The 54354-nt window shown below is 67.7% G+C and carries 60 protein-coding genes (2 of these 60 cut by a window edge); 37 read left to right on the forward strand and 23 right to left on the reverse strand.

The window, feature by feature from the left end; all coding sequences use genetic code 11:
- Positions 1-96 carry the final stretch of a hypothetical protein gene (locus BM282_RS11250; protein WP_245758348.1) on the forward strand. It extends 141 nt beyond the left edge of the window, so only the last 96 of its 237 coding nucleotides appear in the window; its start codon lies beyond the left edge, outside the window; it ends in the stop codon at positions 94-96.
- Between the two features lie 37 nt (positions 97-133).
- On the opposite strand, the gene BM282_RS11255 is transcribed toward BM282_RS11250, so the two are convergent.
- On the reverse strand, positions 134-664 hold the full coding sequence (locus BM282_RS11255; protein ID WP_089880792.1) for a DUF5817 domain-containing protein: 531 nt from the start codon (positions 662-664) through the stop codon (positions 134-136).
- 72 nt (positions 665-736) lie between these two features.
- On the opposite strand from BM282_RS11255, the gene BM282_RS11260 reads away from it, so the two are divergent.
- Positions 737-1087, forward strand: coding sequence for a cupin domain-containing protein (locus BM282_RS11260; RefSeq protein WP_089880795.1), 351 nt, complete (start codon positions 737-739; stop codon positions 1085-1087).
- Positions 1088-1195: 108 nt separating this feature from the next.
- On the opposite strand, the gene icd is transcribed toward BM282_RS11260, so the two are convergent.
- The gene (gene icd / locus BM282_RS11265; RefSeq protein ID WP_089880798.1) at positions 1196-2458 is read right to left on the reverse strand and encodes an isocitrate dehydrogenase (NADP(+)); all 1263 of its coding nucleotides are present in this window, start codon (positions 2456-2458) and stop codon (positions 1196-1198) included.
- 181 nt (positions 2459-2639) lie between these two features.
- On the opposite strand from icd, the gene BM282_RS11270 reads away from it, so the two are divergent.
- The 4 genes from BM282_RS11270 (at position 2640) to BM282_RS11285 (ending at position 7174) form a co-directional block, all read left to right on the forward strand.
- Positions 2640-3527, forward strand: a complete 888-nt coding sequence (locus BM282_RS11270; RefSeq protein ID WP_089880799.1) for an isoaspartyl peptidase/L-asparaginase — start codon at positions 2640-2642, stop codon at positions 3525-3527.
- Between the two features lie 102 nt (positions 3528-3629).
- Entirely contained in the window at positions 3630-4565 is a 936-nt protein-coding gene (locus BM282_RS11275) for an oxidoreductase (RefSeq protein WP_089880802.1), read from the forward strand.
- 97 nt (positions 4566-4662) lie between these two features.
- A complete protein-coding gene (locus BM282_RS11280) occupies positions 4663-5298 on the forward strand; it encodes a DsbA family oxidoreductase (protein ID WP_089880804.1) in 636 nt (211 codons plus the stop codon).
- A gap of 64 nt (positions 5299-5362) precedes the next feature.
- Positions 5363-7174 (forward strand): ABC1 kinase family protein, encoded by a 1812-nt coding sequence (locus tag BM282_RS11285; protein ID WP_089880806.1) that lies wholly within the window; start codon positions 5363-5365, stop codon positions 7172-7174.
- Between the two features lie 6 nt (positions 7175-7180).
- Here the strand turns inward: BM282_RS11285 and BM282_RS11290 are convergent, their stop codons facing one another.
- Complete coding sequence (locus BM282_RS11290; RefSeq protein ID WP_089880809.1) at positions 7181-7582, reverse strand: winged helix-turn-helix transcriptional regulator; 402 nt, start codon at positions 7580-7582, stop codon at positions 7181-7183.
- A gap of 104 nt (positions 7583-7686) precedes the next feature.
- Here BM282_RS11290 and BM282_RS11295 point away from each other — a divergent pair, with 104 nt between their 5' ends.
- On the forward strand, positions 7687-8628 hold the full coding sequence (locus BM282_RS11295) for a ring-cleaving dioxygenase (protein WP_089880811.1): 942 nt from the start codon (positions 7687-7689) through the stop codon (positions 8626-8628).
- Positions 8628-9272 carry an alpha/beta hydrolase gene (locus tag BM282_RS11300; protein WP_089880813.1) on the forward strand — a complete coding sequence of 215 codons (645 nt, stop codon included), beginning with the start codon at positions 8628-8630 and terminating at the stop codon, positions 9270-9272. Before BM282_RS11295 ends, BM282_RS11300 begins: the two co-directional genes overlap by 1 nt.
- Before the next feature lie 36 nt (positions 9273-9308).
- Here BM282_RS11300 and BM282_RS11305 read toward each other — a convergent pair whose 3' ends face one another.
- Genes BM282_RS11305 through BM282_RS11315 form a run of 3 tightly spaced genes read right to left on the reverse strand, consistent with a single transcriptional unit; the run spans position 9309 to position 12831 of the window.
- Positions 9309-9791 (reverse strand): hypothetical protein, encoded by a 483-nt coding sequence (locus BM282_RS11305; protein ID WP_089880815.1) that lies wholly within the window; start codon positions 9789-9791, stop codon positions 9309-9311.
- Between the two features lie 36 nt (positions 9792-9827).
- Positions 9828-12089: a polyphosphate kinase 1 gene (ppk1, locus tag BM282_RS11310; RefSeq protein WP_089880817.1), complete on the reverse strand. Its 2262-nt coding sequence runs from the start codon at positions 12087-12089 to the stop codon at positions 9828-9830.
- 49 nt (positions 12090-12138) lie between these two features.
- Complete coding sequence (locus tag BM282_RS11315) at positions 12139-12831, reverse strand: metallophosphoesterase family protein (RefSeq protein ID WP_089880818.1); 693 nt, start codon at positions 12829-12831, stop codon at positions 12139-12141.
- 200 nt (positions 12832-13031) lie between these two features.
- On the opposite strand from BM282_RS11315, the gene map reads away from it, so the two are divergent.
- The gene (map, locus tag BM282_RS11320; RefSeq protein ID WP_089880820.1) at positions 13032-13922 is read left to right on the forward strand and encodes a type II methionyl aminopeptidase; all 891 of its coding nucleotides are present in this window, start codon (positions 13032-13034) and stop codon (positions 13920-13922) included.
- A 12-nt stretch (positions 13923-13934) separates the two neighbouring features.
- Here map and BM282_RS11325 read toward each other — a convergent pair whose 3' ends face one another.
- Entirely contained in the window at positions 13935-14132 is a 198-nt protein-coding gene (locus tag BM282_RS11325; RefSeq protein WP_089880822.1) for a DUF7835 family putative zinc beta-ribbon protein, read from the reverse strand.
- Between the two features lie 82 nt (positions 14133-14214).
- Positions 14215-14412 (reverse strand): DUF7835 family putative zinc beta-ribbon protein, encoded by a 198-nt coding sequence (locus BM282_RS11330; RefSeq protein ID WP_089880824.1) that lies wholly within the window; start codon positions 14410-14412, stop codon positions 14215-14217.
- A 108-nt stretch (positions 14413-14520) separates the two neighbouring features.
- Between BM282_RS11330 and BM282_RS11335 the strand changes: the two genes are divergently transcribed.
- Both BM282_RS11335 and BM282_RS11340 read left to right on the forward strand, forming a co-directional pair.
- Entirely contained in the window at positions 14521-15105 is a 585-nt protein-coding gene (locus tag BM282_RS11335) for an HIT family protein (protein ID WP_089880826.1), read from the forward strand.
- 177 nt (positions 15106-15282) lie between these two features.
- Positions 15283-16212 (forward strand): cation diffusion facilitator family transporter, encoded by a 930-nt coding sequence (locus BM282_RS11340; RefSeq protein WP_245758349.1) that lies wholly within the window; start codon positions 15283-15285, stop codon positions 16210-16212.
- A 12-nt stretch (positions 16213-16224) separates the two neighbouring features.
- On the opposite strand, the gene BM282_RS11345 is transcribed toward BM282_RS11340, so the two are convergent.
- On the reverse strand, positions 16225-16818 hold the full coding sequence (locus BM282_RS11345; RefSeq protein WP_089880831.1) for a S26 family signal peptidase: 594 nt from the start codon (positions 16816-16818) through the stop codon (positions 16225-16227).
- Between the two features lie 87 nt (positions 16819-16905).
- Between BM282_RS11345 and BM282_RS11350 the strand changes: the two genes are divergently transcribed.
- Together BM282_RS11350 and BM282_RS18550 are read left to right on the forward strand one after the other, a co-directional pair.
- Complete coding sequence (locus BM282_RS11350) at positions 16906-17325, forward strand: GNAT family N-acetyltransferase (protein ID WP_089880833.1); 420 nt, start codon at positions 16906-16908, stop codon at positions 17323-17325.
- Positions 17322-17459, forward strand: coding sequence for a hypothetical protein (locus tag BM282_RS18550; protein ID WP_175501493.1), 138 nt, complete (start codon positions 17322-17324; stop codon positions 17457-17459). The genes BM282_RS11350 and BM282_RS18550 overlap by 4 nt, the downstream gene beginning before the upstream one ends.
- Positions 17460-17481: 22 nt before the next feature.
- Here the strand turns inward: BM282_RS18550 and BM282_RS11355 are convergent, their stop codons facing one another.
- Complete coding sequence (locus BM282_RS11355) at positions 17482-18735, reverse strand: tRNA (N(6)-L-threonylcarbamoyladenosine(37)-C(2))-methylthiotransferase (protein WP_089880835.1); 1254 nt, start codon at positions 18733-18735, stop codon at positions 17482-17484.
- A 117-nt stretch (positions 18736-18852) separates the two neighbouring features.
- Between BM282_RS11355 and BM282_RS11360 the strand changes: the two genes are divergently transcribed.
- A complete protein-coding gene (locus BM282_RS11360; protein WP_089880838.1) occupies positions 18853-20082 on the forward strand; it encodes an outer membrane protein assembly factor BamB family protein in 1230 nt (409 codons plus the stop codon).
- 65 nt (positions 20083-20147) lie between these two features.
- Positions 20148-21344 carry an outer membrane protein assembly factor BamB family protein gene (locus BM282_RS11365; protein ID WP_175501495.1) on the forward strand — a complete coding sequence of 399 codons (1197 nt, stop codon included), beginning with the start codon at positions 20148-20150 and terminating at the stop codon, positions 21342-21344.
- A 9-nt stretch (positions 21345-21353) separates the two neighbouring features.
- On the opposite strand, the gene deoC is transcribed toward BM282_RS11365, so the two are convergent.
- The gene (gene deoC, locus BM282_RS11370; protein ID WP_089880841.1) at positions 21354-21992 is read right to left on the reverse strand and encodes a deoxyribose-phosphate aldolase; all 639 of its coding nucleotides are present in this window, start codon (positions 21990-21992) and stop codon (positions 21354-21356) included.
- Between the two features lie 157 nt (positions 21993-22149).
- Here deoC and BM282_RS11375 point away from each other — a divergent pair, with 157 nt between their 5' ends.
- Genes BM282_RS11375 through BM282_RS11385 form a run of 3 tightly spaced genes read left to right on the forward strand, consistent with a single transcriptional unit; the run spans position 22150 to position 24449 of the window.
- Positions 22150-22968, forward strand: coding sequence for a DUF63 family protein (locus tag BM282_RS11375; RefSeq protein ID WP_089880842.1), 819 nt, complete (start codon positions 22150-22152; stop codon positions 22966-22968).
- Positions 22969-23022: 54 nt separating this feature from the next.
- Positions 23023-23886 carry a carbohydrate kinase family protein gene (locus tag BM282_RS11380; protein WP_089880845.1) on the forward strand — a complete coding sequence of 288 codons (864 nt, stop codon included), beginning with the start codon at positions 23023-23025 and terminating at the stop codon, positions 23884-23886.
- Positions 23887-23942: 56 nt separating this feature from the next.
- On the forward strand, positions 23943-24449 hold the full coding sequence (locus BM282_RS11385; RefSeq protein ID WP_089880848.1) for a hypothetical protein: 507 nt from the start codon (positions 23943-23945) through the stop codon (positions 24447-24449).
- A gap of 19 nt (positions 24450-24468) precedes the next feature.
- Here BM282_RS11385 and BM282_RS11390 read toward each other — a convergent pair whose 3' ends face one another.
- The gene (locus BM282_RS11390; RefSeq protein ID WP_089880850.1) at positions 24469-25017 is read right to left on the reverse strand and encodes a hypothetical protein; all 549 of its coding nucleotides are present in this window, start codon (positions 25015-25017) and stop codon (positions 24469-24471) included.
- Positions 25018-25477: 460 nt separating this feature from the next.
- On the opposite strand from BM282_RS11390, the gene BM282_RS11395 reads away from it, so the two are divergent.
- The gene (locus BM282_RS11395; RefSeq protein ID WP_089880852.1) at positions 25478-26206 is read left to right on the forward strand and encodes a nucleoside phosphorylase; all 729 of its coding nucleotides are present in this window, start codon (positions 25478-25480) and stop codon (positions 26204-26206) included.
- Positions 26207-26209: 3 nt separating this feature from the next.
- The gene (locus tag BM282_RS11400) at positions 26210-27682 is read left to right on the forward strand and encodes a universal stress protein (protein WP_089880855.1); all 1473 of its coding nucleotides are present in this window, start codon (positions 26210-26212) and stop codon (positions 27680-27682) included.
- A 9-nt stretch (positions 27683-27691) separates the two neighbouring features.
- Here BM282_RS11400 and BM282_RS11405 read toward each other — a convergent pair whose 3' ends face one another.
- Both BM282_RS11405 and BM282_RS11410 read right to left on the reverse strand, forming a co-directional pair.
- Positions 27692-28903 (reverse strand): NAD-binding protein, encoded by a 1212-nt coding sequence (locus BM282_RS11405; protein ID WP_089880857.1) that lies wholly within the window; start codon positions 28901-28903, stop codon positions 27692-27694.
- Positions 28904-29038: 135 nt separating this feature from the next.
- Positions 29039-29419 carry a cupin domain-containing protein gene (locus BM282_RS11410; RefSeq protein WP_089880860.1) on the reverse strand — a complete coding sequence of 127 codons (381 nt, stop codon included), beginning with the start codon at positions 29417-29419 and terminating at the stop codon, positions 29039-29041.
- Positions 29420-29508: 89 nt separating this feature from the next.
- On the opposite strand from BM282_RS11410, the gene BM282_RS11415 reads away from it, so the two are divergent.
- The 3 genes from BM282_RS11415 (at position 29509) to BM282_RS11425 (ending at position 32321) form a co-directional block, all read left to right on the forward strand.
- On the forward strand, positions 29509-30744 hold the full coding sequence (locus BM282_RS11415) for a potassium channel family protein (protein WP_089880862.1): 1236 nt from the start codon (positions 29509-29511) through the stop codon (positions 30742-30744).
- On the forward strand, positions 30741-31946 hold the full coding sequence (locus BM282_RS11420) for a TrkA C-terminal domain-containing protein (RefSeq protein ID WP_089880864.1): 1206 nt from the start codon (positions 30741-30743) through the stop codon (positions 31944-31946). Before BM282_RS11415 ends, BM282_RS11420 begins: the two co-directional genes overlap by 4 nt.
- An 84-nt stretch (positions 31947-32030) precedes the next feature.
- On the forward strand, positions 32031-32321 hold the full coding sequence (locus tag BM282_RS11425; RefSeq protein ID WP_089880867.1) for a ubiquitin-like small modifier protein 1: 291 nt from the start codon (positions 32031-32033) through the stop codon (positions 32319-32321).
- Here BM282_RS11425 and BM282_RS11430 read toward each other — a convergent pair.
- The 4 genes from BM282_RS11430 to BM282_RS11445 all read right to left on the reverse strand — a co-directional run bounded on the left by BM282_RS11430 (position 32304) and on the right by BM282_RS11445 (position 36174).
- On the reverse strand, positions 32304-33395 hold the full coding sequence (locus tag BM282_RS11430; protein ID WP_175501497.1) for an SDR family oxidoreductase: 1092 nt from the start codon (positions 33393-33395) through the stop codon (positions 32304-32306). The two genes, BM282_RS11425 and BM282_RS11430, sit on opposite strands and share 18 nt — an antisense overlap.
- Positions 33371-34951 carry a succinic semialdehyde dehydrogenase gene (locus tag BM282_RS11435; protein ID WP_089880870.1) on the reverse strand — a complete coding sequence of 527 codons (1581 nt, stop codon included), beginning with the start codon at positions 34949-34951 and terminating at the stop codon, positions 33371-33373. The genes BM282_RS11430 and BM282_RS11435 overlap by 25 nt, the downstream gene beginning before the upstream one ends.
- A gap of 88 nt (positions 34952-35039) precedes the next feature.
- On the reverse strand, positions 35040-35876 hold the full coding sequence (locus tag BM282_RS11440) for a Rieske 2Fe-2S domain-containing protein (protein WP_089880872.1): 837 nt from the start codon (positions 35874-35876) through the stop codon (positions 35040-35042).
- A 103-nt stretch (positions 35877-35979) separates the two neighbouring features.
- Complete coding sequence (locus BM282_RS11445) at positions 35980-36174, reverse strand: hypothetical protein (RefSeq protein ID WP_089880875.1); 195 nt, start codon at positions 36172-36174, stop codon at positions 35980-35982.
- Between the two features lie 101 nt (positions 36175-36275).
- Between BM282_RS11445 and ppc the strand changes: the two genes are divergently transcribed.
- A complete protein-coding gene (gene ppc, locus BM282_RS11450; protein ID WP_089880878.1) occupies positions 36276-38969 on the forward strand; it encodes a phosphoenolpyruvate carboxylase in 2694 nt (897 codons plus the stop codon).
- Positions 38970-39341: 372 nt separating this feature from the next.
- Here the strand turns inward: ppc and BM282_RS11455 are convergent, their stop codons facing one another.
- Positions 39342-40136 (reverse strand): aldo/keto reductase, encoded by a 795-nt coding sequence (locus tag BM282_RS11455; RefSeq protein ID WP_089880880.1) that lies wholly within the window; start codon positions 40134-40136, stop codon positions 39342-39344.
- Positions 40137-40268: 132 nt separating this feature from the next.
- Between BM282_RS11455 and BM282_RS11460 the strand changes: the two genes are divergently transcribed.
- Positions 40269-41537 carry a saccharopine dehydrogenase family protein gene (locus tag BM282_RS11460; protein ID WP_089880883.1) on the forward strand — a complete coding sequence of 423 codons (1269 nt, stop codon included), beginning with the start codon at positions 40269-40271 and terminating at the stop codon, positions 41535-41537.
- A 6-nt stretch (positions 41538-41543) separates the two neighbouring features.
- Here the strand turns inward: BM282_RS11460 and BM282_RS11465 are convergent, their stop codons facing one another.
- Positions 41544-42311, reverse strand: coding sequence for a PHP domain-containing protein (locus BM282_RS11465; RefSeq protein WP_089880886.1), 768 nt, complete (start codon positions 42309-42311; stop codon positions 41544-41546).
- A gap of 147 nt (positions 42312-42458) precedes the next feature.
- Here BM282_RS11465 and pyrG point away from each other — a divergent pair, with 147 nt between their 5' ends.
- The 3 genes from pyrG to BM282_RS11480 are packed head-to-tail and all read left to right on the forward strand — an operon-like array spanning position 42459 to position 45357.
- A complete protein-coding gene (gene pyrG / locus BM282_RS11470; protein ID WP_089880889.1) occupies positions 42459-44120 on the forward strand; it encodes a glutamine hydrolyzing CTP synthase in 1662 nt (553 codons plus the stop codon).
- Entirely contained in the window at positions 44120-45037 is a 918-nt protein-coding gene (gene guaA, locus BM282_RS11475) for a glutamine-hydrolyzing GMP synthase (RefSeq protein ID WP_089880892.1), read from the forward strand. Before pyrG ends, guaA begins: the two co-directional genes overlap by 1 nt.
- A complete protein-coding gene (locus BM282_RS11480) occupies positions 45034-45357 on the forward strand; it encodes a DUF7126 family protein (RefSeq protein ID WP_089880893.1) in 324 nt (107 codons plus the stop codon). Before guaA ends, BM282_RS11480 begins: the two co-directional genes overlap by 4 nt.
- Positions 45358-45370: 13 nt before the next feature.
- Here the strand turns inward: BM282_RS11480 and BM282_RS11485 are convergent, their stop codons facing one another.
- Positions 45371-45754, reverse strand: coding sequence for a hypothetical protein (locus BM282_RS11485; RefSeq protein ID WP_089880896.1), 384 nt, complete (start codon positions 45752-45754; stop codon positions 45371-45373).
- Between the two features lie 652 nt (positions 45755-46406).
- On the opposite strand from BM282_RS11485, the gene BM282_RS11490 reads away from it, so the two are divergent.
- The 7 genes from BM282_RS11490 to BM282_RS11520 all read left to right on the forward strand — a co-directional run bounded on the left by BM282_RS11490 (position 46407) and on the right by BM282_RS11520 (position 50977).
- Complete coding sequence (locus BM282_RS11490; RefSeq protein WP_089880898.1) at positions 46407-46724, forward strand: RPA12/RPB9/RPC11 RNA polymerase family protein; 318 nt, start codon at positions 46407-46409, stop codon at positions 46722-46724.
- A 99-nt stretch (positions 46725-46823) separates the two neighbouring features.
- The gene (locus BM282_RS11495) at positions 46824-47873 is read left to right on the forward strand and encodes a beta-ribofuranosylaminobenzene 5'-phosphate synthase family protein (protein WP_089880900.1); all 1050 of its coding nucleotides are present in this window, start codon (positions 46824-46826) and stop codon (positions 47871-47873) included.
- Positions 47874-47897: 24 nt separating this feature from the next.
- Positions 47898-48734 carry an RAD55 family ATPase gene (locus BM282_RS11500; RefSeq protein ID WP_089880902.1) on the forward strand — a complete coding sequence of 279 codons (837 nt, stop codon included), beginning with the start codon at positions 47898-47900 and terminating at the stop codon, positions 48732-48734.
- 72 nt (positions 48735-48806) lie between these two features.
- Entirely contained in the window at positions 48807-49619 is an 813-nt protein-coding gene (locus tag BM282_RS11505; protein ID WP_089880904.1) for a hypothetical protein, read from the forward strand.
- Between the two features lie 3 nt (positions 49620-49622).
- On the forward strand, positions 49623-50162 hold the full coding sequence (locus BM282_RS11510) for a hypothetical protein (RefSeq protein WP_089880906.1): 540 nt from the start codon (positions 49623-49625) through the stop codon (positions 50160-50162).
- Positions 50163-50206: 44 nt separating this feature from the next.
- The gene (locus tag BM282_RS11515) at positions 50207-50530 is read left to right on the forward strand and encodes a transcription factor S (protein WP_089880909.1); all 324 of its coding nucleotides are present in this window, start codon (positions 50207-50209) and stop codon (positions 50528-50530) included.
- A gap of 42 nt (positions 50531-50572) precedes the next feature.
- Positions 50573-50977, forward strand: a complete 405-nt coding sequence (locus tag BM282_RS11520) for a hypothetical protein (RefSeq protein ID WP_175501499.1) — start codon at positions 50573-50575, stop codon at positions 50975-50977.
- Here the strand turns inward: BM282_RS11520 and BM282_RS11525 are convergent.
- Positions 50956-51585: a dienelactone hydrolase family protein gene (locus BM282_RS11525; RefSeq protein ID WP_089880912.1), complete on the reverse strand. Its 630-nt coding sequence runs from the start codon at positions 51583-51585 to the stop codon at positions 50956-50958. The two genes, BM282_RS11520 and BM282_RS11525, sit on opposite strands and share 22 nt — an antisense overlap.
- A gap of 52 nt (positions 51586-51637) precedes the next feature.
- On the opposite strand from BM282_RS11525, the gene BM282_RS11530 reads away from it, so the two are divergent.
- Positions 51638-52468 (forward strand): PspA/IM30 family protein, encoded by an 831-nt coding sequence (locus BM282_RS11530; protein ID WP_089880914.1) that lies wholly within the window; start codon positions 51638-51640, stop codon positions 52466-52468.
- 378 nt (positions 52469-52846) lie between these two features.
- Entirely contained in the window at positions 52847-53848 is a 1002-nt protein-coding gene (locus BM282_RS11535; protein WP_089881178.1) for a hypothetical protein, read from the forward strand.
- Between the two features lie 5 nt (positions 53849-53853).
- Here the strand turns inward: BM282_RS11535 and BM282_RS11540 are convergent, their stop codons facing one another.
- Positions 53854-54354, reverse strand: partial view of a dipeptide epimerase gene (locus BM282_RS11540; protein ID WP_089880916.1) — the 3' portion only. Its footprint extends 540 nt past the window's final position; the window shows 501 of its 1041 coding nt (coding positions 541-1041); its start codon lies beyond the right edge, outside the window; it ends in the stop codon at positions 53854-53856.

Here is a 54354-nt window from a genome sequence, read left to right on the forward strand (position 1 = left end):
CTCCGGACGGCGACGCGTCTGCTCCGCCTCGCGAAACTCGCACTCGGCGTCCTCACCTCCCTGTTGACGGTGCTGAAACTGCTCGGCCTCCTGTGAGGCCGCGCGGTGGCGCGGACGCTCCTCGCTCTTCCGGTCAGAGCAACCGATATCGTCCGCGTGACTCCGACACCTCGCCGCGCCGCGCCAACTTCTCCAGTAAGTCGGTCGCCTTCTCGCCGTCGACGCCGCGTTCGGCCGCGTAGGCGGCGACTTCGTCCTCTGTCGGTCTGTCGCCCTCGCGGAGGGCGTCTTTCACCACGTCCAGTCGGTTCGACGACGAGGACCGACCCTGCGTGACGCGTTCGCCCGCCGCTTCCACCTCGCTCGCGTCCAGTCCGGAGCCTTCGAGATACTCTGCGTCGTCGATACCCGACTCCTCGACCAACTGCTCCATCTCGGTGATGTGCGCCGTCTCGGCGAACGCCTCGCTGTCGCCGTGCTGTTTGGCGAGGAGGGCCGCCCGCGCCTGTCTGGCCGCCTCTCTGTCCTCGGTTTCGATGAATCGCCGGAGCTTCTTCGTCTGGTGCGTCCGCTGACACCGCGGACACGTCGCCGTCTTCGACCGCCGCGCGTCAGAGAGCAACCACATGCTACCGCACTCGGTACAGCCGACCACCGCGTACATACGACCGCTTCCGCGTCGTCGGATTTGAACCTTCGCACCCAGGTTTATGTGCCGTCGAGGTGGCAGTTCCCCATGGAACGCGTACCCACGGAGTCGGTGGAGGCGGTCGAAGCGGTGCCGGACGTCCACCTGTCGGTCCTCGCGGGGGCCGAGCGAATGAACGTCCAGCACTTCCGCATCGAACCCGGCGCGACGGTGCCCGCGCACAGCCACGAACAGGAACAGGTCGGCTACATCACGCGGGGCGAACTCGTGTTCGTCGTCGGCGACGAGGAGGAGGAAGTCGTCGTCCGCGAGGGCGACTCGTACGCGCTGGCCGCCGACGAGGTTCACGGCGCGGAGAACCGCGGCGAGGAGACGGTCGAGGGCGTCGACATCTTCAGTCCGCCGCGGACGATGGCCGACTGGGCGGGCGGGGAGTAGCGGCGTCGCCGTCGCTCGGCGGTCGAAAAGAGTGAGAAGGTGGTGCGTCGCGGACGCCGATTCGCGGCTGTTCGCGCGGTGTGACCGCGCGAGCGCACGAAACGGTCTCTACGAGAGCGCTTCGATGTTCTCGACGATCTTGTCGGCGAACTCGCTCGTCGCGAGTTTGTTGCCGCCTTCGATCTGCCGTTCGAGGTCGTAGGTCACGTCGCCGTCGGAGATGGTCTTCTCGACCGCGTCGCGGATGAGTTTGCCGGCGTCCTTCCAGCCCATGTACTCGAACATGAGGCGACCGGAGAGGATCATCGCCGTCGGGTTGACCTTGTCCTCGCCCGCGTACTTTGGCGCGGAACCGTGGACGGGTTCGGCGAGACAGAGGCCGTCACCGAAGTTCGCACCGGGGGCGATGCCGAGGCCACCGATCTGTGCGCCGGCGGCGTCGGACATGTAGTCGCCGTTCAGGTTCATCGTCGCGATGACGCTGTAGTCCGCGGTTCGCGTCAGGAGCTGCTGGAGCATGTTGTCCGCGATGCGGTCCTTGACGACGATCTTGTCCTCGGGTTGCTCGCCGTCGTACTCCTCCCAGAGTTCGTCCTCGGTGATGGTCTCCTCGGCGAACTCCTCTTCGGCGAGTTCGTAGCCCCAGTCACGGAACGCGCCCTCGGTGAACTTCATGATGTTCCCCTTGTGGACGAGCGTGACGGAGTCGCGGTCGTTCTCGATGGCGTATTCGATGGCCTCGCGGACGAGACGCTTCGTTCCGAACTCGGTGATGGGCTTGATGCCGATGCCGATGGGGCCGTCGTGCATCGTCTCGTCGTAGCCCATCTCCTCTTCGACGAACTCCTTGACCTGTTGGACCTCGTCGGTACCGGCTTCCCACTCGATGCCGGCGTAGACGTCCTCGGTGTTCTCGCGGAACGTGACCATGTCCATCGCCGAGGGGTTCTTCACGGGCGACGGGACGCCGTCGAGGTGGTACGTCGGGCGGACGTTCGCGTACAGGTCGAGCTTCTTGCGAAGCGCGACGTTGAGCGAACGGAACCCGGCGCCGACGGGCGTCGTGAGCGGACCTTTGATGGCGACGCGGTGGTCCTTGATGGCCTGTACCGTGTCCTCCGGCAGGTTCTCGTCGTACTTGTCGCGGGCGGACTGGCCGGCGTAGACGCGGAGCCACTCCACGGAGCGACCGGTCGCTTCGGCGGCAGCCTCTAACACCTTCTGTGCGGCAGGACCGACGTCCTGTCCGATGCCGTCGCCGTGGATGATGGGGATGATCGGGTTGTCGGGAACCGACAGCTCACCGCTCTCGTCGTCGGCGAGCGTGATCTTCTCCCCGTTTTCGGGAACTTCGATCTGGTCGTAGCTCATGAACGTTCGCTCCTTTTCTCACCGTCGGTAAAGTATTGCCGTTATCGACCGAGACGGCAATTTTTCGAACATCCGGCGAAGGTAGCCGGTTCGTCTCCCGACACTCGGAGGAGGGACGCGCGCGCCGCGCGAGAACGGCGAAGTCGTTGGTGTTTTCTCACCGCCTCTCGTCGGCGGTTCCATGCGACTCATCGTCCACGGCGGTGCCGGCGGCGTCCCCGACGACCCAGAACCGCGACAACAGACCCTCGACGAAGCGGCCGCGACCGGGGCCTCACAGGGAACACCCGTCGACGCCGTCGAAGCGGCGCTCCGGGTCTTAGAGACCGACCCCGCGTTCAACGCCGGCGTCGGCGGTGCCGTCCAGTCCGACGGACGGGTCCGAACCGACGCGGGCGTGATGACGAGCGACCGCGAGACGGGCGCGGTGGCCGGGATGGACGGCGTCGAACACGCCGTCTCCGTCGCCCGCGTCGTGATGGAGGAGACGCCGCACGTCTTCGTCGCCGGACGGCCGGCCGTCGACGTGGCCGACGCGTTCGGCGTCGAGACGGGCGTCGACCTGTTCACGACCGAGACGCGCGAACGCTGGGCGGACGCGAACCCGCCCGAGGGGTCGCCGAGAGACCACCTCGCGTGGCTCGAAGACCGGTTCGGCGGGACGAGTGCCACGGCGTCGAACGACGCGGACCTCTCGGACCACGACACCGTCGGGGCCGTCGCCTACGACGGCGACCGGTTCGCCGCCGCCACCTCCACGGGCGGGCGATGGTTCGCCCTCGCCGGACGCGTCGGCGACGTGCCGCAGGTCGGGTCGGGGTTCTACGCGGCCCCCGCCGGAGCGGCCTCCGCGACGGGCGCGGGCGAAGACATCGCGAAGGCGACGCTCACCCGCCGCGCCGTCGGGCACGTCGAGCGAGGACTGAACGCGCAGTCGGCCGCCGAGTTGGCCATCGAGGAGTTCGCCGAACTCACCGGTTCCGGCGCGGGCGTCATCGTCGCCGACGACGAGGGCGTCGGCAGCGCGTTCAACACCGACGGGATGCAGACCGGCGTCGCCGAGCGGTAGGCATCGAGCGATAGCCACGCCGACGACGAGGCGTCGCCGAACCGCCAGACGAGACTGCCGAGAGCCGCGACTTTTACCGTCGTCGTCCCCTACGAACGCCTCATGACGAACGACTGGACTGCCGAGAGCGTTCCCGACTGTACGGGTAAGACGGTGGTCGTGACCGGCGCGAACAGCGGACTCGGCTACGAGGCGACGAAAGCGCTCGCGGCGAACGGCGCGCACATCGTGATGGCCGTCCGAAGCCCCGACAGAGGCCGTGACGCCGCGAGAGACGTGCTCGGCGAGGTTCCCGACGCCGACCTCACGCTCGCGAAACTCGACCTCTCGGACCTCGACTCTGTCGAGCGATTCGCCGACTGGTTCGAGGCCGCGCACGACGAACTCCACGTCCTCGTGAACAACGCGGGACTGATGGCGCTCCCCCGGCGGGAGACCGAACAGGGCTTCGAGATGCAGTTCGGCGTCAACCACCTCGGTCACTTCGCGCTCACGGGCCACCTCCTCTCCGCTCTCCGCGAGACGGACGGACAGACGCGCGTCGTCACCCAATCGAGCGGCCTCCACGAGAACGGCGAGATGGACTTCTCGGACCCGATGGGCGAGGCGTCGTACGACAAGTGGGAGGCCTACGCGCAGAGCAAACTGGCGAACCTCCTGTTCGCCTACGAACTCCAGCGACGCCTCGAACTCGCCGGCGAGGAGGACGTGCTCAGCGTCGGCTGTCACCCCGGCTACGCCGCGACGAACCTCCAACGCCGCGGCCCGGAGATGGAGGGGTCGCTCCTCCGGCGAGTCGGCATGAGCCTCGCGAACCGCGCGTTCGCCCAGAGCGCCGAGATGGGCGCGTTGCCGACGCTGTACGCCGCGACGGCCGCCGACGTCGAGGGCGGTTCGTACTACGGTCCGACCGGATTCCAGCACATGCGGGGGTACCCCGGCGAGAACGAGTCCAGCGAGGCGTCGCACGACGAGGCCGACGCGCACCGCCTGTGGGAACTCTCCGAACACCTGACGGGCGTGACGTACGGTATCTGAGCGAGGTTGCTCGGCGGGCGAGACGACCGGCGGTCGTGTACCGGCGAATCACACCCCGGCCACCTTCTTTTACTCCGAACCCCTCCAAGGCGACACCATGAGCGATACCCAATCGGCCGGACGCATCACCGTCTTCTCCGACTACGTCTGCCCGTTCTGTTATCTCGGCCGCGAGTCCCTCCGACGGTTCCAGGACTCCCGCGACGAGTTGTTGGAGATAGACTGGCATCCGTTCGACCTGCGGAGTCAGAAGCGCAACCCCGACGGCACCATCGACCACTCGGTGGACGACGGGAAGGACGACGACTACTACGAACAGGCGCGAGAGAACGTCCGCCGCCTGCAGGAGCAGTACGACGTGGAGATGGACCTCGAAATCGCCACCGACGTGGACTCGCTCCCGGCGCAGATAGCCTCCTACTACGTCAAAGAGCACCACGACTACGAGGCGTGGCTGGCGTTCGACGTGTCTATCTTCGAGGCGCTCTGGCAGGACGGCGAGGACATCGGCGACGAGGACCTCCTCGTCGAACTCGCCGAAGACGCCGGTATCGACGGCGACGAGATTCGCTCGGCGCTCTCCGACGAGAACCTCCGCGAGGAGGTCCGCGCGAAGTTCACCGAGGCGCAACAGCAGGGCGTGACGGGCGTGCCGACGTTCGCCTACGAGGGCTACGCCGCCCGCGGTGCCGTGCCCCCGGAACACCTCGAACGACTCGTCGACGGCGCCTGAGTCGGCCCTCTCCGATTCGGTCGAACCCTCTTTGTGCTCGCGCCACCGAGTGAGTAGCAACCGAATGTCGGCCACCACCGCCACCGACGGAAGCGACGCGCCGCCGAGTGACGACGCTCGCGGCCCCACTCCCGAACCGGACACCGACCGGCCCTCGGGCCTCGGCGTCCGTCTCCGGTCGCTCCGCCGTCTCGTCGTCGTCCTCCGCGTCTTCCTCCCCCTGTTCGTCGGCATCGCCCGCGACAGGCGACGATTTCTGCTGTTCGGGGGGTCTCGGAGAACCAGCGCCGAGACGCGGCGACGACGCGCGACGTACCTCCGCGACGAACTCGTCTCGCTGGGGCCGACGTTCATCAAACTCGGCCAGATTCTCTCGACCAGACCCGACGCCCTCCCGAGCGAGTACGTGGAGGTGCTCTCCTCCCTTCAGGACGAGGTACCGCCGGACGACTGGGAGACCGTCCGTCCGCGAATCGAGGCGGAGTTGGGGCCGGTCGACGAGGTGTTCGACCGCTTCGACCGCGACCCCATCAGCGGGGCGAGTCTCGGGCAGGTGTACACCGCCGTCGCCGACGGCGAGGAGGTGGCCGTCAAAGTCCTTCGCCCGGACATCCGCCGCGTCGTCGAGGCCGACTTGCGCGTCGTGGAGACGTTGATGCCGGTTCTCCTGCGCTTTGCACACCCCGGCCAGCGGTTCACGTTCGAGAACCTCGCAGACGAGTTCGCAGACACCGTCCACGAGGAGATGGACTACGCGCACGAGGCGACGATGCTCCGCGAGATTCGCGCGAACTTCGCCGACGACCCGAAGATTCGCGTTCCCGTCCCGCGCGAGGCGTACTCAACGCAGAACGTCCTCACGATGGAGTACGTGGAAGGCGTGAAGATAGACCGAGTGCGCGAGATAGAGCGACTGGGAGTCGACCGCGAGGAACTCGCGCGACGTCTCGAACGCACCTACATCCAGATGATTCTCGAAGACGGCGTCTTCCACGCGGACCCGCATCCCGGGAACTTGGCGGTGCAGGAGGACGGCACCGTCGTCTTCTACGACTTCGGGATGACCGGCCGCGTCGACGCCCGGACGCGAGACCACATGTACGACTTCTACGTCGGCGTCGCCCGCGACGACGTCGCCGGCGTGCTGGACGCGTTCGTCGCGATGGAGGCGCTCGACCCGACCGCAGATAGGGTGCTCATGCGCGAGGCGTTCGAGGTGGCAATCGAGACGTTCCGCGGGCAGGACGTCGACCAGTACCGCGTCCAGCAGTTGGTGTCGCAGTTCGAGGAGACGCTGTACGACTTCCCGCTCAGACTCCCGCAGGACCTCGCGCTCGTCGTCCGCGTCTCGACGGTGTTGGAGGGCGTCTGTCGGACGCTCGTCCCCGAGTTCGACTTCGTCGACGAGGTGACAGAGTACGTCCGCGAACGCGGGATGGAGGGAGAAGACGGCGAGGAGTCGGTCGGCGAACGAGTCGCCCGCGAGTTCGCCGACGACGCGTCTCGCCAGGTGCGGGCGACGGCGCAGACGCTGTTCTCCGTGCCGCCGAAGCTGAGTCGCGTCCTCGGGTTGGTCGAACGCGAGGACGTTCGGGTGAACGTCGTCCTCGACGACTCGGACGCGCTCACGACGTTCGCGAAGAAAGTGGTCACGGGCGTCCTCCTCGCGGGGAACCTCCTCGCGGTGGCGTTGCTCTACGCGCTCACCAACGAACTCACGGCGGGCGTCGTCGCACTCGGGGCCGTCCCCCTCCTGTTCTTGCTCTACCGGTCGTTCCGCACGCGTCGCGGCATCCGGGTCCACGGCGACCCGCAGTTCACAAGGCAGGGACTGCGCGCACGCCGCGGCGAGGACGTCGGGGAGAACGGCGACTGAGGACGGTTACTCGGCCTTCGCGGCCGCCGTCTCGGCCGCGTCGCTCTCGTCTTCCGTCGCCGCGGGGTCCTCGCCCGTCGGCGTCTCGGCCAGCCACTCGTTCGCCCAGCAGTTTATCTCGTCGAACACCGGCGCGAGCGACTCCCCTTTCGACGTCAGCGAGTAGTACGTCGCGACGGGAGCGTCTTCCTCCAGTCGTCGCGAGACGAACCCGAGTTCCTGAAGGTCGTCCAGTACTCGAGAGAGCGTCCGCGAACTCGACCCCGTCGAGCGCTTGAGTTCGTTGAACCGTTTCTCGCCGTCCTGCAGGTCGTGCAGGACGATGAGTCGCCACTGGGAGCCGATCTGTTGAATCGAGTCGATGACGCCGCACGCCGCGTCGCTGTATTTGTCTTCGTCCGAGGACACTCGTGTCACCTGGTGACTCCTACGTCCGGGAACCTACATATGGTTTCGGTTCCGTACTAAGTAACAGAGTGAAACTGGCGACGCGCCAGTGTCTCCATTCATCTATGAACACCACAGGAATCCACCACGTCACCGCCGTCGCGGGCGACCCGAGCGCGAACGTCCGGTTCTACACGGACGTCCTCGGTCTCCGCCTCGTCAAGCGCACGGTGAACTTCGACGACACGCAGACGTACCACCTCTACTTCGGCGACGAGACGGGGTCGCCCGGCACGGCGATGACGTTCTTCCCGTTCGGCGAGGGTCGACCGGGTCGTCCCGGCCGGGGACAGGCCGTCGCGACGGCGTTCGTCGTCCCCGAGGGGAGCCTCGACTACTGGCGCGAACGCCTCGCGGACCGCGGCGTCGAGACGACGGACCGCGACCGGTTCGGCGCGGGCGTTCTCGCCTTCTCCGACCGCGACGGCCAACCGCTCGAACTGGTCGAAGGCGAGAGCGACGTCGAACCGTGGACCGACGGACCGGTCCCCGAGGACGCCGCACTCCGCGGGTTCTTCGGCGTCACGCTCCACTCGGCGGACCCGGGCGCGACGGGACGCGTCCTCGAACTGCTCGGGTTCGAGCGGAGAGACGAGGCCGAGGACCGAGTTCGCTACGTCGCCGACGGTGACCGGGCGACGGTCGTGGATCTCCTCGAACGCGAGTCGCCGCGGGGACGCCCCGGCGTCGGGACGGTCCACCACGTCGCCTTCCGCGTCCCGGACGGGGAGACGCAGATGCGGTGGCGCGAGGAACTCTCGGACGCCGGGCAGTACGTCACAGAGCAGAAAGACCGGCAGTACTTCGATTCCATCTACTTCCGCGAACCCGGCGGCGTCCTGTTCGAAATCGCGACGGACGGCCCCGGGTTCACCGCCGACGAGTCCGTCGAATCGCTCGGGTCGGCGCTCAAACTGCCGCCGTGGCTGGAGTCCGACCGCGAGGACATCGAAGCGCGGTTGCCACCGCTGAACGCCGCCGACACGACGGAGGGGGTGTCGAACTGATGTCCGCCGACGACCCGCACGCCGACCAGCCGATTCAGACCGCCGGTGCCGACCCGGAGGACGCCGAGGTCGCGGTCGTCCTCGTCCACGGGCGCGGCGCGACGGCCCGCGGGATGCTCCAGTTCACGCAGGAGTTCCACCGCGACGGCGTCTGCTACGTCGCCCCGCAGGCACAGCGAGGGACGTGGTACCCGAACTCGTTCATGGCACCGCTGGAGTCGAACCAACCCTACTACACGTCGGCGCTCGCGCACGTTGACCGCGCCGTCCAGACGGTCCGCGACGCCGGGATTCCCGACGAGAGAGTCGTCTTCGTCGGCTTTTCGCAAGGTGCGTGTCTCTCCTCGTCGTACGTCGCGAACAACCCGCGACGCTACGGCGGCGTCGTCCTCCTCTCCGGCGGGTTCGTCGGCGAGGAGGGGACCGAGTTCGACTTCGAGGGGTCGATGGCGGGAACGCCCGTCTTCCTCGGCGTCAGCGACGACGACCCCCACATCCCGCTCTCGCGCGCCGAGGAGACGGTCGCCGAGTTCGAGGAGATGGGCGCGGAGACGAGGTTCGACGTGTACGAGGGCCGCGGCCACGGCATCTTCCCCGAAGAGGTCGACTACATCGAGGAACTGTTGGACGAACTGCTGGGCTGAGGCGGTTCGTTCGCGGCCTCCTTCGGAGGACGTCGACTACTCCTCGATTCCCACGGTCAACTCGTCGGCTATCCAGACGGCGACGTTCGACCCCGTCCGGAGGTCGTACCCGTCCACGCCGAAGCGGTACGTCGTTTCGAGACCGGTGTCGACACTCGCGGCGAGTTCGTACTCCCCCTCCGTCTCGACGCCGAGCGGAACGTCGGTGTGACCTCCGGACGGCACCGTCGTCTCGGTGTCCAAGAGCGTCTCCCCGGCGGTCGTGAGTTCGAGCGTCACCGTCCGTTCGCCGTCCGTCTCGTTGAACAGGACGGCGTCCATCTCGCGTTCGGCGGCGGCGACCGTTGCGGTCGGTTCCGCGTCCGTCGGTGCCGGCGTCTCCGTCGCAGTCGCGTCCGTCTCCGTCGCGGACGACGCGACTCCGGTGGCAGTCGCGGTGGCGTCGCCACGTCCACCGAGGCAGCCCCCGAGTCCGAGCGACGTCACCACGGCGGCGGTCAGATACGTGCGTCGGTTCACACGCCGACTCCTCCCGACGAACGTATCACAGTTTCGTCACCAACCGTCGGAGACCGTCTGCCGTCTGGCCGCGTGCTCGGCGTCCGCGCGGGCCAGCGACATCAACACGTCCTGTGCGACGAGTTCCTCCTCGCCGTCGTCCGGCCGGAGTCGTTCGTACCCGCCGTCGGCGTCCATCACCCACCGTTTCCGGTTGTCGGCGAGGAGCGTCTGGAGAATCGCGTCGAGTTCGTGTCGAAGCAGTTCGTCTTCGACGGGCGCGACCGCCTCCACCCGCCGGTCGAGGTTGCGCGTCATCCAGTCCGCGGAGCCGATATAGTACTCGGAGTCTCCGGCGTTGTGGAAGTAGAATATCCGGGAGTGTTCGAGGAAGCGGCCGACGACGCTGGAGACGCTGACCGTCTCGGAGAGCCCCGGGACGCCCGGACGGAGGCGACAGATACCGCGCACCACGAGGTCGATGTCGACCCCCGCTTGCGACGCCTCGTACAGTTCGCGGACCATCTGCGGGTCTTCGAGCGAGTTCATCTTCGCGACGATGCGGGCGTCTCTCCCGGCGCGGGCGTGGTCCGCCTCGCGGCGGACGAGACGGACGAACGCCTCGCGCATCGTCTCGGGGGCGACGAGCAGTTTCTCGTACTCGGTGTGGCGAGCGTGACCGGTGAAGAAGTTGAACAGTTTCACGAGGTCCCGGCCCACGTCTCTGTCCGCGGTCAGAAGTCCCAGGTCGGTGTACGTCTTCGCCGTCTCGGAGTGGTAGTTGCCGGTGGCGACGTGCGAGTACAACTGCACGCCGTCCGCTTCCTCGCGGACGACGAGGGCCGTCTTCGTGTGCGTCTTCAGTCCGAGGGTGCCGTAGGCGACGTGGATGCCCTCCTCTTCGAGTCGCTTCACCCATCGGAGGTTGTTCTCCTCGTCGAACCGCGCTTTCAGTTCGACCATCACCGCCACCTGCTTCTCCCGACTCGCGGCGTCGATGAGCGTGTTGATGACGCTCGAATCCGGCGCGGTGCGGTAGATGGTCGCTTTGATGGCGAGCACTTTCGGGTCGTTCGCCGCCGCGGCGAGGAACGTCTGGACCGTGCCGGCGAACGAGTGGTACGGGTGGTGGACGAGGACGTCTCCGGACCGAATCTCGGCGAACAACTCGTCGGGGCGGTCCGGGTCGGAGTCGGCCAACCGCGGGTGCGGTTGCGGCGTCCACTCGGGGAGTCTGAGGTCCGGTCTGTCGACGGCCGCGAGGTCGAACAGACACCGGTAGTCGATGCGTCCGCGGCGTTCGTACACCTCCTCGTCGCTCACGTCGAGGTGTTCGACCAACAGGTCGCGGACGAACGCGGGCGCGTCAGCGTCGAGTTCCAACCTGACCACGGTGGCGAACCGTCGCTGTCTGAGGACGTCCTCGATGCTGTCGACGAGTCCCTCCGCAACCTCCTCGTTTCGCCGCACTTCGGCGTTACGCGTCACTCTGAAGAGCGACGTGTCCACCACCTCGACGTTCGGAAAGAGCAGGTCGAGGTTCGCACAGATAACGTCCTCTACGTAGACGAACCGATGGCTGTCGGCGGCGCTCTCCGCCGGGGTCGCCTCGACGTCCGCCGCGTCGACACCGGCCGCGTCGGTGCCGGTCACGTCGGCGACGGAGACGAGGCGCGGACGGTTCGGCGGCACCTTCACCCGGGAGAAGCGGACGTCGCCCTCCGGGTTGTCGCGGGTGAGGACGGCGACGGAGAGGCTGAGGTTCGAGATGAACGGGAACGACGCCGCCGGGTCGAACCGCAGGGGAGTCAGCGTCGGCAACACGGACGCCTCGAAGTACGACCGTAGCCCCCGACGTTCGGCGGCGGTCAAGTCGCCGTAGTCGAGGATACGGACGCCGGCGTCCGCGAGGGCGGGACGGACCCGTTCGCGATAGCATCGGTCCTGTTCTTCGAGGAGGCCGTCCGCACGCGACAGGACGGCACGCCACTGCTCGTTCGGCGTCTTTCCGTCTGGCGACAACTCCGTCACGCCGGCGTCTATCTGCTGTTTGAGGCCGCCGACGCGTTTCATGAAGAACTCGTCGAGGTTGCCGGTGAAGATGGCGAGGAACTTCGCTCGCTCCGCCAGCGGATTCTCGTCGTCGAGGGCTTCGTGGAGGACGCGGTGGTGAAAGGAGAGTTCGCCGAGTTCGCGGTTGAGATACCACGCCGCGTCCGAGACGCTCGCGTCGTCGGCGTCGAACGCGTCGGGCGCGTCCGCGGGGGCGATGGACGGCGTCCGGGCGCGAGCGGTCTCCCGCGGGTCCTCCGAGGCCATAACCTACGTCTGTCTCCGGAGTGACTTTACCGGTTCGCTCGTCGCGGCGTCACTGCACCGGCGCGACGGCCGGGTGGACCCACTTCGAGTCTTTCCGCTCTTCGGCCGTCTCCTCGGGGGTCACGGTGACGTACTCGTCGCCGTACCAGTCGTAGGCGGTGAGTTCGTTGCCGTAGACGCACCCGGTGTCGAGGCCGACGGCGTACCGGCGGTCGACGGGCGCCGAGAGCGGCGTGTGACCGAAGAAGACCCGACTCGGCCCCTGGTACACTTCCCACCAGTAGGGTTCGTTGCCGTCGTCGTCGGTGAACGAGCGGAAGTTCTCCAGTTCCTCGACGGAGTGCTCGTCGAGCGGTTTTCGCGGGTCCACGCCGCCGTGGACGACGAGTGCGCCGTCCCAGGAGATGGCGACCGGAAGCTCGCGAATCCACTCCATATCCGCCTCCGAGAGCTCTTCGAGGTGTTTCTCGCCGCGGATGAGTTTCTCCTCGTTGTTGCCGCGGACGGTGAGCATGTTCGGCGCGTCGCGAACCATGGAGACGACGCCTGCGCTGTCGGGGCCTTTGCGGACGAGGTCACCGACGAACACGACCAGGTCGTCCTCGGTGACGTCGAGTTCGTCGAGCATCTGCTCTAGCTCCGCTCGACAGCCGTGAACGTCACCGACGACGTAGAGCTGGTCCCAATCGTTCACGTCGACTCGCCGGTGGTTCACGTCTGCGTCGAATACTGGCAGGCTCATCTATCTCTCTGACACGAGGCTACGGAGCCAATAAACCGTTACTAGGATGCTCCGTGTGTTCTATATAGTCACTCGGGGCGGGTCGGCTCCGGGACAGAACGGGTCGTTCGGACGGCGACGGCCGACGTCAAATCGGCGGACGACCCGGCGTCGGCGGTGGGTCCGCAACCTCTTTCATCCGCTCGCGCCAACGACGCGTCATGAGCATCGGACCCCTCGACGACGAGACGGTCGAGAAGTATCGGGAGGCCGGACAGATTCTCCGGCAGGTTCTCGACGAAGCGGCCGAGATGGTCGAACCGGGCGTGACCCACCTCGAAGTCGCCGAGTACTCGGAAGACCGAATCTACGAACTCGCCGACGGCTGTGCCTTTCCCACCAATATCAGCGTGAACGAGGAGGCGTCGCACGCCAGCCCCGGACGCGACGACGACACCGAGTTCGGCGAGGACATGGTCTGTCTGGACTGCGGCGTCCACGTCGACGGCTACATCGCCGACGCCGCCGTGACGGTGGACCTCTCGGGGAACGCGGAACTGAAAGAGGCCGCAGAGGAGGCACTCGACGCCGCCCTCGACGCCGTCGAACCCGGCGCGCAGACGGGCGCCATCGGCGCGGAGATAGAGGACGTCATCCGCGGCTACGGCTACACGCCGGTGTTGAACCTCTCGGGGCACGGCGTCGCCCGGTGGGACGCTCACACGGGGCCGAACGTCCCCAACCGCGGCGCGGAACGCGGCGTCGAACTCGAAGTCGGCGACGTGGTGGCCATCGAACCGTTCGCGACGACGGGGTCCGGCAAGGTCACCGAAGGCTCGAAAGAGGAGATTTACAGTCTCGAACGGGACCGGTCCGTCCGGAACCGCTCCGCGCGGAAGGTGCTCGACCAGGTGAAAGACGAGTACAAGACGCTCCCGTTCGCCTCGCGGTGGATAGACGCCCCCCGTGCCGACATCGCCCTCCAGCGACTGAAACAGCAGGGCGTCCTGCACGGCTACCCGGTTCTGAAGGAAGACGACGGCGAACTCGTCAGTCAGGCCGAACACACGATAGTCGTCACCGAAGACGGCTGTGAGATACTGACCGAGTAGTCCGCGAAGCGCTCAGGCGTTGTTCATCCGCAGGGCGTTCTCCACGCCGCAGAGCGAACAGATGGAGATGCGGTACGGCTCGCGGGAGAACGCCGCGGTGTCGGGGTTCTTCCCCTCTTCTCGCAGTTCGACCCGGACTCTGTGGACGGTGTCGCGGCCGCAGTCTGTACAGCGTTCGGTCCGTTCCGTAGAGTTGGGGGTCGTGCTCATCTGTTTCCTATACGCCAGTATCGAGCATGAATTTACTTGCTAGAATCACGAATATCGACGTGCTACCCGGCCGTGCGTCGAGTTATGCGTCGTTCATGCGGAGCGACTCCTCCGTGTCGCAGACGGAACAGACGGTGATTCGGTAGGGCTCTCGCGAGAAGTCGGTCGTCCCCTCGTTGCCGCCCTCCTCTTTGAGTTCTATCTGTACGCGGTGGCGAGTCTCTCGCTGGCATTCTGTGCACTCCTCTGTGTACTCGTCCGCGTCTGGTGTCGCGCTCATACAATTAAATACATACCAGACACGTATGAATTTTGGTTCTCTAATCACTGAATATTTCTCCGAACTTCGCTCCACGAGAACTAAATCGGCCGCCTGCGAGGTGGCGGTATGGACCAGATTTTCGCGCCGTGGCGTATCGACTGGGTCGAACGCGACGGCGACGAGAGCGACGCGGACGGCGCGGGCGAGTGCCCGTTCTGTTCGCTCCCCGACTCCGAGGACGACCGGGAGTCGAGAATCGTCGCCCGGAGCGACCACGCGTTCGTCCTGTTGAACAACTACCCGTACAATCCGGGCCACGCGATGGTCATCCCCTACCGCCACACGGGGTCGTGGAGCGACCTGACCGACGCCGAACTGTTGGACCACGCGAAGTTGAAGACGCGGACGCTGGACGCCTTGGACGACGCGCTCTCGCCGGACGCCGCGAACGCGGGCGAGAACCTCGGCGGCGGCCCGTCCGGCGGGTCTATCGACGACCACCTGCACACGCACGTCGTCCCGCGGTGGGGTGGCGACACGAACTTCATGCCCGTCGTGAGCGACACGAAGGTCATCGTCGAGGCGTTAGACGACACGTACGAACGACTCCACGAGGCGTTCGCCGCCCAGAGCGGAGCGACAACCGGGGGGGAGACGGACGCCGTCTCGTTCGAGGACGACCGGGAGTACGACGACGACGGCCCCGCTTGATCTCGGCCGCACGCGTTCGTCTCTCCGACGGCCGGTCCGAAGCGTGACGGTGGTCGAACGCGTGCCGGCGGTCCGAAGTGTGCCGACAGCCCGAAGCGTGAGCGTGGCCGGAACCGCGCCGGCGTCGGCGACGGTCGGTCGGAAGTGTCATACTCCTCTGTCGGATACTGTTCGTCGATGAGCGGAGACCGGGGCCGCGTGATGCGGCGAGTCGGGTTCGTCGTCCTCGGGGTGAACCTCGTCCTCGCACTCGCGAAGGCGGGCGTCTGGTGGTCGACCGGAAGCCTCGCCGTCGGGTCCGAGGCGGTCAACAGCGTCTCCGACGCCGTCTACAGCGTCATCGTCCTCGCGGGCCTCTACTTGACGACGCAACCGCCGGACTTCGAACACCCGCACGGCCACGAGCGAATCGAGCCGTTCGTCTCGCTTTTCGTCGCCGTCGGCGTGTTCGCGGCCGGGGCGGGCGTCCTCTGGAACGCGACGACGTCGGTGTTGAACGGCACGTACGGCAACCCCGCCGGCGCCGCGGGCGTGACGGTTCTCGTCGCCTCCGGCGTCGTGAAGTACGGCCTCTACCGCTACTGTCTCAGCATCGGCGAGCGTGAACACTCGCCCGCCATCGTCGCGACGGCACTCGACAACCGAAACGACATCCTCACCGCCGGCGCCGCCCTCGTCGGCGTTTTGGGTGCCGGTTTCGGCGTCCCCATCCTCGACCCCATCGCGGCCGGCGTCGTCTCCCTCGGCATCGTCTACACGGGGTACGAAATCGTCCGCGACAACGTGAACTACCTCGTCGGCGCGGCCCCCTCCGACGAACTCACGGCGGAGATTCTCTCGCGCGCCCTCGAACACCCGAACGTCCGCGGCGCGCACGACGTGGTCGCACACTACGTCGGCCCGGAGATAGACGTGAGCCTCCACATCGAGGTCGAAGGCGACATGACGCTCCTCGAAGCGCACGACATCGAATCCGACGTGGTGACCGCGATACGCGAGTTGCCGGAGGTGGACGACGTCTTCGTCCACGTCGACCCGAAGGAACTCGGCGAGTGGAAGGAGGACGAACGGACGCGCCTCTACGAACGGCGGACCAGAGAGGAGTGAGTTCGGTCCGACTCAGAACAGACTGGAGAGGGCGAGTCGAATCCACCCGAGGAACGGGACGCGAACCTGCGCTTTCGCGCGGACCCAGTCGGGGTCGACGGGCGGCGCGAGGCCCGTCACCTGGTCGTAGCGGGCGTTGTTGTCGCCCTTCGTGATGTAGCCCGCGTTCGGCGCCGGGCAGTTGGCCAGTTCCTCGCAGTCGTCGACGTGACTCCCGATGGCGTCGGGGTCGGCCTCGTCGTACCAGTTCTCGCCCTCTTCGACGTGGAACTGCGCGCGGTGGATTATCGGCGACCCGACGCGCCCGGGCGGCATGTAGACGACGACGTCACCGGCCGCCGAGAACCGGGTGTAGCCGTCGGCTTCGGCGCGCGTGACGATGCCGTGGTCGTCGGCCGCCGCCCCGGCGTAGCGACCGACGTCGCTCACGACCACCATGTCGCCGGTGTCGATGTGCGGTTCCATGCTCGGACTCTCGACGGCGACCATCGGCGGCCAGACGCCCGTCAGCGTGAACAGGAGGGCACCGACGAGGACGACGGCGGCGGCCGTCTGGAGGACGTCGCGGACGTACAGGGGAAGGCGGGGACCCGGTTCGTCGACCATCGACCATGTGTGAGCGAACGACCGGCAAAAGGGCCGCGGTTCTCGCGGACACCAACTGTCATATCGCCGCGCCGCGTCGGCCGACGCATGGACGACTACGAACTCGTCCGCGACGTCCCCGACGCCGAGACGTTCTGCGCCCTCCGCGAGGCGGCCGGGATGTCGCCGCGCAGTCTCGACGGTGCCCGCCGCGGCCTCCCGAACACCGTCTTCGGCGTCCATGTCGACGCCGCGGGCGAGACGGTGGCGATGGCTCGAATCGTCGGTGACTCGGGGACGGTCTATCAGATCACGGACATGGCCGTCCACCCCGACCACCAGGGGCGCGGAATCGGCACGCGGATGATGGACGAACTCGTCGCGTACCTCGACCGCGAAGCGCCCGAAGACGCGTACGTGAACCTCCTCGCCGACGTGGAGGGGTTCTACGAACGCTGGGGATTCGAGTCGACCGCACCCGCCTCGCGAGGGATGTTTCTGCGAACGAACGCCTCGGAGGACCCGTGAGCGACGCCGACCTGCCGGAACGCTGTCCGCACTGCGGGGCACGAGACTCGATTCGGAAGCGGTACACCACCGGCGGCGGGTGGCGCGCGGAGTATCGCTGTTCGGAGTGCGGGCGGGCCTACGTACCGGGGTGAGCGGTGAGAACGGCGTCGCCGGTCAGACCGGCTTCCCGAACGCGTACACCGTCTGGTGACTCGTCACTTCGACGTCGAGGAAGTCGCCGGGTTCGACGCCGTGTTCCGTGGCGTTCTGGACGATTATCTGTCGGTAGGCCTCGTCGCGGCACTTCACGGAGTCGCCCGTCCCCTCCTGTACGACCATCACCTCGTGCGTCTCGCCGACCATGGCCTCGTACGCCTCGGCGACGACGTCCATCTTCAGGTCGGACATCTCCTTCGAGCGCTCCTTCTTCACCGTCCCGCCGAGGCCCTTCATCTCGGCGGCGTCGGTGCCGGGTCGCTTCGAGAAGCGCGTGACGTTCACCTTCTCCGGACGAACCTCGCGGAACAGCGCCATGCTCTGTTCGTGGTCGGCGTCCGTCTCCGTCGGGAAGCCGACGATGAAGTCCGTCGAGAGCGTCCAGTAGTCCAGTTCCCGGTCGAACGTCTCGACTATCTCGACGAACTTGTCGACGCGGTGCTGGCGGCGCATGTCTTCCAGTACCGTGTCCGACCCCGACTGCACCGGCAGGTGGATGAAGTTGTACAGGTTCTCGTGTCTCGCGAACACGTCGACGAGTTCCTCGTGGATACCGTGGATGCCGCCGGGGTTCGCCATCCCGAGGCGGACACGGAACTCGCCGTCTATCTCCGAGCAGATGCGGTCGAGCAGTTCGGGGAGCTTCCGGTCGCCCTCGTCCCAGCCGTAGACGCCGGTGTCTTGGCCGGTGATACGTATCTCCTTCGCGCCGGCGTGGACGAGTGCGCGGGCCTTCTCGACGTTCTCTTCGACGGGCGGGGAGTCCACCCGGCCCGTCGCGAACTTCGTGATGCAGTACGAGCAGTTCGACATACAGCCGCGGGCGATGGGGAGGATGCCGACGACGCCGTCCAAGACGGGTTCGGTTCCCGGCCCCGGCGTGGGGCACTCGCCGTTCGTCACCGCCGTCGGGACGTCGTCCCAGTGGAGAATCTGGGCGTCGACGCCCTCGTCGCGGAACTCGTCGCCCTGCGCGAGCGCCATACAGCCGGTGACGATGAGGTCCGCCGTCTCCTTCTCCAACTCTTTGGCCCGTCGGAGCATGTTGCGCTCCGTCTTCTCGACGACCGTACAGGTGTTCATGATGGCGACGTCGGCTCGTTCGGGTCCCTCGACGCGGTAGTGACCGGCATCGCGGAGCGCGCTCTCGATGGCTCGGCTCTCGCCGCGGTTCGAGGTACAGCCGTACGTCTCGATGTGATATCGGGCCATTCCGTCGTCCTGAGATGATTCGTGCGCGGGCAAAAGGCCGACGGTTGTGCCCGGCGACGCGAGTCGGAGTCGCCCGGACGAAAACGTTGATAACACGATAGTGTCAGGAGTCAGTCGATGCCCTCCCACCGCACGTCGACGCGCCGCCGCTTCCTCTCGGCCGTCGGCGCGACGACGCTCGCCGCGTTCGCCGGGTGTACCGGAACGGCGGACCGCTTCGACGGCACCGTCGGCGACGGCGTCGACGACGTCGAGAACCCCACCGCGGACTGGCCCCTCCCGAACTTCGACGCCGCCGCGACGGCGTACAACCCCTCGCCCGTCGGCCCGACCGAGAAGCCCACGGAACGGTGGCGAGTCGACAGCGAGTCCACGCCGACGGCTCGCGTCACCGTCGTCGGCGACACCGCCTACGTCCCGACGTGGAACGCCCTCCTCGCGTTGTCCACGAAAGACGGTTCCGAGCGGTGGCGCGTCGGTCCCATCGCGGACGGCGAGCGCTCGCCGTCGCCGTACTTCACCGGCGCGTCCGTCTCGAACGGTACCGTCTACGTCGGCACGCACGACGACAGGGGCGTCCTCGCTCTCGACGCGGAGACGGGTGAGGAACGGTGGCGCTACCGGAACGACGGGCGCTACTACGCGACCGCTCCGCTCCCGATAGAAGAGGGCGACTACGTCGCGACGGGCGACGACAGGGGCCACGTCGCCGTCCTCGACGCCGAGACGGGCGACCCCGAGTGGACGTTCGACGCGTTCGGTGCCGTCGAAGCCCTCGCCGGGTCGCTGACGACGCTCTACGTCGGCACCGAGAGCGGCGAGGTGTACGCGCTCTACCGCGGCCGCGGGATGTGGCGACGCAAACTCCCCGGCGCGATTCGCGCGCTCGCCGCGCAGGGGTCGACGCTCCACGTCGGCACGTTCGGCGGCGGCGTCTTCCGACTGCGAGGCGGCGCACACACCGGGCGGACGGAGTGGCACGCCGAGGACGGCTTCGTCGCCCACCGCGGGATGTCGCTCGCCGACGGCATCCTCGTCGGCTCCGACCTCGCCCGTTCGCAGGGAATCGAGACGGAGACGGGGCGGGTTCGCTGGCAGGTGGAGGGCGACTTCGGCACGCCGCCGGCGGCGTCGCACGCGACGGCCTACCTCGGCGGCGGGTCGGGCGTCGTCGCCGTCGCCCTCGACGGCGGCGTCGGCGTCGAGGACGCGCGAGTGTTCCCGAAGCGCTGGACGTTCTCAACGGATTCGGCCGTCGAGAGCGGCGTCACCGTCGCCGACGACGCGCTCTTCTTCGCGACGAGCGGACGCGAGCAGGACTCGCCGCGAGTGTACGCGCTGGAGTAGCCACCGAACGGAGCGACCGGACGGAGACGAGAAGAGATATGACGGACGACGAAAACTCCCGACCGATGCCCTCCAGACGCCACCTCCTCGCCGGTGTCGGCAGTCTCGCGACCGCCGGACTCGCGGGGTGTCTCGACGCGGTGGACGACCGCTCCGAGCAGTTCTCCCCGGGGAGCGACCACGCCACCGACTGGCCGATGCCGCGCTACGACGCGGCCCAGACGGCGTTCGCGCCGGACGCCGTCGCTCCCCGGAACGGCGCGACCGAGCGATGGCGAACCGAGGCGCGGACGCCGAACGGGAGTCCGGTCGTCGCCGGCGGCGTCGTCTACCTGCCTCGCGCCGCCGGCCTCGTCGCCTACGACGCCGGGAGCGGGGAGGAACGCTGGACGTACGCGCCCGAAGACAGTCCGTGGCCGGGGTCTCCGCTCGTCGTCGGCGACACGCTGTACGTCCCGTTCGGGAGCGACATCGGACTCCACGCCATCGACGCGAACACCGGCGAACGACGCTGGTCTCGCGAGGACGTGGACGCTCGCACGACGCCCGTGCCCGCCCGAGACGACGACGCCGTCTACGCGGGTTCTCAGCGGACCGGCCTGCACCGCCTCGACGGCGAGACGGGCGAGTCGATGTGGGAACGGGACGTGTTCGGCGTTCCCTCGGCGCTGGCCTCGGACGCGTTCGGCGGTCTCTTCGTCGGCACCGAAGGCGGCCACGTGTACGCGTTCTCGGACGTGACGCCGGAGTCGCCGCGCGAGGGGTGGCGCGAGGACGCCGGGAGCGCCGTCGAGTCGCTTCTCCCCACCGACGAGGGCCTCCTCGTCCACACGTTCTCGGACCCGCTTCGGTGTCGACAGGGCGGCCTCCACGCCGGGAGCGTCCGCTGGGAAGTCGAACAGGAGTACGCCAATAGTCCGCCCGTCCACGCGGGCGTCTGGGTCTTCAGCGCCGGCTACGACTCGGTCGGGTCGGTCCGCGAGTACGACGCCGCCGTCGGATGGCGAGCGAGCGGTCGGTACGACCGCGCGGCCCCCGTCGCCGCCGGTGACCGCCTCTACGTCGGCAACGAACGCGGCGTCCACGCGTTCGAACTCTCGGGCGGGACGGGTATCGGGCAGTTCCGACTCGGCGGGAAGCGGTGGTCGCAGTCGCTGTCGACGACGGTGGAGGGCCTCGCCGTCGGCGACGGCGCGCTGTTCGCGGTGACGAGCGGCGACGACGAGAACCCGGCGGCGTTGGTGGCGTTCGACCCGCAGTGAGTGAGGAGACTACTCCTCGGGGAATCCGGACACGATTTCCACACCGCTGGAAGCACCAATCCGCTCCGCGCCGGCGTCGAACATCGCCATCGCCTCCTCGTACGACCCCACGCCGCCGCTTGCTTTCACCGGCAGGTACTCGGCCATCAGTTCCACGTCTTCGATGGTCGCACCGCCGTCGGCAAAGCCCGTAGAGGTCTTCACGAAGTCGGCGTCCGCCTGCACGGCGGCCTCACAGGCGCGGCGTTTCTCTTGGTCGGTCAAGAGGGCCGTCTCGATGATGACTTTCACCGGGATGGGGACGGCGGCGACGACTTCCGCGATGTCCTCTTCGACGGCGTCGTACTCGTCCGCCTTCAGACGACCGACGTTTATCACCATGTCCAGTTCGTCGGCGTCGTTCTCCCACGCGTCGACGGCCTCCTCGCGCTTTGCGGCCGTCGAGTGCTGCCCGTGGGGGAAGCCGACGACGGTGGCCAGCGTCACGTCCGGAGCGTACGCGGCCGCTTCGGCGACGTAGCACGGCGGGATGCAGGCGTTCATGCCGTACTCGGCGGCGTCGTCGAGGACGGACTCCACGTCCGCGAACGTCGTCTCGGGGCCGAGGACGGTGTGGTCGATGCGTGCGGCGAACTCCGTGCGGTCCATGGCGGCGAAGACGACGACAGGATGTAAAAGCGACTCGAATACGCGGGCGTCGTCGGTCTCGCTCGAACGGCAGTGGTGAACGGTACGGGGTCGTCTACGGCGGCTCCGATGTCCGGTTTCCGTAAGGCTTTCACGGCCGCCAACCGCCCGAGAGAGCATGGCCATCCTCCCCGAAGGGTTCGCGTTGCCACCGCTTCCGTACCTTCTCGGACTCCTCGTCGCAGTCGGCGTCGTCGTCGCCGCGGTGAACCGTCGCCGTCCCGCGGTCACGGCCGAGCGAATCCTCGCGTTCACGCCCTGGATGGTCCTCGGGTCTGCCGTCCACGTGCTCTACGCCGTCGACGGCCTCCCGGCCGTCCTCCGCCCCCTCGGCGGCACGCCGGCCGTCTACCTCTCCGTCGGCGTCGTCGGCGTCGGGACGTTCGTCGCCGCGGCGGCGTGGGCCGACGAGATGGTCGTCCCCGTCCTCGCGGGCCTCGGGACGCTCCTCGGCCTCGTCGTCGTCGCCGCCGGCGTCCTCGTCGGACTGTCCGCCGGCACGCTCTCTCCGCTTCTCCCGACGCTGGGTCTCGTCCTCGCTCTCGTCGTCGCGGCGGCGACGTGGGCCGCCCTCGTCCGCGTCTACCCGGACGCCGAACTCACCGCGCCGGTCGGCGCACTCGCCGTCTTCGGCCACTCGTTGGACGCCATCTCGACCGCCGTCGGTATCGACCTGATGGGGTTCGCGGAACGAACGCCGCTCTCGCGCGAGATAATCGAGTTCGCGGCGACGCTGCCGACGGAACCGTACCTCGGAACGGTGTGGCTGTTCGTCCTCGTCAAACTCGTCCTCGTCTCGGGTATCGTCGCCCTGTTCGCCGACTACGTCCGCGAGGACCCCGCCGAGGGCTACACGCTCCTCGGCTTCGTCGCCGCCGTCGGTCTCGGACCGGGCGCGCACAACCTCCTCCTGTTCACGCTCCTCGGCGGGGCGTAGCGTCGCCGGGGGGCGACTTTTTACCGCCGGCCCGCCAAACTCACTGAGCTACCTATGCCACGCGTTCTCTGCGCCGGTCACGTCAACTGGGACGTGACGCTCCGCGTCGATTCGCTCCCCGAACCGGACGGCGAGACGACCGTCTCCTCGCGCGTCGCCGGCGGCGGCGGCAGTGCGTCCAACGTCGCCGTCGGCCTCTCGGACCTCGGCGTCGACAGTTCCATCCTCGGGAGCGTCGGCGACGACGAACACGGCCGTCTCGCCCGCGAACAGTTGGGGGAGAGAGGCGTCGACTGCCGACACGTCGTCACCGCACCCGAAGGGGAGACGACGCGCAAGTACGTCGTCGTCGAACCCTCCGGCGAGGTGATGATGCTAGGTTGTCCGGGGGCGAACGAGGCGTTCATCGCGGCCGACGTCTCCGAAGGGACGCTCCGCGAACTCGACCACCTCCACCTGACGAGTCAGCGACCCGAGACGGCCACGCGACTGGCCGAACGCGCCGGCGAACTCGGCGTGACGGTCAGTTTCGACCCGGGACGCCGTATCGGCGACCGAGCCTACGGAACGGCGCTCTCGGCGGTTGACTACCTGTTCTTGAACGACCGCGAAGCCGCACTCGCGCTGGACGCGTTCGACCTGAACGAACAGACGCTCGTCCTCAAACACGGCCCCGACGGGGCGGAGGTTCGCGTCGACGGCGAGCGTATCGCACACCCGGGCTACCCCATCGACGCCGTCGACACCACCGGCGCGGGCGACGCGTTCGCCGCGGGGTTCGTCGCCGCTCGCGTCGCCGGCGACGACTTCGAGCGAGCACTGGCCGTCGCGAACGCCTGCGGCGCACTCGTCTCGCGCGTCCCCGGCGCGCGAACCGACCTCTCGTGGAAACAGGTCGACGCCTTCCTCGGCGAGTGACTGCACCGGGGCCATCTGCCGGACGCGTTTTACAGTTCGACTCCGTAGCGGAAGCGATGTCGGCGCTCACCACCGGTCTCGCCGGGTCGTTCGAGACGGCGCTCGCGTTCGTCGGGCTGAGTGCGCTCTCCGGATTCGTCGCGGCGTTAGCGATGGACCTCCCGATGGTGAGCCAAGAAGAGGGGTTCACGCCGGCGTACGTCGCCGCGTCGATACTCCGCGGCACCGACCCGAACGAGGTGTCCGCCTTCGACGCACACGTCGTCCACCACGGCGCGGGCGTCCTCGCGGGTGTCCTCTACGCCGCCGTCTACTGGATGCTCGCCGCAGTCGTCCCGCCCGTCGTCGCCGCGGGACCGATTTCGCTCGTTCCGCACGCGCTCGCGACGGCGGCCGTCGTCGGGTTCGTCTACACGGTTTTCGCACACGTCGTCCTCCCGCGCGGTGCCGAACGCGTCTACGAAGAGCGGTCGACGGCCGTTCGCGGGCAGTGGCTCCGCTCGTCGTTCGTGTTCGGCCTGACGCTCGCAGTCGTGTTGCCACTCCTCACTGCGGGACTGTGAACGGAAGAGCGCGGCGTCGTCAGCCGTCTGCGGGGTCCGTCTCGCTCGCTCCCGACCGGAACACGCCGGACTCGGCGTCAGCGTCGTCGCCGACGTCGTTCCCATCGGCGTCGTCATTCCCATCGCGGTCGTCACCATCGCCGTCGTCGTGCGTCGGAGCGACCCGCGGCCCGAAGCGCGCGTAGCCGCCGGCGACGACTGCCGACCCGAGGAAGTTACAGGCGACGTCGAGAACGGTGTCGGCCGGCGACCCGGCCATAAAGGCGAACGCGGGTGTCGCGTACTCGAGAAGCTCCCACGCGCCTGAACAGAGGGCGACGAGGAAGACGACGGACGCGACACGGACGCGCGAGAGCACGAGCCATCCGGTGATGGTCGCGCCCGCGAGCGTGTGCGTCAGGATGTCCCACCACCACACCGACTCGTAGAGGGGGAGCAAGCCGAGTGTGGCGACGAGCACGGTCACGGCGGCGAGCGCGCGACGTGTCGCGACGCTCAGGAGTGCGAACCGCCACCTGTGGGGAATGTCGGTCGCGTCGGCTCCGCTCGTGACTGGCGTGAGTGACATACTGGATTGGAGCGTGTACCGTCGAGTCGGTCGTCCGGCGAGGCGCGTGGCCGAGAACGTGCTCGGTGGCGAACCGGCCGCGACGCGGAGTGGGGGGGGTGTACTCGCGTCGCGGCGAACCGCCGCACGTTCGATGGCGCACCGCCTACCGTCGCCGGATGACCGCACTGTTCGACCCGGGAAGTTGGTGTACGCAGGGACGAGCGGGGGAGTGCCCGTCCAGGCGAGGGGGGGATGGGATGGACATCCCGGGTCGACAGTGTTCGACGGCCATCGAGTACGAGGCGGCTATCGGGCTTAGTTATCGGTCCGATATCGTGACTTTCGCGTCGGTTAAACGGTCCCGAAGCAGCCGTTAGGACGGGGCGAACGAGGTGGATTCGGAGCGCTCTGCCCGTCGGCGGACCGACCGTCTCTCGCGGACCGCGTCGTTTTTGGGGCCGTCCCGTGAGGCACGTGTATGGCCAAACAGCCCCACCTCCTCGTCGAAGAAGGTGACGTCGAAGACATCGCACTCGTACCCGGCGACCCGGGGCGCGTCGACCGCATCGCGAAGCAGTGTGAGAGCGTCGAAGAAGTCGCGCAGAACCGCGAGTACAAGGTCGTCAACGCGACGTACGAGGGCGTCCCGCTCACCATCTGCTCGACGGGTATCGGCTGTCCATCGGCCGCCATCGCCGTCGAGGAACTCTCGCGCGTCGGCGTCGAGACGTTCGTCCGCGTCGGCACCATCGGCGCACTGCAGGAACACGTCGAAATCGGCGATATGATCGTCGCGACGGGCGCGGCGAAGGAGGAGGGAACCTCGAAGCGCTACGAGTCGGAGGTCATCCCGGCCGTGCCGGACTACGACGTGCTGACCGCCCTCGTGGACGCCGCGGAGGCGAACGACGAGGACGTCCACGTCGGCCCCATCGTCTCCGACGACGCGTTCTACAACGAGTCCGACGAGTACGTGCAGGAGTGGAACGCCGCCGGCCTCCTCGCCATCGAGATGGAGGCGGCCACCGTCTTCTCGCTCGCGCGCCGGAAGGGCCTCCGCGCGGGCGCTATCTGCACCGTCGACGGCAACCTCGTGAAGGGGACGCAGAAGGGCGCGGACTCCGACGAGGAACTCCCGGAGAAGGCGAAGAACAACGTCGAACGGGCCATCGCACTGACGCTGGATGCGGTCACTACCCTCGCGTAGGCGATGTCACGGCTCCGACGGCTCGCGGCGAACCTCGCGGGGCGACTCTCGTCGTTCTCCGGGCGGGTCAGGCGGGTAGAGCGCCGGGAACTGTCGGAGTTTCGTCGATGGCTGGAGAACACGAACAACCTCCTCCACCTCTCTATCGTCCTGTTCGTCCCGCTTCTCATCGGCTTCGTCACGTTTCTGACGGGGCGAATCGGAACGCTGTCGTACCTGTTGTTCCCGCCGCTGGCGTCGGGGACGTACACCCTCTTTTCGGACCCCGAGGGACGATACGCCAGTCCGACGAAGTTCGTCGCGAGTCTCACGGCCGGTGCGCTGTGCGGACTCGCCTCGCTGTGGGCCACGGTGATGGTCTACGGCGAGACACAGACGGTCGTGCCGCACCCCGAGAGCGCCGCGCTCGCGGTGTTTCTCACCGGACTCGTCACGTGGGCGGCCGACGTCGAGGCGCCGTCGGCGTTCTCGACGGCGCTCTTGACGCTCGTCTCGAACCCGGGGACGCCGCTGTCGCAGACGCAGAGCGCCACGGCCTACGTCGTCAACATCTTCCTCGCGTCGCTCATCGTCGCCGGGGTGTTCGTCGTCTGGCGCGAGAAGTTCTACGAGCAACGGGCGCGGTTCCTCTACGAGACGGTCCGCGGCGACGACCACGTCCTCGTCCCGATGCGCGGCGAGAACGCGTCGCGGACGGCGCTGTTCGGCGCGCGTCTGGCCGCCGCCCACGACGCCGGGAAAGTGGTGCTTCTCGCCGTCGTCGAGGACGCAGAGCGGGCGCGACCGGTCGACGCCGGAGTCGAGAGAACGGGTGCGACGACGACGGGCGACTCGGGCGAACTCACCGGTGAAGCCGGGACGGCGGCCGCCCGACTGGAGTCGTGCGCCGCGGACTTACGGACGCGGGTGGGCGTCCCCTGCGAAGTCGTCGTCGCCGCCGGGGACCCACTGGAGACGACGCTCCAGACCGCCCGAAACACGAACTGCGACCTCGTCGTGACGCCGTACGAGGAGGACCGCGGGTCGCTCTCGGCGTTCGTCCGTGGGGTGTTCCGCAGTTCTATCGACGCCGTGGCGTTCCGCTCCGTCGGCGAGACGCGACGCTGGAAGCGCATCCTCGTTCTCGTCTCCCGGCCGGGCGACACGGCGCACGCGATGATAGACTTCGCCCTCCGTCTGGCGGGGCGAAACGGCGTCGTCAGCGTCACGACCTGCATCGGGAGCGAAGTCGAGCGACGGCGCGCGGAGACGCGACTCGCGAACCTCGTCGAGACGGCGGACGCACCCGTCGAGACGCGCGTCTCGCGGACGGACGTCCGCTCGTTCATCTCCGCGAACGCCGGGTCGTACGACCTGCTCGTCCTCGGGTCGAGCGGTGAGCGGTCGGCCGCCTCGCGGTTCGTCGCGCCGCCGACGTTCGAGCGACTCCAGACCGTCGACTGCGACGTCGCCGTGTTCGACCGCGGCAACCTCTGAGGCCGGGCGTTACGTCTCGTCCTCGTCGTCGAGAACGGTCTGCGCCTCGGCGTCTTCTTCCGACGGTTCCCCCTCCATCAGTCGCCGCTCTAACTCCTCGACGCCGGTGCTCCCGAGCGCGGACTCCGCGAGGAAGTGCGCGCCCAGCGTCGCCGGACTGATGACGGTGTCCGCGCCGGCGCGTTTCAGCTTGTTCACGTTCTCGCGTTGCGTCGCCGCGGCGACGATGGTCACCTCCGGGTTGAGTTGCCGCGCGGTCAGGATGGCGAGGGCGTCCTCGGCGTCGTTGTTCGTCGCGACGACGACGGCGCGGGCGGACTCCACGCGGGCGCGGTGCTGGGAGTCCTCGTCGCTCGGGTCCGCCGTGAGGACGGTGAATCCGCGCTCGGAGAGGCGACGCGTGCGCTCCTCGTTACCGGTGAGGATGAGGACGTCGGACTTCCCGGTGAGTTCTTCGAGTATCGGTTCGGTCAGGTCCCCGTGGCCGAGGACGAGGACGTGGTTCTCTAACAGGTCGAGTTGTTCTTCTGTCATGCGTCCGAGTGCTTTGGAGAGTCGCGCTTCGATGAGCGGTGTGAAGACGACGCCGAGGACGACGGCGAACGCCGAGACGGTGACGAGCAACACCGAGAGAGTGAACAGTCTGCCGACGGCCGACTGCGGGGTGATGTCGCCGTAACCGACGGTGCTGCCGGTGACGAGCGAGAAGTAGAACGCGTCCAGCAGGGTGTCGACCGAGCCGAACTCGTCGCGGAGGGCGAACGCGCCGACGGTGCCGTACGCCTGCGCTCCGGCGAGAGCGGCGAGCGCGCCGATTTGCGTCGTCGTCAACTCCACTTCGCGGTCGAAGGCGCGGTAGTTCACCCCGACGACGACGAACGCGACGGCGGAGAGACCGACGAGCGGAAGCGACTGCTCGTTCGACTGAAGCAGCCCCTGCGCGGCGGTGATGGGCACGAGGAGCATGTTCGCGTACCACGCCACGCGGAGACGGCGGCGCAGACCGAACGCGGTGAGGAGGAGGACGAACCCCGTGAGCGTCCCCGTGAACGCCGCCACCTGCTGGACGTATCCCGGGAGGGTGACGCCGAACAGGACGAACTCCGGGGCGTCGATGGTGACGGTGATGTTGGCGATGCCCGTGACGACGGAGAGGACGCCGACGAGGGACGTCAACACCATCGAGGCGCGCGCACCGACCCACTCCCGTTCGAGCACCATACCTCTCCGGTGGGTCGTTTCCTACTTAACCGAAACGACAGCGAGCGGCGGTGGACGGCCGCGGGGACGACTGCCACACTCGTCGACGTACCGCCGACGCATCGCTGACGCACTGCCCACGCACCGCCGACCCGGCTACAGGTCCACCACGTCGGCGGACTTCGCCGACCGCTCGGCGTCGCCGGTGTTCGCCGTCCCCGTCGGTTCGAAGAGAAGGACGTTCGCCCCCGCCTCGGAGACGGGGCGGTGTTCGACGCCGCGAGGGACGACGGCCATCTCCCCGGCGTCGAGGCGGACGTCCGCCTGGTCGCGGAGTTCGAGCGTCACCGACCCGTCGACGACGAGGAACAGTTCGTCGGCGTCGGGGTGGCTGTGCCAGACGAATGCGTCCTCGAACTTCGCGAGTTTCACGGCCTGCCCGTTCGACTCGGCGGCGAGACGCGGCGACCACGTCTCGGAGAACGTCTCGAAGGCGTCGGCGAGGTTCACCGGACGGACCGCTTCGGTGTCGGACATAGCCTCGTCGACGGGACGCCGAGCGATAAGCCTGCGGCGAACCGCGCGGACGATACACGTAACTCGTTCCAGTCGAGAGGAACGTTCAGATGGAACCACTGCCGGTCGAACTGCTCTACGGACTCTACCTCGGTGTGCTGACCGGGTTCGTCCCGGCGCTCATCGCGTGGGCACTCGGCTTCGTCTTTCGGTACTTCACGGGAATCACCATCCCCGGCCTCGCCGTCGTCGGTCTCGGCGTCGCCATCGCGGGGCTGAACGGCGGCCTCCTCGCGCTCGCGGACCCGGCGGTCACCGTCTCGGACAACCAGGTGCGACTCACCGTCGCCCTCCTCGTCGTCCTGATGGTGACGCTGTACGCGCACAGCCTCGGCGACAAGATGGGCGCGAACCTCCCGAAGAAGCTCTCGCTGCGCGAACTCACGGCGCGGACGCTCTCTTCGGACGTGGTCGAACTCGTCGGCGGGCGCGGCCAAGTGCGCGTGAGCGTCGTCGGCGAAGTCGGCGACGTCGAAGGGTACCCACCGCTTCCCGCGGCCCTCCGCGAAGAGATTCGCGCGGGCGAGTGGACGTTCCCCGCCGACGTGCCGCTTCTCGACATCGAGACGCGCGTCGAGGACCGCCTCCGAACCGACTTCGACCTCGCGGAGGTCGAGGTGACGCTGGACGAACGCGCCCGCGCAACCGTCGCGGCGGCCCCCGGAACGAGCGGACTCTCGAAGCGGCTCCAGCCCGGTGAACGCGCCGTCTCCGTGACGGCACTCGTCCCGACGGGAACGGCCCGCGGCGACGAGGTGACGGTCCTCGCCGGCGAGGAGACGTTCGTGGCTCGCGTCCTCGGCGTCGCCGACGGCGGGAAGAAGCCGGACAAAGCCGCCCCGAAGGAGGACGTCGACGTCGGTACCGTCACGGACGGGGGCGTCGACACCGCACCCACGGGTACGGTTCCGACCGCGGCGGGCGGGGAGTCGCGCGTGACGCTCGCCGTCCGCCGACAGGACGCGTCGACGCTCCTCGCGACCGACGACGTCGCCCTGTTCGTTCGGTCGCGCGGCGTCCGACGCGAGTTCGAGTTGGTCACCCTCCTCCGTCGCTCGGGCAAGCGGTTCCGGCGGCTCACCGCCCGCGAAGGCGGCGTCTTAGACGGATTGACGCTGGGCGAGGCCGACGTCCGCGACCGGCACGACGTCGTCGTCCTCGCGGTCAGACACGAGGGGAAGTGGACCGTCGCCCCCCGCGGCGGGCAGGCGGTCGCCGCCGGCGACGAGTTGATAGTCACCGGTGCGTACCCCGACCTGACCGCGTTCTCGGAGGTGGTGGCGTGACGCCGCTTCAACTCGGCCGAGTCACCGACCTGCTCGGAGTCGTGTTCGCCCAAGCACCGCTCGTCTTCGGACTCGTCGCCCTCTCGGCGGGTATCTCCGCGGCGGCGGCGATACTCTACCGCTGGTACACCCGCGACGTCGCTCCGACGTGGTTGGCCGCGCTGTTCGGCGGGTCGTCGACGGCCGTCTACCTGAACGCCGTCGGCCTCCTGAAGACGACGACGGAGGACCCGGCGGCCGTCTTCGACCCGGCGACGGTGCTCGTGAACTCGACCATCCTCGTCGGCGCCATCGCCGTCTCGCCGGTCGGTCGAACGGTCGGCGACCGAATCGCGACCGACGTGTTCGCCGTCGCCGGTGCCACCTCGATAGACGCCGAAGTCGGGCGCATCGTGCGAACGGTCGGCCGAGTGACGGTCGTCGAACTGCCCGACGCCGACGACATCGGTGACATCGACGGCTACGACGCCGTCCCCGCGGAGCGAAAGACGGCCATGGCGGGCAAACGACTGCTGTTCCCGCGTCAACTCACGAGCGACGAACTCGTGGACCGACTCGTCACCCGAATCAAGGAGGACTACGGCGTCGGCCACGTCGACGTCGAACTGGACGCGGACGACGAGGTGTCGTATCTCGCGCTCGGCCGCCGCGCGGCCGGGTTGGGGCCGACGATGCCGCCGGGCGTCGCGGCCGTCGCCGTCCGCGGCGACCCCGGCGCGGGAGCGTCCGCGGGCGACGCCGTGCAACTCTGGACCGTCGGCGACGACGGCGACCCGGAACGCGTCGCCAGCGCCGAACTCCGCGCGACGACGGACGACGTCGCGACCGTCCTGCTAGACGAATCGGAGGCCGAACGACTCGACCACGCGGCGACGTACCGCCTCCTCACGCTCCCGTCGGACCCCGGCGCGGAACACGAGTTCACCTCGTTGCTCCGCGCGGCCGACGAGACGATGGAGACGGTGCGGGTGGCGGCGGGGAGCGAACTCGTCGGGACGACGCTGCGAGACCTGAACACCACCGTCGTCGCCGTCGCGCCCGCCGAGGGACCCGTCGAGTCGATTCCGGCCCGGTCGCGCGAACTCGCGGTCGGCGACACGCTGTTTCTCGTCGCCCGCCCCGAGACGATTCGTCGCGTCGCGCGGGCGGCCGAAGGCGACGAGGAACCGCCCGCGGACGCGGCCCGAAACGACGACGACTGACGAGAACGGCGACCGACACGGAGGAGACACCGACCGACAGACTGCGGCGCAATACTCATGTCCTCCCGGCAGGCATACCGAGGTATGACGACCGTACGTTGGCGTTTGTTCGCCGACCTCGCGGAGGTGGCCGGCGACAGAGAGACCACCGTCACCGTCGGAGACGGCGCGACGGTCGAAGACGCACTCGACGCACTGTTGGACGGACGGAACGGCCTCCGCGCCCGCGTCTTCGACGACGGCACCCTCGCGGACCACGTGAACCTCCTCCGGAACGGTGACGACGCGTCGCTCTCCGAGAGCGTGGAGGAAGACGACGAACTCGCGCTGTTTCCCCCGGTCAGCGGCGGTGCCAGCTCACACCATCGCGTCTGAGGGGACGTCTGGGTGGTCGCGGACGTACTCGACCAGCGTCCGAGCGTACGCGCCGAACGCCGGCGGCGACACGCCCGTCCCCGCCAAGTCGCGGCGCGCGTTCGGGCAGACGTAGCGCGTCGGGTGCGTGAAGTACGGCACGACGGCCGGGTCCACGCCGGTCCACCGGCGAACGCGCTCGACGGAGAGCACGCGAGTCAGGAGCGACTGCGACGTCGGCACCGAGAGGACGCGCCGGTCCGTCGCCGCGGCGAGGATACTCCGGACGTCGGCGACGGTGGGCGGGTGCGGGTCACACAGGTTGTACGTCGTGCCGACGGCGCGGTCCGTTCGCGAGAGGGCGTCGATAGCGTCGACGACGTAGTCGCGGGGGACGACGTTCAATTCCGTCGTCGTCGCGCCGCGGAGTCGCGGAAACACCGCGAGACGAGGCTGGCGAAGCAGGAACCGAATCAGGTAGTACGGCCCGTCGTACTTCTGCGTCTCGCCCGTCCGACTGTCGCCGACGGTTATCGCGGGGCGGTAGACGGTCGCCGCGAGTCCGTCGGCCATCCGGTCGCGGACGGCGACTTCGGCGAGATACTTCGTCTCCTCGTAGTGGTTGGTGAACGACTGGCCCTCCCGAAGCATCGCCTCGTCGAACACGCCGCCGTACCGGCCGCTGACGTAACAGGTGCTGACGTACTGGAGTCTCGCGTCCGCGCGTTCGGTGAAGTCGAGGACGCGTTCCGTTCCCTCGACGTTGACGCGCCTCGCGAGTTCGCGTTCGACGCCGAGGTCGTACACCGCCGCGAGGTGGAACACCTCGTCGGCGTCGTCCGCGAGTCTCTCGTACCGGTCGTCGGCGAGTCCCACCCTCGCGTCCGTCAGGTCGCCCTCGTGGAGTCGAATCCGGTCTGCCCAGTCCGTGCCCGCGATTTCGGCGGCGCGTCGCTCCGCTTCGTCTCGGTGGGCCGACTGCACGAGACAGTCGACGCGGTCGGTCCGGTCGAGGAGACGGTCGACCAGCGCGGACCCGAGAAAGCCCGGAAACCCCGTGAGGAAGACGCTCACTCGCCGCCGCCGCGTCGCCATGCGGTGAGTCGGTCGGTCAGTCGCGCGTTCGCGTTCAGGAAGAAGGTCCAGACGCCGCGGGGGACGCCCGAAGGCCGCGTGAGCGGGCGGCCTCGCTGTGTGGCGACGGTCTGGGACTCCGTGAAGCGCGTCATGCCGACTTCGCCGTGTCGGCGGCCGATACCGGAGTCGCCCACGCCGCCCATCGGGGCGTCCAGCGACGCCCACGCGGCCGCGTAGCCGTCGTTGACGTTCACCGTCCCGGCCTCGATTCGCTCTGCGACCTGTTCGGCGCGCGCGGTGTCCTCGGACCAGACGCTCGCGTTCAGTCCGTGCGGACCCTCGTTCGCCCGTTCGACGGCGTCGGCGATGCCCGACACCTCGTAGACGGCCGCGACGGGACCGAACGTCTCCTCGGTCGCACAGGTCATCTCGGGCGTCACGTCCGTCAGCACGGTCGGTTCGTAGGCGTACGGGCCGACGTCTTCGCGTCTCCGTCCGCCCGTCAGCACCGACGCGCCCTTCTCCGCGGCGTCCTCGACGTGCGATTCGACCTTCTCCAACTGCCGTTCGGAGGCGAGCGTTCCGACGTCGTAGTCGAAGTCGTACCCCGACCCGAGCGTGAGTCGGCGGGCCTCCTTCACGAACGCGTCCACGAACTCGTCTCTGACCTCGCCGTCGACGTAGATTCGCTCGATGGAGATGCACAACTGCCCCGCGTTCGAGAACGAGGCGTTCGCCGCGTTCCGGGCGGCGGCCTCCACGTCGGCGTCAGCGAGGACGAGCATCGGGTTCTTCCCGCCGAGTTCGAGCGAGCAGTCGACGAGGTTCCGTCCCGCGGTTTCGGCGACGACGCGGCCGACGTCGGTGCTCCCGGTGAAACAGACGTAGTCCGCTTCCTCCACCATCGACTCGCCGAGTTCGTCGCCGTAGCCGGTGACGACGGGGAAGAGGTCCTCCGGGAGGCCCGACTCGACGAGGAGTTCGCGGAGTCGAAGCGCCGAGAACGGCGTCCCCTCGTCGGGTTTCAGGACGACGGCGTTGCCCGCGAGGAGGGCGGGGACGGCGTCGGAGATGGCGAGCGTGAGCGGGTAGTTCCACGGCGAGATGATTCCGACGACGCCGACGGGGTGGCGGTGTTCCGTCGCTCGCGTGGCCACCGGGACGGCGCCGCCTCGCCGGCGACTCGACAGGTACGACCCGGCGTGGTTCGCGTAGTACCGCGTCGTCGCGGCGATGTCGATGGCCTCCTCGTGGGCGTCGACGCGCGACTTGCCCGTCTCGGCCTGTGCGACGTCCAACAGCGACGACTGCTCGTCGAGCACTCGGTCGTGGAACGCCTCGAAGACCGCGACCCGGTCGCGTAGCGGTCGGTCCGCCCACTCCGACTGCGCCTCCCGGGCGCGTTCGTAGGCGGCGCGAACGTCGTCTGCGTCACAGGCGGGAACCGTTCCGAGCGTCTCGCCGTCGAACGGTGACTCGACGGCGAGCGTGGGACGGTCCGAAACGGTGGTGACGTCGTCCGCGAGAGCGTCGAACTCGAACCGGCGGACGGTCGTCTGCGTCGAGAGCGTCATGGCTCTCAGTTCGGTCGGGTGCTGTATAAACGAGGTGAAACGTGAGAAGACGTCGCAGACTGCGCGGGGTCGAAGCGGGAGTCGCCGGTCAGTTAGGTCGCGGTCGGGCCGTGAACAGCGTCTGAACGATGCTGTAGGGGTCGTACACCGACTGGTGGCACTGGCAGTAGACGTCGTTCTCCGCGTTGAACTTCGCGGAGCCCTCGGTCTTGTACTTCGGGACGCAGCAGAAGTGCGTACACTTGTTCAGCCAGGCGACGAAGCCCTCCTGCGTGGAGGCCTCTATCCATGGGTCCTCCTCGGCTAACTCCATGATCTCTTCGGAGCGGATGACCTGGATGGGGATGACGTCCTCGGCGTCCTCGGAGCGCCAGCGACCGGTCGCGGGCTTGCCGAGGCCGGCCTGACCGACGCCGTTGCCCCACTCTCTGTAGTCCGAGAAGTCGTCGACGTGGAGGCGGTCGCCCTCCGAGTAGGCCTCGGACTGCCACGCGTACCCGGGGTTCGACCCCGAGACGAAGTAGTTGTCAGAGTCGTAGTCGGGTTGGATACCGCCGTAGGACTCGACGCCGCAGTACTGGAACCACTCCGAGGAGTAGGTGACGCCGGAGCCTTTGAAGTCCTCGGTCTCTGCGATTTGGACCGTGATACCGTTCTGCGTGACGCTTTTCACCTCGGGCCAGACGCCTTTGAGGTAGCCTTCGCTGTCTATCTCGAGGGGAATCTGCGGCATCCCGCGCGGGGCCGGTCCCGCGATGTTCTCGATGGCGTACGCCTGCGTCGACCCGCCGCCCGCACCGGGGGAAGTCGTCGCAGAGTTGATAGCGGCCGCGCCCGTCGCCCCGACGCCAGCGAGTGTCGCGCCCCCCACGACACCCTTGACGAACCGGCGACGACCCGAGTCGTCCGGGTACTTGTCGCTCATACTGGAACCTTCGTCCGGCCGGTAAAAAGCATGACGAAACCCACGTTCGCTCAGACCACCCGACGTGGAGGCGTCGCTGGTGCGGCAGTCGAATCCGCCGTCCTCACGAGGAGTCGCCGCGTCCGCGCGTCAACGCCCAGAGGACGAACACGAGGCCTTCGAGGCGGACGATGGGGTACACCCACGCCCGCGCCTCGGTGTCGCCCTTCGTCACGAGTTTCAGCCAGAAGTCCGTGAATTCCTTCGGGCGGAGCAGTTCGACGACGCCCAGACCGAGTGCGAGTGCTCTCAGGAGCATACCGGAGATAGGCCGCGAGCGGACAAGTGGATGGCGCCTCTCCGGGCAAAATTTTCTACCGACTCGTGGGCTTTTACACGCCGGCGAGTATACTTCGAGGTATGGAGTTACACACCAGAGACGTCAGACAGGACGTCCGAGAACTCGGGGCACTTCTCGGCGACGTCTTGGAGGCGCAGTCGTCCACGGAGTCGTTCCAGACGGTCGAAGACATCCGGACGGCCGCCATCGACTACCGCAAGGGCGACTTAGAGTCGCGGACGCGGCTGAGCCAAGTACTCGACGGACTCTCCCCGGACGGTGAGAGCGTCGTCGCACGCGCGTTCACCACGTACTTCGAACTCATCAACCTCGCGGAAGAGCGAGAGCGCGTCCGAACGATTCGCGAGTCCTCCCAAGAGGGCACGCTCGAAGACGGCCTCGTCGCCACCGTGGAGTCGTTCGCCGACGGCGACGCCGACCCGGAGACAGTCCAGCGCGTCCTGAACGACGTCCTCATCGAACCGACGTTCACCGCTCACCCGACGGAAGCGCGGCGGAAGACGGTCAAAGCGAAGCTTCGCGCCATCGCGGCCCGTATCGAGGAGATGGACGAACGGCGCCTCACCGACCGCGAGCGCCAGCAGTTGTGGCGAAAGGTCGACGCCGAAGTGACGAGCCTCTGGCAGACGTCGCAGGTCCGCGGGCGTCGCCCCGAACCGCAGGACGAGGCGCGGAACGTCCAGTGGTATCTCGAATCCATCCTGTTCGACGTCGTCGGCGAGGTGTACGCCGAGTTCGAGGACGTTCTGGCGGAGGAGTACCCCGAGGTGGACGTCCCGAAACTGTTCGAGTTCCGGTCGTGGGCCGGGTCGGACCGCGACGGCAATCCGTTCGTCACCCCTGAGGTGACGGAGGACACGCTGGAACGCCAGCGCTCCGTCGTCTTGGAGAAGTACAGCGACGCGCTGAAGGAACTCTCGGGCGTCCTCAGTCAGGACGGCTCGCGCGTCGAAGTGGGCTCGGACCTCGAACGGTCGCTCGTCGCCGACCGTGAGCGTCTCCCCGTCGTCGCCGCGGAGACGGAGGAACGCTACCCGAACGAGCCGTACCGACAGAAGCTGAAACTGATGCGCGAGCGTATCCGCCGCATCGAGGACGTCCGCCCCGACGGCTACGCGGGCCACGAGGAACTGCTCTCGGACCTCGAAGTCATCGACCAGAGCCTCCGGAACAACGGCGCGGAAGTCGTCGCCGACGAGTATCTCAGTCCGCTGATGCGACAGGTGGCCACGTTCGGCTTCACCCTCGCCAGTCTGGACCTGCGCGACCACCAGGAGAACCACACGGAGGCCGTCCACGAGGCGCTCTCGCAGGAGGGAATCGACTACCTCGGGCGCGACGAGGAGGGCCGTACCGAGGTGCTGACCGAGGCGATTCTCCAGGAGGAACCGCTTCTCGACTTCGAGAACCTCGAAGACCTCTCCGAGACGGGCCAGCGCGTCCTGACGCGCTTCGAGAAGCTCGGCGAGTGGCAGAAGGAGTACGGCGTCGGCGCCATCGACACCTACTGCATCTCGATGACCGAAGAGCCGAGCCACGTCCTCGAAGTGCTGTTCTTGGCGGACCAGGCGGGCGTCGTCTCGCTGCCGGACCACTGCGGACTCGACGTCGTCCCGCTTCTCGAAACCGAGTCGGCGCTCAACGGCGCGCGCCGCATCATGGGGACGCTCTTCGAGAACGAGGCGTACCAGAAGGTGCTGGCCGCCCGCAACGGCGTCCAGGAGATTATGCTCGGCTACTCCGACTCGAACAAGGAGAACGGCTACCTCGCGGCCAACTGGGACCTGTACAAGAACCAGCGCCGACTCGCCGACATCTGCGAGGACTTCGACGTGAAGATGCGTCTGTTCCACGGCCGCGGCGGTTCCATCTCTCGCGGCGGCGGCCCGATGAACGAGGCGATGCTGGCGCTCCCGAACGAGACGGTAACGGGCCAGATAAAGTTCACCGAGCAGGGCGAGGCCATCGCCGAGAAGTACGCCAACCCGCGCATCGCCGAACGCAACCTCGAACAGATGCTGAACGCGCAGGTTCGCGCGCGCCACGAGGCGCTCCACGAACCCGAGGACGACGTCCCCGACGAGTGGGCCGACGCGATGGATACGATGGCGACGGCGGCCAGAGCGGAGTACCGCGGCCTCTTGGAGTCCGACGGCTTCGTCTCGTACTTCGGACAGGCGACGCCCATCGGCGTCATCGAGGACCTGAACCTCGGCTCTCGCCCGGCCTCTCGCTCCGGCGAACGCACCGTCGAGGACCTGCGGGCCATTCCGTGGGTGTTCTCGTGGACGCAGTCGCGCTGTATCATCACCGGATGGTACGCGCTCGGAACGGGCATCCAGACGTACCTCGACGAGGGCGGCGACGTGGCGACGCTCCGCGAGATGTACGACGAGTGGCCGTTCTTCCGGACGACGCTCGACAACGCGTCGCTCGCACTCGCGCGAACGGACTTCGGCATCGCCGAACACTACGCGGCGCTCGCCGACGACGACCTGCGAGAGGCGTTCTACCCGCGCTTGCAGGACGAGTACGAACGCGCCCGCGACATCGTCTTGAACGTGAGCGGACGCGAGTCGCTCCTCAAGCGACAGTGGTTGGACGAGAGTCTCCGCCGCCGAAATCCGTACGTCGACCCGCTGAACCTGTTGCAGACGCACCTGCTGTCGCAGACGCACCGAACCGACGCCGAGGAACGGACGCTTCGGCTGACGGTGAAAGGTATCGCGGCGGGGATGAAAAACACCGGATAACCGTCGCGGGCGAACGAGGGACGCGACGCCCGCCGGTCGGGTGCCCCCCGTCGCCGCCCACCGGTGCGCGACGGTGCTACGGTTCTCTGATGTCGTACTGCGACCCGCACTCCGGACAGACGGTGCGTGCGGCCCGATACTCTGGTTTCAATCGTCGACGTGCGCCCCCCGTACGAGCGTCTGTCGGACACGGTGCCTCCACCATCTGCCCACAGTGTGGGCACGCCACCACGGCCACTCCCATGTTCGAAATCTATGACGAATATTTGTAAGCTTTACTGCCTCGAGCGGACCTGTCTCCCACCGAGACGGTCTTAGCGGCGTGATAACGAGTGTCTCGATGTCACGATTTCGTCCGGGCCGGCGGTCGGGTCAGACCTGGTTCCACGGCGCCTCGTCGAAGTCGACGATGCGCGTCCGCTCCTCGATTCCGTCTATCTTCTCGACGTCTTCGTCGTCCAGTTCGAGTTCGAGGGCGCCGACGTTCTCGCGGATGTGGTCGGGGGAGGCGGCCTTCGGGATGGCCGTGACGTTCTCTTTCTGCATCAACCACGCCAGCGACACCTGCGCCGCACTCGCCTCGTGCTTTTCGGCGACCGCCTGAATCTCCTCGACGTCCGCCACCTGACCGCGGGCGATGGGGCAGTAGGCGACCAGTTGGTGGTCGTGTTCGACGGCGAACTCGTGCAGTTCCTCCTGCGGGAGCATCGGATGCATCTCGACCTGGTGGGCGTACAGCGGTGCGTCCAGTGTGTCGATGGCCTCCTCTAGCTGGTCCGGGCGGAAGTTGCTCAGACCCACGCGCTCTATCACGCCCTCGTCGACGAGTTCGTCGAGGGCCGGGAGCGTCTCGTCGGGGTCGTAGGTGTTGATCGGCCAGTGGACGTACATCAGGTCGATGCTGTCCACCTGAAGTTTCTCCGCGCTCTCGTGCGTCGAGTCGAGGACGTCGTCGAAGCCGAGGTTGTCGGTGTCTATCTTCGAGGCGAGAAACACCTCGTCGCGGTCGACGCCCGCCAGGCCCTCGGCGACGTACTCCTCGTTGTCGTAGCCCTGGGCGGTGTCGACGTGTTCGTAGCCGACCTCCATCGCGAGTTCGACGGCGTCGACGCACTCGTCTCGCTCGTCCATCTGGTAGGTGCCGAAGCCGAGTTCGGGGATGTCCATATCCGGTGGCTCTCGCGCCGCGGTGTCAACGGCACCGGTCGCGGCAGAGGACGCTGGTTCTCGACACTGGTTCCCGCAGTCGGCCGACCGCAAGCCGGTACGAATAACCCTCCGTCGGTCGAACGTGGAGACATGACCGACGACGCTCGACTCCTCGTCTACGGTGCCTACGGATACACCGGCCGTCTCGTCGCCGAAGAAGCGGCCGAACGCGACTTCGACGTGGTCCTCGCGGGCCGCGACGAGGTGAAGACCCGAGAGGTCGCCACCGAACTCGACCTGCCGTATCGGACGTTCGACGTGTCGCAGACGGCCAACCTCCTAGACGACGTTTCGGTCGTCCTCAACTGCGCCGGGCCGTTCGCCGAGACGGCGGACCACGTGGTCGACGCCTGCATCGAGACGGGGACGCACTACCTCGACATCACGGGCGAACTCCCCGTCTTCGAGCGCATCAAACGCCGCGGCGACGAGGCCGAAGCGGCCGGCGTCACCCTCCTCCCCGGCGTCGGGTTCGACGTGGTGCCGACGGACTGTCTCGCCGCCCACCTGAAAGACCGACTGCCGGACGCGACGCACCTCACGCTCGCGCTCGAATCGGACGGCGGCGTCTCGCCGGGAACGCTCAAGACCGCACTCGGCGACATGAGCGGCGGCGGTGCCGTGCGACGGGACGGTGACCTCCGGTGGACCCCCGTCGGCCACAAGACCCGCGCCATCGACTTCGGCGACGGCCTCCACCGGGCCGTCACCATCCCGTGGGGCGACGTGTCGACGGCGTACTTCACGACCGGAATCCCGAACATCGAAGTCTACCTCTCGCTGCCCGCCGGCGGCCGCCGCGCTCTCACCGCGACGCGCTATCTCGGCGGCGTCTTGGAGTCGACCCCCGTCAAATCGGTGCTCCGACGCCTCGTCGAGACGTACGTCGAGGGTCCGGACGAAGAGAAGCGCTCCACCAGTGAGGCCCGCATCTGGGGCGAAGTCCGCACCTCGCGCGAACGTCTCGTCTCCCGCCTCCGGACGCCAGACACGTACGAGGTCACCGTCGAGGCGGCACTGCTCTGCGCGGAGAGAGTCCTCGCGGGCGACGCCCCGACGGGGTACCAGACGCCCGCGGCGGCGTTCGGCCCGGACCTGATTCTCGAAGTCCCGGGCGTCGAACGCGTCGACCTGAAAGACGACGAAGTCGTCGCCCGGCAGTCGGGGCCGGAACGCGAGGCGGCGGACGCGGCACTCGGCGACGACGCGGACGCGGAGACGGCGGACGCGGGAGACGACCACGCGGCCGCAGACGCCGGTGCCGAGGGCGATGGACCGACGCCGCGCGCCCTCTCGGACGACGCGGAACCCGCGATTCGCCGCCGCGAGACCGAAGCGGGCACCGTCGAGGACGAGTAGGTCGGTTCAGACGAGTTCGACCGGGTCGAGACCGGTTCGCTCGGCGAACCCGGCGAGTTCCTCGGCGAGTGGTTCCACGTCCTCGGGCGCGTGCGCGTCGGACCCGAGGGTGAACGAGACGCCTCTGTCGCGAAGGACGTCGAAGAACGCTGGCGTCGGGTGGAACTCGCCGTACTCGCGGCGGACGCGCCCGGCGTTCACCTCGGGGACCGTTCGCGACGCCGCGAACGCGTCGGCGACCCGTTCGTACTGTTCTCGGGTCGCCAGCCCCCTGAGTGCGGGAGTTCGCTCTATCAGGTCGGGATGTGCGGCTATCTCGAACAGTTCCGAGTCGACGAGAGAGACGAGTCTGTCGAAGTACGTCTCGACCAGTTCGCGGCGACGGCGTTCCGGAAGGGCGGCGAAGTGGTCGGCGTCGTGGACGTTCCGCCCGTCGAGTTCGTGGACGCTCCCGACGGCGTAGTCGAAGTCGGCGTCGGCGAGGAACGAGCGAATCTCGGCCTCGGACGCGGGGTCGTAGTCGACTTCGGCGGCGTCGAAGATGCGGAGGTCGAACTCCGAACGCAGCGAGTCGAGCGCCTCGCGTCGGCGTTCGTACGTCACGTCGAAGTTGAAGCCGTACTCGCGGCGAGCCTGGACCGCCCAGTCGGCGTCGAGCACCATGCAGTGGTCGGCGATACCGACGCCCGAGAGGCCCGCGTTCTCGGCGGCGGCGAGCATCGACCGAAGGAACCCGCCGTCTGAGTAGTTCGAGTGGAGGTGGTAGTCGTACACGTTCGAGGAGCGATACGGCGTGGGGGCGGTAGTAGCTTCGGACGCGACGGCCACGGACGGACCTCTCAGCGCAGGACAACGTGGGTCGCTCTGGCAAAGAATCGGTCGCTCCGAAACGGTTTTGAGGTGCGCTGGCACACACTCGGTATGCCGAAGGAACCCGAAACCGGGTACGACCCCTCGTTGGGTCGGAAGTTCATTTTCGTAACCGGAGGCGTGATGTCGGGGTTGGGCAAGGGCATCACCGCCGCCAGTACGGGCCGACTGCTCTCGAACGCCGGGTTCGACGTGACGGCGGTCAAAGTCGACCCGTACCTGAACGTCGACGCGGGGACGATGAACCCGTACCAACACGGCGAGGTGTACGTCCTGAAAGACGGCGGGGAAGTCGACCTCGACCTGGGGAACTACGAGCGCTTCCTCGGAGTGGACATGACCTCCGACCACAACGTCACGACGGGGAAGACGTACCAGCACGTCATCCAGAAAGAACGCGCCGGAGACTATCTCGGAAAGACCGTCCAGATAATCCCGCACGTCACCGACGACATCAAGCGGCGCATCCGCGAGGCGGCCGCGGGGACGGACGTCTGCATCGTCGAAGTCGGGGGCACCGTCGGCGACATCGAGGGAATGCCGTTCCTCGAATCGCTCCGCCAGTTCGCCCACGAGGAAGAGGACGAGGACATCCTGTTCACGCACGTCACCCTTGTCCCGTACTCGAAGAACGGCGAGCAGAAGACCAAGCCAACGCAGCACTCGGTGAAGGAACTGCGGAGCATCGGTCTGCAACCCGACATCCTCGTCGGCCGCAGTTCGAACGAACTCGACCCCGAGACGAAAGAGAAGATAGCGCTGTTCTGCGACGTGCCCACCGAGGCCGTCTTCTCGAACTCCGACGTGGAAGACATCTACCACGTTCCCCTGATGGTAGAAGAGGAGGGACTCGACGAGTACGTCATGGACCGCCTCGGCCTGGCCGGGGAGGCACTCCCGAAGGCGGACCGGGACAGTCGCTGGCGCGAACTCGTCACCCGAGAGCGCGAACAGGAGGTCGACATCGCCCTGGTCGGCAAGTACGACCTCGAAGACGCGTACATGTCGGTCAACGAGGCGCTGAAGCACGCCGGTATCGAGACGAAAACCGACGTGAACGTGCTCTGGGTCGACTCCGACGAGATGCTCGACAAGCACACGAATCGTCTGAAAGAGGCCGACGGCGTCGTCGTCCCCGGCGGGTTCGGCACGCGCGGGACGGCCGGGAAGATAGAGGCCATCCGCTACTGCCGCGAGAACGACGTTCCCTTCCTCGGACTCTGTCTGGGTTTCCAGATGGCCGTCGTCGAACACGCGCGCAACGTCCTCGGCTACGAGGACGCGCACTCGGTCGAACTCGACCCCGACACGTCCTACCCGGTCATCGACCTCCTGCCCGAACAGTACGAGACCGAAGACATGGGCGGGACGATGCGCCTCGGCGCGCACGAGACGGACATCGCCGCGGACTCGTTGGCCGCGCACGTCTACGGCGACACCGTCTGCACGGAACGGCACCGCCACCGCTACGAGGTCGCTCCCGACCGAATCGACGAACTCGAAGACGGGGCACTGACGTTCTCCGGGCGTGCAGACAACCGCATGGAGATACTCGAACGAACGGACCACCCGTACTTCCTCGGAACGCAGTTCCACCCCGAGTTCCGGTCCCGCCCGGACCGCGCGAGTCCGCCGTTCCTCGGCTTCGTGCGCGCCGTCCTCGACGAACTGGACGCCCGTGACCTCGTCGCGGACCCGGAGGTGCAGGCCTGATGGTCGACACCGACTCCTTCATCGAAGAGGCCAAAGAAGAGATTCGCGAGACGGTCGGCGACGCGCACGCCATCATCGCCCTCTCGGGCGGCGTCGACTCCTCCGTCGCCGCCGCGTTGGCGTACGAGGCCATCGGCGAGCAACTCACGCCCGTCTACGTCGACACCGGCCTGATGCGCAAAGGCGAGACAGACCAGATTCGCGAGACGTTCTCGTTCATGGAGAGCCTCCGCATCGTCGACGCGGAGGACCGCTTCCTCGACGAACTCGAAGGCGTCGTCGACCCCGAGAGGAAACGCGAAGCCATCGGCGCGCAGTTCATTCGCGAGTTCGAACGCGAGGCGCGCGACACCGACGCCGACTACCTCGTGCAGGGGACCATCTACCCCGACCGCATCGAGTCCGAAGGCAACATCAAATCGCACCACAACGTCGGCGGCCTGCCGGACGTCGTGGACTTCGAGGGCATCGTCGAACCCGTCCGCGACCTGTACAAAGACGAGGTGCGAGAGGTCGCTCGCGCACTCGGCCTCGAATCGGTCGTCGCCGAACGGATGCCGTTCCCCGGCCCCGGACTCGCCGTCCGCATCGTCGGCGAGGTGACGAAGGAGAAAGTCGAGGTGGCCCGCGACGCGTGCCACGTCGTCGAGGAGGAAGTCGAGAAACACGACCCGTGGCAGGCGTTCGGTGCCGTCGTCGGCAAGGCCACCGGCGTGAAAGGCGACAACCGCGTTCACGGCTGGATCGTCGCCGTTCGCTCCGTGGAATCGCGCGACGGGATGACCGCGCGCGCCCAGGAACTGCCGTGGGAGACGCTCCAGCGCATCCAGTCGCGCATCACGGGGCAGAACGAGAACGTCGCGCGCGTCGTCTACGACGTAACACACAAGCCGCCTGCGACCATCGAGTACGAATGACCGTGCTCATCGCAGGACCAGACGAAGACGGCCTCGGCGACGCGTTGACCGACCTCGGCGTCGAGTTGGTGCGCGTCGAAGGAATCGCGAACCGCGACACCCTCGTCGACGCCGGCGTCGAAACCGCGGAGACGCTCGTCCTCACCGACATGGACGACGCCTCCAGCATCCCCGTCGCGCGCGAAGCGAACCCGAACATCCGCGTCGTCGCCTACTCGCGCGACTCGCTCCCGGAGTACGCGCGCGGACAGGCGGACCTCTCCGTGGACCCCGACCTCCTCGCGGCCGACGTGGTCGCAGAGGAACTCGTCGGCGCGTAGGCCGAGCGAGAACTCAGACGGGAGCGGACACGGCGTCGTCGGCGGAGCGTGCGGCCTCTTTTCCCGCCTCTATCGGGCTGTCGCTCCCGCCGTCGACCGCTCTCTCGTACGCTTCGACGAACGCCTTCGCGACCCGTCGGGCCGCCTCGAACCCCTCGGTGTGCGCGAACGGTTCGTTCCCTTCTTCTCCCTCTCGAACGACGGAGACGCCGTACCGTTCGGTCTCGGCGTGTTCCGTGTTCGGGTCGACCGGTCGAAGCCACAGCGACGGCGACCGGGCGTCGTCGCTCACCCGGTCGAACCGCGTCACCGGACGCGGGTCGTACTTCTGGTGGACGTGTTCGTCCGCGTCGGCTTCGGCCCAGTTCGCGTGCGGAGCGTCGTCGTTGGTTGGCACGTCCGTGCGTCGGGTCCGGAGCGAACTATCCCTTCGGGCCGGCGTCGCCCGGTGCGCACGACAGGCGTCAGACGATTTAGCCGAATCAACGTCGATTAATGCCTGCCTACACGCTGTAAACGGCTAAATCCGGTATCAGGGTCGGCCCGGTTGAAGTACCTCCCGTCCCAAGGAACGAGTGCGGTGACGCGGCGTGCGCATCGCAGTCGGACGGCGACGCGACTCCGGCGGCCCGCAGCGAGTCGCCGCGGTCGGCGCGTGTCCCCGCACGCGTCGTCGCCCATCCCGACGGTGGAGCGTGAACGCGCCGTCCCCGAGGCGCGTACGATGTCGAACCCGTGGATTGCTCCCACCCCACCCCGTCCACGACTCGACATCGGCCCCACAGGCAGACGCACCCACCACCCACCACCCACCCGACACCCCCCCACAGGCAGACGCACTCACCACCCACCCGACACCCCCACAGGCAGACGCACTCACCACCCACCCGACACCCCCACAGGCAGACGCACCCCATCAGACTCCCCGCATTCGGTCCTCCCTGCGACCCCGTTGGCACTGTTCGAATCCGCAGTTGCGGACAGTTCGTGAAGCCCGAACGAACCGGGAACTCACACGTATATCCGGCGACCGTGTCTCCCTAGTTCACATGCAATTCTGTGACGAGTGCGGTTCGCTCATGCACACGGAGGGCGACGCGTGGGTGTGTCGCTCGTGCGAGTACGAGGAGCCGAGGGACTCGCAAGCCGAAGCGGCGATGGCGACCCGGGACGGACAGCAGGACGACGGGGCACCGACCGTGGTCGACGCGACTCAGGGCTCATCCGAGACGGTGCGGGAGCCGTGCCCGGCGGACGACTGCGACAGCGGCCGGGCCTACTACGAGATGATGCCGAAGCCGGGCGGCTCCTACGAGGTTCGGCTGTTCACCTGCGTCGAGTGCGGCCACAAGTGGCGCGACTCCTGACGGAACTCGCACCCGGAGTGCGAACCGCTCGTCCGGAGGGCGCCGACCAGAGTTGCCACCGCCGAAACCCACATACTCGACGGTCGGATAGTTGGCCCGATGAGCGTCCGCGTCTCGACCGGTGCCCGCCTCCACTTCGGCTTTCTCAACCTGAGTCTCGCTCACCAGCGACTGTACGGCGGACTCGGCGTCGGACTCGACGAACCGCGGACCACCGTCGTCGCCGAACCGGCCGAGGCCGTCCGGTGTCGCGATAGCGACGCCCGCGCGTACGTCGAACGCGCCGTCGACATCCTCGACGTGCCCGGTGCCGACGTGGACGTGGAGTCGACGCTCCCGCGACACGCCGGACTCGGAAGCGGGACGCAACTCGCGCTGGCCGTCCTCGACGCCGTCGCGCGGGCACACGACCGCGACGTGTCCGTTCGAGCGCTCGCGCCGCGTCTCGGACGCGGCGGGCGGTCGGGCATCGGCGTCGCCACCTTCGAGACGGGCGGCGTCCTCGTCGACGCCGGCCACCCGACGGCGCGCTTTACGACCGACCGGCCCGCCGACGGCGACTGGACCGTCCCGGCCGTCGCCGCGCGCCACCCCGTCCCGGATGACTGGCGGTTCCTCGTCGTCGTCCCCGACGCCGACCCCGGACAGAGCGGCGAGGAGGAGGACGAGAGCATGCGCTCCGTCGTCGAACGCGCCGACCCCGCCGTCGCCGACCGAATCTCCGGCGTCCTCTCGCGTCGGCTGCTCCCGGCCGTCGCCGACGGGAGTGCCGCGCGCTTCGGCGAGGCGGTCGCGGAGATGGGCCGTCTCAACGGCACGTGGTACGCCGACGAACAGGGCGGCGTCTACCGCCCGCCCGTCGGCGAACTCGTCGCCTCGCTGGAGGACGACCCGGCGTGCTACGGCGCTGGACAGTCCTCGTGGGGGCCGGCCGTCTACGGCGTCACGGACGCGGCACACGTCGACGAGGCGCGCGCGGCGGGCCGCGAAGCACTGGCCGCCGCCGGCGTCGGCGGCGAGGTACTCGTGGTCCGCGGACGGAACACGGGAGCGTCGGTAGACGGAGACACAGTCGCGGACGGGAACGAGAGAGCAGACGCGGGCGGAGATGCGGACGCGGACGACGGCCCGAGTCCCCGAAACGGTTAACGGACGGGACGGTGAGAGGCGGACATGGAGAGTATTCCGTTCGGCGTCTCCCGCCTCGACCGCATCGTCGACGGCGGCGCACCACCCGGTTCGGTCGTCCTCCTCGTCGGCGAACCCGGAGCCGGTGCCCGCGAGTTCGTGTTCACGAGTGCGACGATGAACGCCCTCCACGGCGTCGACGACGACCTGTTCGAACTCTACTACGGCGACGTACACGAAGAGTCAGTCCCGCCGAACGAGGTTCACTACCTGTCGTTCACCGCCGACGAGTCGAGTCTCCGACAGGAGATGTCGTACGTGTTCGACGACACCATCGTCGACACCGCGGGCGACCGAATCCGCTTTCGAGACTTCTCCGCGGAGTACTTCCGTCCGAGTCCCATCCCGCACGAGTGGTACGCGGGCGAGGCGAAGACGCTCCGTGACCTCGGCGAACGCCACAGCGGCGAACCCGTGCTGACCGCCCTCGGTGACTACTTGGACGACAACGCCGCGGACAACCTCGTCGTCATCGACTCCGTCACGGACCTCGTGGCGGCCGTCTCCGACGACATGTCGTGGAACGACCTCTCGATGGTGATGCGCGGCATCACGAAGGCCGCACACCGGTGGGGCGGTCTCATCCTCGCCGTCGTGAGTCGCGACACGCTCGAACCCACGCAACTCGGACACCTGATGGACGCCGTCGACGGCACCCTCCAGTTCCAGTGGGAGACGGGCGGGTCGAAACGAGCGCGAACCCTCGTCGTCCAGGAGTTCCGCGGCGTCCTCTCGCGTCTGGAATCCGAGGATATCGTCCGGTTCGAGACGCAGATTCACGACGGCGGCTTCGACGTGAGCGACGTGCGGAAGATCCGTTGACCTCCTATCAGTTCGAAAATACGACACCACCGCAGACAATATTTAAGTTAGAATAGCGTAACGTTCGGACGAATGGGAGGGGAACGGGTGGAGACCACCTCGGACGAACTCGAACGGTGGGCCGAACAGAAAGCATCGGAACTGGGGACGAGTCGCGCGGACGTGACGGCGCGCGCACTCGCCGCGTACCGGATGGTCGACGAGAGTCGAGAGCGCGGGCCGAACCCGCTTCGGCGGGTCCAAGAACGACTGACCGCCGTCGACGGCCGCGTCTCGTCCGTCGAGACGGACCTCGACGAGAAGGTGACGGACCTCCGAAACCGCGTTATCCAAGTCAAGCGCGAGGCGGACGCGAAAGCGCCGGAAGCGCACGCACATCCCGAGTTGCAGGATACTATCGACGACGCCCTCGACGCCGTCGACGACGTGGCGAACGACGTCTCGGCGCTCGAACGGCGGATGGACCGCGGCTTCGAAAACTACGAGGACATCTTAGAGTACCTCACGGACGCCACCGAAGAGACCGAGGACCGCCTCGAAGCGGCGGTCGGTGTCGTCGTCGAACTCCGGCGACGCGTCGAGGACTTAGAGGGCTTCGACGCGGAACGCGCGGCCGTCGGTGACCTCAAGCGCGAGGCGAACCGCGCCGGCGTCTCGACGGCGAAGTGCGAATCCTGCTCCGAGACGGTCAAAATTGCCCTGCTGGAGGCACCGTACTGCCCGCACTGCGGCGAGACGCTCGCGGGCGTCGAACCCAAACGGCGACTGCTCGGGTCGTCGTGGCTCACGACCGGAACCCGCCCCGCACTCGAAGAACCTGAGACCGAGGAGGGGGACCGGACGGCGTCCACCGGTGAATCCGGATTCGAGTGGGGAGGGACCTGACGGATGCCCGACGAGAACGAGACTGAACCCGTCGCCGACTCCCCGTTCGAATCGGCGACGATAGCCGACGAGTCGGAGCCGGAGGCGGCGGCCGACGACGCCCGCAACGGTGACGCTCGCGGCGACGACGCGAACGCGAAGGAGGACGCTGACGACGGCGACGAACCACTCGCCGAACTCGCCGCGCGCATCGAGCGCCGACGGAACGGAGACGACGGACCGGCGGGCGCGGCGGACTCGCCCCCCGAGTCGCCGTTCGAGACGATGGCCGTGGAGGCGGTGGACACGGATTCACTGTGGACGGAACTGGCGGGCGAGTCCGAGCAGGCGTCCGGCGTCGGCGTCGGCGAGGCCGCACGGACCGCCGGCGAAGACTCCCGCGGCAACGTGGACCACGTCGTCTCGAAGCGCGCGTTCTGCCAGCAGTGTCCGCACTTCACCGACCCGCCCGAACTCGCCTGCGGTCACGACCGAACGTCTATCGTGGAAGTCGTCGACGCCGACCACTTCCGCGTCCGGAACTGCCCGATGGTCGACGACTGAGCCGAGGCGCACGACATTAGTGTCTGAGGTGGGTTAGTCCGACCATGCAGTTCTGTGAGGAGTGCGGTTCGATGATGCACAATCAGGACGGCGAGATGGTCTGTGCGAGTTGCGGCGCGACGCAGACGCAGGATTCGGACCTCGCCGAACAGTACGTCTCGACGGAGGCGCAGGACGACTCGGACGTCATCGAGACGGAGGAGGGCGCGGACTTCGAGGGCAAACCGACGGCGACTGACGTGACCTGCGACGACTGTGGCCACGGCGAGGCGTGGTACACCATCAAACAGACCGGCGCGGCCGACGAACCGCCGACGCGATTCTTCAAGTGCAAGGAATGCGGAAAGCGCTGGCGCGGCTACAACTGACGACGCGACACGTTCTTGTCATCTCGGCGTGATTTCCGAACGATGACCCTCCGCTCGCGTCTCCAGCACCGACTCCGCCCGTGGCACGCCGTGATGCTCGCCGTGTTTCTCGCTGGGGCGGCGTTTTCGCTCCGCGACGGCGACTACGCCCCGTTTCGCGTCCTCGCCGCCGTCGTCGCCGGTCTGTTCACGCTCGTTCTGTTTCAGTTCACCGTCGGCAACCTCTGGGCGTACGCCGTCGAGTACCACAACGCGGGCGGCAGTTGGACCGACGCCCCGTTCCTCGCGCCGTTCGCCGCCGGCGGCGGCGCCGGCGCGGTGACGCTCTTCTACACGGACAGTCTCGGCGCGGCGGCGTGGGCGGCGTTCTGGACGTTCGCCGTCGTCGCGGCAGTCGTCGCGGGCGCCGCGTGGTTCCTCGCGGGTTACCGCGACTCCGCCGCCTGAAGCCACGGGACCAAGAACTCCGAAACCGTCGTCGCCACCGTCGCGCTCTGTCCGACGAAGAAGTGGTCCGCGTCGAGTTCGGCGACCGACTGCTCGAACTCGCGGGCGCGTTCGGCGACGAGGTGGGCCTCGGCGACGTCGTCGCGCGTGCCGTACACCACCTGCACGGGAACCGGAATCTCGGGGAACGAGTCGACCACGTCCAAATCGTCGGCGAGTCGGTGCGCCGGGGCGAGAGCGGAGACGGCCGACACCGCCGCGCCGTCGGCGGCGGCCAAGAGCGCCATCGCACCGCCGAAGCTGAACCCGAACAGAGCGACGTGGTCGTATCGCTCTCCGGCCCACTCGACGGCGCGGCGGGTGTCGGAGCGTTCGCCGTAGCCTTCGTCCCACGGCCCGTAGTCGAAGCGAAGGCAGTCGACGCCGCGTTCGCCCAGTTCGTCGCCCACCGCCACGAGTCGCTCGTCGCCGCGGTGGCCGCGGTGCTGGGGATGGGGCGGACAGGCGACGACGACGGCGTCCGCTCGGTCGTCGTCGGGGTCGTTCGCGGCCGTATCGAGCGTCGCGCGGACGTCGCGACCACCCGGAACGAGGACAGTCTGGGTCACGGGACATCTTGACCGCGTGAGGTTTTAAGGCCAGCGTGAACAAGATACAGGCATGGGAATCCTCTCACGCACGTCTTACGTCATCCGGTCGAAGATCAACTCCATCCTGAATCGAGCGGAGGACCCCTCGGAGACGCTGGACTACTCCTACGAGAAGATGCGTGACCAACTCCAGCAGGTCAAACAGGGTATCGCCGACCTGACGACGCAGAAGAAGCGACTGGAGATTCAGAAGCGTCGTCTCGAAGAGAACGTGGAGAAGCACAACGACCAGGCCCGCGAGGCGGTTCGACAGGACCGCGACGACTTGGCTCGACGCGCCTTAGAGAAGAAGCAGGCGAAGATGAGCCAGATAGAGGAGTTGGAGACGCAGATAGCCAACTTACAGGAGACGCAGGACGGCCTCGTCGACAAGAAGAACCAACTCCAGAACCGCATCGAAGAGTTCCGCACGAAGAAGGAGACGATGAAGGCGCGCTACGAGGCCGCAGAGGCGTCCTCTCGCGTCTCCGAGGCGATGTCCGGCGTCGGCGACGAGATGGGCGACGTGGGCCGCGCCCTCGAACGCGCGGAGGACCAGACCGACGAAATGGAGGCCCGTTCGGCCGCGATGGACGAACTCGTCGACACCGGCGCGTTCGACGACGTGATGTCGGACAAGGACGCCATCGACCGCGAACTCTCCACGGGTCGGTCGAACGCCGAAGTCGACGGCGAACTGGAGACGCTGAAAGCGGAGATGGGTAAGTCCGCCGCCCCGTCCGAAGACGCCGAGACGGAATCGTCGAGCGCGGACGTGGACGAGGAACTCGAAGAGATGGACGTGGCCGAAGAGGACGTCGAAGCCGAACTCGAAGAGCTGAAGAACGAAGACGACGCCTGACTCCTCTCAGTGTTTTCCTCTCTCGTCCGACCGACCGCGAGTGGCCACGGTAGCTTTACGCTTTCTCTCGAAAGGTGTAGGTGACCGATGTCGAAAGACGACGACCGGGAGACGTCCGACCGAGGCGGGACGGGCGACGCCGGGAGCGGTACCGGAGACGGTGACGGGCCACAGAACGACCGCGAGGCCGCCGAAGAAGCGGCCGAAACCCGACGTGAGAGCGAGGGCGGCGACGCCGACGCCGACGCCGACAGAACTGGCGGCGACGACGGTGAGGATGTCGACGAGGATGCGAGCGACGATTCCGACGAGGACGCGAGCGACGCTGATTCCGACGAGGACGCGAGCGACGAGCGAGAGGGCGAACCCAGCGACACGATGCGAAAACGCGCCGGCGAGAGTCGCATCAAACTCTGGTACCTCCTCGACGCGAACCGGTGGTTCGTCTCGATGATTCCGCTGGCGGTGATTTTCTTGGCCGCCCTCGTCTTCGGCGTCCTCGACCCCGCACCGCTCGTGTCCGCGGTCCGCACCGGCGACCCCATCGAGACGCTGTTTCAGGCGTTCGTGACGGCGACTATCACCGGCGTCACCCTCGTCGTCTCCATCAACTCGCTCGTCCTCTCGCAGGAACTCGGCCCCCTCGGCGACCAACGGGACCGCATGGAGGGCGCGATGGCGTTCCGCAGCGACGTCGAAGACGACTTAGAGGTACCCGCGGCCCCGCCGGAACCGTCGGCGTTCCTCCGCGCACTCGTCGATGCCGTCCAGAACCGCGCGAACGACCTGCAAGAGACCTCCGCCGGCGACGACGAGAACGAAGAGCGCATCGCCGCGTACGTCGAGAGTCTCGTCTCGCACTCCGAGGAGGTGTCGAACGAACTCGAAGAAGAGCAGTTCGGGACGTTCGACGTGTTGCTCGCGGCGCTCGATTTCAACTACTCGTGGAAGATTTATCAGGCGCGCCGTCTCCGGAACGAGTTTCGCGACGGTCTCAGCGAAGAGGCGCGCAACGCCTTAGACGAGGTGGTGAACACGCTCACCTACTTCGGCCCCGCCCGAGAGCACTTCAAGACGCTGTACTTCCAGTGGGAGCTCATCAACCTCTCGCGAGCGATGCTGTACGCCTCGATTCCGTCGCTCACGGTGTCCTCGCTGGCGATTCTGTATCTCAACAACATCGGGTCGATAACGGGGGCGACCGCCGGCGTCCACAACCTCGTCATCGTCGTCTCGCTGACGACGGTGGTCGCACTGTTACCGTTCGCCGTCCTCCTCTCGTTCATGCTCCGCATCGCCACCGTCGCGAAGCGGACGCTCTCCATCGGGCCGTTCATCCTGCGGTCGGCCAGTCGGTCCGAGGACCTCGACTGGGAGTAGCGGGGTCAGCGCGGTTGCGCGCCCGTCCCGCTTCGACCGACGTCTCGCAGACGAATCTCGCCCGCGTCGATGGGGACGCCGTCGTATCCGTCTTCGTCGAGCAGTAACGCGCCGTCGAGGTCGGCGTAGTCGAGCAACGGCGCGAGGTGGCACGCGGCGGCGATGGCGGCGTTCGACTCGATCATACAGCCGAGCATGACCTCCAGTCCGTGCGCGCGAGCGGTGTGTATCATCCGTTTCGCCTCCGCGAGGCCGCCGCACTTCATCAGTTTCAGGTTCACGATGTCCGTCCGGTCGGCGACGCGCGGGACGTCCGCGAGCGTGACGCAGGACTCGTCGGCGGCGATGGGCAGCGCGGACCGTTCGTAGACGAACTTCAGTCCCTCCGGGTCCGACGCGGGCACGGGTTGCTCGACGAACTCCACGTCGTAGTCGGCGAGCGTCTCAGACATCGCGACGGCCTCGCGAGGCGTCCACGCCTCGTTCGCGTCCACGCGAATCGTCGC

Origin of the sequence: Halogeometricum limi (assembly GCF_900115785.1) — an archaeon.
In the GTDB taxonomy this organism is placed as follows: Archaea; Halobacteriota; Halobacteria; order Halobacteriales; family Haloferacaceae; genus Halogeometricum; species Halogeometricum limi.

Bases quoted from the DNA above. Each gene is read 5' to 3' on its own strand.
- BM282_RS11255 (WP_089880792.1), bottom strand. From the start codon at position 664: ATGTACGCGGTGGTCGGCTGTACCGAGTGCGGTAGCATGTGGTTGCTC.
- BM282_RS11260 (WP_089880795.1), top strand. From the start codon at position 737: ATGGAACGCGTACCCACGGAGTCGGTGGAGGCGGTCGAAGCGGTGCCG.
- icd (WP_089880798.1), bottom strand. From the start codon at position 2,458: ATGAGCTACGACCAGATCGAAGTTCCCGAAAACGGGGAGAAGATCACG.
- BM282_RS11270 (WP_089880799.1), top strand. From the start codon at position 2,640: ATGCGACTCATCGTCCACGGCGGTGCCGGCGGCGTCCCCGACGACCCA.
- BM282_RS11275 (WP_089880802.1), top strand. From the start codon at position 3,630: ATGACGAACGACTGGACTGCCGAGAGCGTTCCCGACTGTACGGGTAAG.
- BM282_RS11280 (WP_089880804.1), top strand. From the start codon at position 4,663: ATGAGCGATACCCAATCGGCCGGACGCATCACCGTCTTCTCCGACTAC.
- BM282_RS11285 (WP_089880806.1), top strand. From the start codon at position 5,363: ATGTCGGCCACCACCGCCACCGACGGAAGCGACGCGCCGCCGAGTGAC.
- BM282_RS11295 (WP_089880811.1), top strand. From the start codon at position 7,687: ATGAACACCACAGGAATCCACCACGTCACCGCCGTCGCGGGCGACCCG.
- BM282_RS11300 (WP_089880813.1), top strand. From the start codon at position 8,628: ATGTCCGCCGACGACCCGCACGCCGACCAGCCGATTCAGACCGCCGGT.
- ppk1 (WP_089880817.1), bottom strand. From the start codon at position 12,089: ATGGCCTCGGAGGACCCGCGGGAGACCGCTCGCGCCCGGACGCCGTCC.
- BM282_RS11315 (WP_089880818.1), bottom strand. From the start codon at position 12,831: ATGAGCCTGCCAGTATTCGACGCAGACGTGAACCACCGGCGAGTCGAC.
- map (WP_089880820.1), top strand. From the start codon at position 13,032: ATGAGCATCGGACCCCTCGACGACGAGACGGTCGAGAAGTATCGGGAG.
- BM282_RS11325 (WP_089880822.1), bottom strand. From the start codon at position 14,132: ATGAGCACGACCCCCAACTCTACGGAACGGACCGAACGCTGTACAGAC.
- BM282_RS11330 (WP_089880824.1), bottom strand. From the start codon at position 14,412: ATGAGCGCGACACCAGACGCGGACGAGTACACAGAGGAGTGCACAGAA.
- BM282_RS11335 (WP_089880826.1), top strand. From the start codon at position 14,521: ATGGACCAGATTTTCGCGCCGTGGCGTATCGACTGGGTCGAACGCGAC.
- BM282_RS11340 (WP_245758349.1), top strand. From the start codon at position 15,283: ATGAGCGGAGACCGGGGCCGCGTGATGCGGCGAGTCGGGTTCGTCGTC.
- BM282_RS11345 (WP_089880831.1), bottom strand. From the start codon at position 16,818: ATGGTCGACGAACCGGGTCCCCGCCTTCCCCTGTACGTCCGCGACGTC.
- BM282_RS11350 (WP_089880833.1), top strand. From the start codon at position 16,906: ATGGACGACTACGAACTCGTCCGCGACGTCCCCGACGCCGAGACGTTC.
- BM282_RS11355 (WP_089880835.1), bottom strand. From the start codon at position 18,735: ATGGCCCGATATCACATCGAGACGTACGGCTGTACCTCGAACCGCGGC.
- BM282_RS11360 (WP_089880838.1), top strand. From the start codon at position 18,853: ATGCCCTCCCACCGCACGTCGACGCGCCGCCGCTTCCTCTCGGCCGTC.
- BM282_RS11365 (WP_175501495.1), top strand. From the start codon at position 20,148: ATGCCCTCCAGACGCCACCTCCTCGCCGGTGTCGGCAGTCTCGCGACC.
- deoC (WP_089880841.1), bottom strand. From the start codon at position 21,992: ATGGACCGCACGGAGTTCGCCGCACGCATCGACCACACCGTCCTCGGC.
- BM282_RS11375 (WP_089880842.1), top strand. From the start codon at position 22,150: ATGGCCATCCTCCCCGAAGGGTTCGCGTTGCCACCGCTTCCGTACCTT.
- BM282_RS11380 (WP_089880845.1), top strand. From the start codon at position 23,023: ATGCCACGCGTTCTCTGCGCCGGTCACGTCAACTGGGACGTGACGCTC.
- BM282_RS11385 (WP_089880848.1), top strand. From the start codon at position 23,943: ATGTCGGCGCTCACCACCGGTCTCGCCGGGTCGTTCGAGACGGCGCTC.
- BM282_RS11390 (WP_089880850.1), bottom strand. From the start codon at position 25,017: ATGTCACTCACGCCAGTCACGAGCGGAGCCGACGCGACCGACATTCCC.
- BM282_RS11395 (WP_089880852.1), top strand. From the start codon at position 25,478: ATGGCCAAACAGCCCCACCTCCTCGTCGAAGAAGGTGACGTCGAAGAC.
- BM282_RS11400 (WP_089880855.1), top strand. From the start codon at position 26,210: ATGTCACGGCTCCGACGGCTCGCGGCGAACCTCGCGGGGCGACTCTCG.
- BM282_RS11405 (WP_089880857.1), bottom strand. From the start codon at position 28,903: ATGGTGCTCGAACGGGAGTGGGTCGGTGCGCGCGCCTCGATGGTGTTG.
- BM282_RS11410 (WP_089880860.1), bottom strand. From the start codon at position 29,419: ATGTCCGACACCGAAGCGGTCCGTCCGGTGAACCTCGCCGACGCCTTC.
- BM282_RS11415 (WP_089880862.1), top strand. From the start codon at position 29,509: ATGGAACCACTGCCGGTCGAACTGCTCTACGGACTCTACCTCGGTGTG.
- BM282_RS11425 (WP_089880867.1), top strand. From the start codon at position 32,031: ATGACGACCGTACGTTGGCGTTTGTTCGCCGACCTCGCGGAGGTGGCC.
- BM282_RS11430 (WP_175501497.1), bottom strand. From the start codon at position 33,395: ATGGCGACGCGGCGGCGGCGAGTGAGCGTCTTCCTCACGGGGTTTCCG.
- BM282_RS11435 (WP_089880870.1), bottom strand. From the start codon at position 34,951: ATGACGCTCTCGACGCAGACGACCGTCCGCCGGTTCGAGTTCGACGCT.
- BM282_RS11440 (WP_089880872.1), bottom strand. From the start codon at position 35,876: ATGAGCGACAAGTACCCGGACGACTCGGGTCGTCGCCGGTTCGTCAAG.
- BM282_RS11445 (WP_089880875.1), bottom strand. From the start codon at position 36,174: ATGCTCCTGAGAGCACTCGCACTCGGTCTGGGCGTCGTCGAACTGCTC.
- ppc (WP_089880878.1), top strand. From the start codon at position 36,276: ATGGAGTTACACACCAGAGACGTCAGACAGGACGTCCGAGAACTCGGG.
- BM282_RS11455 (WP_089880880.1), bottom strand. From the start codon at position 40,136: ATGGACATCCCCGAACTCGGCTTCGGCACCTACCAGATGGACGAGCGA.
- BM282_RS11460 (WP_089880883.1), top strand. From the start codon at position 40,269: ATGACCGACGACGCTCGACTCCTCGTCTACGGTGCCTACGGATACACC.
- pyrG (WP_089880889.1), top strand. From the start codon at position 42,459: ATGCCGAAGGAACCCGAAACCGGGTACGACCCCTCGTTGGGTCGGAAG.
- guaA (WP_089880892.1), top strand. From the start codon at position 44,120: ATGGTCGACACCGACTCCTTCATCGAAGAGGCCAAAGAAGAGATTCGC.
- BM282_RS11480 (WP_089880893.1), top strand. From the start codon at position 45,034: ATGACCGTGCTCATCGCAGGACCAGACGAAGACGGCCTCGGCGACGCG.
- BM282_RS11490 (WP_089880898.1), top strand. From the start codon at position 46,407: ATGCAATTCTGTGACGAGTGCGGTTCGCTCATGCACACGGAGGGCGAC.
- BM282_RS11495 (WP_089880900.1), top strand. From the start codon at position 46,824: ATGAGCGTCCGCGTCTCGACCGGTGCCCGCCTCCACTTCGGCTTTCTC.
- BM282_RS11500 (WP_089880902.1), top strand. From the start codon at position 47,898: ATGGAGAGTATTCCGTTCGGCGTCTCCCGCCTCGACCGCATCGTCGAC.
- BM282_RS11505 (WP_089880904.1), top strand. From the start codon at position 48,807: ATGGGAGGGGAACGGGTGGAGACCACCTCGGACGAACTCGAACGGTGG.
- BM282_RS11510 (WP_089880906.1), top strand. From the start codon at position 49,623: ATGCCCGACGAGAACGAGACTGAACCCGTCGCCGACTCCCCGTTCGAA.
- BM282_RS11515 (WP_089880909.1), top strand. From the start codon at position 50,207: ATGCAGTTCTGTGAGGAGTGCGGTTCGATGATGCACAATCAGGACGGC.
- BM282_RS11520 (WP_175501499.1), top strand. From the start codon at position 50,573: ATGACCCTCCGCTCGCGTCTCCAGCACCGACTCCGCCCGTGGCACGCC.
- BM282_RS11530 (WP_089880914.1), top strand. From the start codon at position 51,638: ATGGGAATCCTCTCACGCACGTCTTACGTCATCCGGTCGAAGATCAAC.
- BM282_RS11535 (WP_089881178.1), top strand. From the start codon at position 52,847: ATGCGAAAACGCGCCGGCGAGAGTCGCATCAAACTCTGGTACCTCCTC.